At 65.6% G+C, this 55,124-nt stretch carries 56 protein-coding genes and 2 pseudogenes; 27 read left to right on the top strand and 31 right to left on the bottom strand.

Annotation, left to right across the window (positions count from 1 at the left end; all coding sequences use genetic code 11):
- Positions 1-8 precede the first annotated feature (8 nt).
- Complete coding sequence (locus ABQE89_RS06720) at positions 9-734, top strand: crotonase/enoyl-CoA hydratase family protein (protein WP_448415696.1); 726 nt, start codon at positions 9-11, stop codon at positions 732-734.
- 12 nt (positions 735-746) lie between these two features.
- Here the strand turns inward: ABQE89_RS06720 and ABQE89_RS06715 are convergent, their stop codons facing one another.
- From ABQE89_RS06715 to ABQE89_RS06685, 7 genes are read right to left on the bottom strand one after another with little or no spacing between them, the layout of a single operon-like run.
- Positions 747-1,427, bottom strand: coding sequence for a GntR family transcriptional regulator (locus tag ABQE89_RS06715; protein ID WP_448415388.1), 681 nt, complete (start codon positions 1,425-1,427; stop codon positions 747-749).
- 10 nt (positions 1,428-1,437) lie between these two features.
- Entirely contained in the window at positions 1,438-2,232 is a 795-nt protein-coding gene (locus ABQE89_RS06710; protein WP_448415387.1) for an enoyl-CoA hydratase-related protein, read from the bottom strand.
- A 22-nt stretch (positions 2,233-2,254) separates the two neighbouring features.
- Complete coding sequence (locus tag ABQE89_RS06705; RefSeq protein ID WP_448415386.1) at positions 2,255-2,854, bottom strand: carboxymuconolactone decarboxylase family protein; 600 nt, start codon at positions 2,852-2,854, stop codon at positions 2,255-2,257.
- Positions 2,851-3,882 (bottom strand): zinc-dependent alcohol dehydrogenase, encoded by a 1,032-nt coding sequence (locus ABQE89_RS06700; RefSeq protein WP_448415695.1) that lies wholly within the window; start codon positions 3,880-3,882, stop codon positions 2,851-2,853. The genes ABQE89_RS06705 and ABQE89_RS06700 overlap by 4 nt, the downstream gene beginning before the upstream one ends.
- Before the next feature lie 53 nt (positions 3,883-3,935).
- Complete coding sequence (locus ABQE89_RS06695) at positions 3,936-4,367, bottom strand: MaoC/PaaZ C-terminal domain-containing protein (protein ID WP_448415384.1); 432 nt, start codon at positions 4,365-4,367, stop codon at positions 3,936-3,938.
- Positions 4,364-4,813, bottom strand: coding sequence for an FAS1-like dehydratase domain-containing protein (locus ABQE89_RS06690; RefSeq protein ID WP_448415382.1), 450 nt, complete (start codon positions 4,811-4,813; stop codon positions 4,364-4,366). Before ABQE89_RS06690 ends, ABQE89_RS06695 begins: the two co-directional genes overlap by 4 nt.
- Positions 4,810-5,244, bottom strand: coding sequence for a PaaI family thioesterase (locus ABQE89_RS06685; RefSeq protein ID WP_448415380.1), 435 nt, complete (start codon positions 5,242-5,244; stop codon positions 4,810-4,812). Before ABQE89_RS06685 ends, ABQE89_RS06690 begins: the two co-directional genes overlap by 4 nt.
- A 46-nt stretch (positions 5,245-5,290) precedes the next feature.
- Here ABQE89_RS06685 and ABQE89_RS06680 point away from each other — a divergent pair, with 46 nt between their 5' ends.
- Both ABQE89_RS06680 and ABQE89_RS06675 read left to right on the top strand, forming a co-directional pair.
- A complete protein-coding gene (locus ABQE89_RS06680) occupies positions 5,291-6,820 on the top strand; it encodes an AMP-binding protein (protein ID WP_448415378.1) in 1,530 nt (509 codons plus the stop codon).
- A 25-nt stretch (positions 6,821-6,845) separates the two neighbouring features.
- Positions 6,846-7,994, top strand: coding sequence for an acyl-CoA dehydrogenase family protein (locus ABQE89_RS06675; RefSeq protein WP_448415375.1), 1,149 nt, complete (start codon positions 6,846-6,848; stop codon positions 7,992-7,994).
- A gap of 12 nt (positions 7,995-8,006) precedes the next feature.
- On the opposite strand, the gene ABQE89_RS06670 is transcribed toward ABQE89_RS06675, so the two are convergent.
- Positions 8,007-8,645, bottom strand: a complete 639-nt coding sequence (locus ABQE89_RS06670) for a TetR/AcrR family transcriptional regulator (protein ID WP_448415374.1) — start codon at positions 8,643-8,645, stop codon at positions 8,007-8,009.
- A gap of 107 nt (positions 8,646-8,752) precedes the next feature.
- Here ABQE89_RS06670 and ABQE89_RS06665 point away from each other — a divergent pair, with 107 nt between their 5' ends.
- Both ABQE89_RS06665 and ctaD read left to right on the top strand, forming a co-directional pair.
- Entirely contained in the window at positions 8,753-9,280 is a 528-nt protein-coding gene (locus ABQE89_RS06665; RefSeq protein ID WP_448415372.1) for a PaaI family thioesterase, read from the top strand.
- Between the two features lie 166 nt (positions 9,281-9,446).
- Positions 9,447-11,132 (top strand): aa3-type cytochrome oxidase subunit I, encoded by a 1,686-nt coding sequence (ctaD, locus tag ABQE89_RS06660; protein WP_448415370.1) that lies wholly within the window; start codon positions 9,447-9,449, stop codon positions 11,130-11,132.
- A gap of 15 nt (positions 11,133-11,147) precedes the next feature.
- On the opposite strand, the gene ABQE89_RS06655 is transcribed toward ctaD, so the two are convergent.
- On the bottom strand, positions 11,148-11,834 hold the full coding sequence (locus tag ABQE89_RS06655; RefSeq protein ID WP_448415368.1) for a helix-turn-helix transcriptional regulator: 687 nt from the start codon (positions 11,832-11,834) through the stop codon (positions 11,148-11,150).
- A 154-nt stretch (positions 11,835-11,988) separates the two neighbouring features.
- Between ABQE89_RS06655 and ABQE89_RS06650 the strand changes: the two genes are divergently transcribed.
- Positions 11,989-12,180, top strand: a complete 192-nt coding sequence (locus ABQE89_RS06650) for a hypothetical protein (protein ID WP_448415366.1) — start codon at positions 11,989-11,991, stop codon at positions 12,178-12,180.
- 156 nt (positions 12,181-12,336) lie between these two features.
- Here ABQE89_RS06650 and ABQE89_RS06645 read toward each other — a convergent pair whose 3' ends face one another.
- The 3 genes and pseudogenes from ABQE89_RS06645 to ABQE89_RS06635 form a co-directional block, all read right to left on the bottom strand.
- A complete protein-coding gene (locus ABQE89_RS06645; RefSeq protein WP_448415364.1) occupies positions 12,337-13,101 on the bottom strand; it encodes an SDR family NAD(P)-dependent oxidoreductase in 765 nt (254 codons plus the stop codon).
- Positions 13,102-13,236: 135 nt separating this feature from the next.
- Positions 13,237-14,132, bottom strand: a pseudogene (locus ABQE89_RS06640) (hypothetical protein).
- Between the two features lie 84 nt (positions 14,133-14,216).
- Positions 14,217-14,900 (bottom strand): TetR/AcrR family transcriptional regulator, encoded by a 684-nt coding sequence (locus ABQE89_RS06635; RefSeq protein WP_448415362.1) that lies wholly within the window; start codon positions 14,898-14,900, stop codon positions 14,217-14,219.
- A 274-nt stretch (positions 14,901-15,174) separates the two neighbouring features.
- On the opposite strand from ABQE89_RS06635, the gene ABQE89_RS06630 reads away from it, so the two are divergent.
- The 3 genes from ABQE89_RS06630 to ABQE89_RS06620 are packed head-to-tail and all read left to right on the top strand — an operon-like array spanning position 15,175 to position 18,037.
- Complete coding sequence (locus ABQE89_RS06630) at positions 15,175-16,392, top strand: CaiB/BaiF CoA transferase family protein (RefSeq protein WP_448415360.1); 1,218 nt, start codon at positions 15,175-15,177, stop codon at positions 16,390-16,392.
- A gap of 50 nt (positions 16,393-16,442) precedes the next feature.
- The gene (locus ABQE89_RS06625) at positions 16,443-16,862 is read left to right on the top strand and encodes a Zn-ribbon domain-containing OB-fold protein (RefSeq protein ID WP_448415359.1); all 420 of its coding nucleotides are present in this window, start codon (positions 16,443-16,445) and stop codon (positions 16,860-16,862) included.
- 29 nt (positions 16,863-16,891) lie between these two features.
- A complete protein-coding gene (locus ABQE89_RS06620; RefSeq protein WP_448415358.1) occupies positions 16,892-18,037 on the top strand; it encodes a thiolase family protein in 1,146 nt (381 codons plus the stop codon).
- 46 nt (positions 18,038-18,083) lie between these two features.
- On the opposite strand, the gene ABQE89_RS06615 is transcribed toward ABQE89_RS06620, so the two are convergent.
- From ABQE89_RS06615 to ABQE89_RS06585, 7 genes are all read right to left on the bottom strand, one after another.
- Complete coding sequence (locus tag ABQE89_RS06615) at positions 18,084-18,917, bottom strand: NAD(P)-dependent oxidoreductase (protein ID WP_448415357.1); 834 nt, start codon at positions 18,915-18,917, stop codon at positions 18,084-18,086.
- A 2-nt stretch (positions 18,918-18,919) separates the two neighbouring features.
- The gene (locus ABQE89_RS06610; protein WP_448415355.1) at positions 18,920-20,137 is read right to left on the bottom strand and encodes a cytochrome P450; all 1,218 of its coding nucleotides are present in this window, start codon (positions 20,135-20,137) and stop codon (positions 18,920-18,922) included.
- Positions 20,138-20,187: 50 nt separating this feature from the next.
- On the bottom strand, positions 20,188-21,708 hold the full coding sequence (locus tag ABQE89_RS06605; RefSeq protein ID WP_448415353.1) for a class I adenylate-forming enzyme family protein: 1,521 nt from the start codon (positions 21,706-21,708) through the stop codon (positions 20,188-20,190).
- Positions 21,709-21,792: 84 nt separating this feature from the next.
- A complete protein-coding gene (locus tag ABQE89_RS06600; RefSeq protein ID WP_448415351.1) occupies positions 21,793-23,073 on the bottom strand; it encodes an amidohydrolase family protein in 1,281 nt (426 codons plus the stop codon).
- A 33-nt stretch (positions 23,074-23,106) separates the two neighbouring features.
- Positions 23,107-24,273: an acyl-CoA dehydrogenase family protein gene (locus ABQE89_RS06595; RefSeq protein WP_448415349.1), complete on the bottom strand. Its 1,167-nt coding sequence runs from the start codon at positions 24,271-24,273 to the stop codon at positions 23,107-23,109.
- On the bottom strand, positions 24,273-25,289 hold the full coding sequence (locus ABQE89_RS06590) for an acyl-CoA dehydrogenase family protein (protein ID WP_448415347.1): 1,017 nt from the start codon (positions 25,287-25,289) through the stop codon (positions 24,273-24,275). Before ABQE89_RS06590 ends, ABQE89_RS06595 begins: the two co-directional genes overlap by 1 nt.
- Positions 25,290-25,297: 8 nt before the next feature.
- Positions 25,298-26,374, bottom strand: coding sequence for an amidohydrolase family protein (locus tag ABQE89_RS06585; protein ID WP_448415345.1), 1,077 nt, complete (start codon positions 26,372-26,374; stop codon positions 25,298-25,300).
- Between the two features lie 124 nt (positions 26,375-26,498).
- Here ABQE89_RS06585 and ABQE89_RS06580 point away from each other — a divergent pair, with 124 nt between their 5' ends.
- Entirely contained in the window at positions 26,499-27,224 is a 726-nt protein-coding gene (locus ABQE89_RS06580) for an enoyl-CoA hydratase/isomerase family protein (protein ID WP_448415343.1), read from the top strand.
- A gap of 9 nt (positions 27,225-27,233) precedes the next feature.
- Here ABQE89_RS06580 and ABQE89_RS06575 read toward each other — a convergent pair whose 3' ends face one another.
- Positions 27,234-28,880: a GMC family oxidoreductase gene (locus ABQE89_RS06575; protein WP_448415341.1), complete on the bottom strand. Its 1,647-nt coding sequence runs from the start codon at positions 28,878-28,880 to the stop codon at positions 27,234-27,236.
- A gap of 75 nt (positions 28,881-28,955) precedes the next feature.
- Here ABQE89_RS06575 and ABQE89_RS06570 point away from each other — a divergent pair, with 75 nt between their 5' ends.
- From ABQE89_RS06570 to ABQE89_RS06555, 4 genes and pseudogenes are all read left to right on the top strand, one after another.
- A complete protein-coding gene (locus ABQE89_RS06570; RefSeq protein ID WP_448415339.1) occupies positions 28,956-30,425 on the top strand; it encodes an aldehyde dehydrogenase family protein in 1,470 nt (489 codons plus the stop codon).
- A 47-nt stretch (positions 30,426-30,472) separates the two neighbouring features.
- Complete coding sequence (locus tag ABQE89_RS06565; protein ID WP_448415337.1) at positions 30,473-31,582, top strand: spore photoproduct lyase family protein; 1,110 nt, start codon at positions 30,473-30,475, stop codon at positions 31,580-31,582.
- Between the two features lie 92 nt (positions 31,583-31,674).
- On the top strand, positions 31,675-31,797 hold the full coding sequence (locus ABQE89_RS06560) for a hypothetical protein (protein ID WP_448415336.1): 123 nt from the start codon (positions 31,675-31,677) through the stop codon (positions 31,795-31,797).
- 3 nt (positions 31,798-31,800) lie between these two features.
- A pseudogene (locus ABQE89_RS06555) lies at positions 31,801-32,933 on the top strand (alpha/beta hydrolase fold domain-containing protein).
- Between the two features lie 30 nt (positions 32,934-32,963).
- Here the strand turns inward: ABQE89_RS06555 and ABQE89_RS06550 are convergent.
- Together ABQE89_RS06550 and ABQE89_RS06545 are read right to left on the bottom strand one after the other, a co-directional pair.
- Complete coding sequence (locus tag ABQE89_RS06550) at positions 32,964-33,779, bottom strand: SigB/SigF/SigG family RNA polymerase sigma factor (RefSeq protein WP_448415694.1); 816 nt, start codon at positions 33,777-33,779, stop codon at positions 32,964-32,966.
- A gap of 95 nt (positions 33,780-33,874) precedes the next feature.
- Complete coding sequence (locus tag ABQE89_RS06545) at positions 33,875-34,021, bottom strand: hypothetical protein (RefSeq protein WP_448415334.1); 147 nt, start codon at positions 34,019-34,021, stop codon at positions 33,875-33,877.
- 120 nt (positions 34,022-34,141) lie between these two features.
- On the opposite strand from ABQE89_RS06545, the gene ABQE89_RS06540 reads away from it, so the two are divergent.
- Both ABQE89_RS06540 and ABQE89_RS06535 read left to right on the top strand, forming a co-directional pair.
- The gene (locus tag ABQE89_RS06540; protein ID WP_448415331.1) at positions 34,142-35,890 is read left to right on the top strand and encodes an alpha/beta hydrolase; all 1,749 of its coding nucleotides are present in this window, start codon (positions 34,142-34,144) and stop codon (positions 35,888-35,890) included.
- Positions 35,891-35,899: 9 nt separating this feature from the next.
- Positions 35,900-36,331 carry a VOC family protein gene (locus tag ABQE89_RS06535; protein WP_448415329.1) on the top strand — a complete coding sequence of 144 codons (432 nt, stop codon included), beginning with the start codon at positions 35,900-35,902 and terminating at the stop codon, positions 36,329-36,331.
- Positions 36,332-36,343: 12 nt separating this feature from the next.
- On the opposite strand, the gene ABQE89_RS06530 is transcribed toward ABQE89_RS06535, so the two are convergent.
- The 4 genes from ABQE89_RS06530 to ABQE89_RS06515 all read right to left on the bottom strand — a co-directional run bounded on the left by ABQE89_RS06530 (position 36,344) and on the right by ABQE89_RS06515 (position 40,414).
- A complete protein-coding gene (locus ABQE89_RS06530; RefSeq protein ID WP_448415327.1) occupies positions 36,344-37,216 on the bottom strand; it encodes an alpha/beta fold hydrolase in 873 nt (290 codons plus the stop codon).
- A gap of 60 nt (positions 37,217-37,276) precedes the next feature.
- Positions 37,277-37,918, bottom strand: coding sequence for a vWA domain-containing protein (locus ABQE89_RS06525; RefSeq protein ID WP_448415325.1), 642 nt, complete (start codon positions 37,916-37,918; stop codon positions 37,277-37,279).
- A 290-nt stretch (positions 37,919-38,208) separates the two neighbouring features.
- Positions 38,209-39,411 carry a cytochrome P450 gene (locus ABQE89_RS06520; RefSeq protein WP_448415693.1) on the bottom strand — a complete coding sequence of 401 codons (1,203 nt, stop codon included), beginning with the start codon at positions 39,409-39,411 and terminating at the stop codon, positions 38,209-38,211.
- An 85-nt stretch (positions 39,412-39,496) separates the two neighbouring features.
- Positions 39,497-40,414, bottom strand: coding sequence for a LysR family transcriptional regulator (locus ABQE89_RS06515; RefSeq protein ID WP_448415323.1), 918 nt, complete (start codon positions 40,412-40,414; stop codon positions 39,497-39,499).
- Between the two features lie 108 nt (positions 40,415-40,522).
- On the opposite strand from ABQE89_RS06515, the gene ABQE89_RS06510 reads away from it, so the two are divergent.
- The 5 genes from ABQE89_RS06510 to ABQE89_RS06490 are packed head-to-tail and all read left to right on the top strand — an operon-like array spanning position 40,523 to position 44,385.
- On the top strand, positions 40,523-41,803 hold the full coding sequence (locus ABQE89_RS06510) for an aromatic ring-hydroxylating oxygenase subunit alpha (RefSeq protein WP_448415321.1): 1,281 nt from the start codon (positions 40,523-40,525) through the stop codon (positions 41,801-41,803).
- Positions 41,800-42,123, top strand: coding sequence for a hypothetical protein (locus ABQE89_RS06505; protein ID WP_448415319.1), 324 nt, complete (start codon positions 41,800-41,802; stop codon positions 42,121-42,123). The genes ABQE89_RS06510 and ABQE89_RS06505 overlap by 4 nt, the downstream gene beginning before the upstream one ends.
- Before the next feature lie 2 nt (positions 42,124-42,125).
- Positions 42,126-42,956 (top strand): TauD/TfdA dioxygenase family protein, encoded by an 831-nt coding sequence (locus ABQE89_RS06500; protein WP_448415317.1) that lies wholly within the window; start codon positions 42,126-42,128, stop codon positions 42,954-42,956.
- Positions 42,953-43,822, top strand: coding sequence for a TIGR03619 family F420-dependent LLM class oxidoreductase (locus ABQE89_RS06495; protein WP_448415315.1), 870 nt, complete (start codon positions 42,953-42,955; stop codon positions 43,820-43,822). Before ABQE89_RS06500 ends, ABQE89_RS06495 begins: the two co-directional genes overlap by 4 nt.
- Entirely contained in the window at positions 43,819-44,385 is a 567-nt protein-coding gene (locus ABQE89_RS06490) for a carboxymuconolactone decarboxylase family protein (protein WP_448415313.1), read from the top strand. Before ABQE89_RS06495 ends, ABQE89_RS06490 begins: the two co-directional genes overlap by 4 nt.
- A 7-nt stretch (positions 44,386-44,392) precedes the next feature.
- Here the strand turns inward: ABQE89_RS06490 and ABQE89_RS06485 are convergent, their stop codons facing one another.
- Positions 44,393-45,586: a thiolase family protein gene (locus ABQE89_RS06485; protein ID WP_448415311.1), complete on the bottom strand. Its 1,194-nt coding sequence runs from the start codon at positions 45,584-45,586 to the stop codon at positions 44,393-44,395.
- 91 nt (positions 45,587-45,677) lie between these two features.
- Between ABQE89_RS06485 and ABQE89_RS06480 the strand changes: the two genes are divergently transcribed.
- Both ABQE89_RS06480 and ABQE89_RS06475 read left to right on the top strand, forming a co-directional pair.
- Positions 45,678-46,085 carry a Zn-ribbon domain-containing OB-fold protein gene (locus ABQE89_RS06480; protein WP_448415692.1) on the top strand — a complete coding sequence of 136 codons (408 nt, stop codon included), beginning with the start codon at positions 45,678-45,680 and terminating at the stop codon, positions 46,083-46,085.
- A 141-nt stretch (positions 46,086-46,226) separates the two neighbouring features.
- Complete coding sequence (locus ABQE89_RS06475) at positions 46,227-48,533, top strand: alkaline phosphatase family protein (protein WP_448415309.1); 2,307 nt, start codon at positions 46,227-46,229, stop codon at positions 48,531-48,533.
- A 56-nt stretch (positions 48,534-48,589) separates the two neighbouring features.
- On the opposite strand, the gene ABQE89_RS06470 is transcribed toward ABQE89_RS06475, so the two are convergent.
- Together ABQE89_RS06470 and ABQE89_RS06465 are read right to left on the bottom strand one after the other, a co-directional pair.
- Positions 48,590-49,264, bottom strand: a complete 675-nt coding sequence (locus ABQE89_RS06470) for a TVP38/TMEM64 family protein (protein WP_448415307.1) — start codon at positions 49,262-49,264, stop codon at positions 48,590-48,592.
- Positions 49,265-49,309: 45 nt separating this feature from the next.
- Positions 49,310-51,523, bottom strand: coding sequence for a hypothetical protein (locus ABQE89_RS06465; protein WP_448415305.1), 2,214 nt, complete (start codon positions 51,521-51,523; stop codon positions 49,310-49,312).
- Between the two features lie 141 nt (positions 51,524-51,664).
- Between ABQE89_RS06465 and ABQE89_RS06460 the strand changes: the two genes are divergently transcribed.
- Positions 51,665-52,111 (top strand): SRPBCC family protein, encoded by a 447-nt coding sequence (locus tag ABQE89_RS06460; RefSeq protein ID WP_448415303.1) that lies wholly within the window; start codon positions 51,665-51,667, stop codon positions 52,109-52,111.
- A complete protein-coding gene (locus ABQE89_RS06455; RefSeq protein ID WP_448415301.1) occupies positions 52,095-52,631 on the top strand; it encodes a TetR family transcriptional regulator in 537 nt (178 codons plus the stop codon). Before ABQE89_RS06460 ends, ABQE89_RS06455 begins: the two co-directional genes overlap by 17 nt.
- Before the next feature lie 38 nt (positions 52,632-52,669).
- Here ABQE89_RS06455 and ABQE89_RS06450 read toward each other — a convergent pair whose 3' ends face one another.
- Positions 52,670-52,867 (bottom strand): hypothetical protein, encoded by a 198-nt coding sequence (locus tag ABQE89_RS06450; RefSeq protein WP_448415300.1) that lies wholly within the window; start codon positions 52,865-52,867, stop codon positions 52,670-52,672.
- Positions 52,868-52,885: 18 nt separating this feature from the next.
- Here ABQE89_RS06450 and ABQE89_RS06445 point away from each other — a divergent pair, with 18 nt between their 5' ends.
- Both ABQE89_RS06445 and ABQE89_RS06440 read left to right on the top strand, forming a co-directional pair.
- Entirely contained in the window at positions 52,886-53,275 is a 390-nt protein-coding gene (locus ABQE89_RS06445) for a DUF488 domain-containing protein (protein ID WP_448415298.1), read from the top strand.
- A gap of 36 nt (positions 53,276-53,311) precedes the next feature.
- Positions 53,312-53,947 (top strand): GNAT family N-acetyltransferase, encoded by a 636-nt coding sequence (locus ABQE89_RS06440; RefSeq protein WP_448415296.1) that lies wholly within the window; start codon positions 53,312-53,314, stop codon positions 53,945-53,947.
- On the opposite strand, the gene mbtN is transcribed toward ABQE89_RS06440, so the two are convergent.
- Positions 53,928-55,088, bottom strand: coding sequence for a mycobactin biosynthesis acyl-ACP dehydrogenase MbtN (gene mbtN / locus ABQE89_RS06435; RefSeq protein ID WP_448415294.1), 1,161 nt, complete (start codon positions 55,086-55,088; stop codon positions 53,928-53,930). The genes ABQE89_RS06440 and mbtN overlap by 20 nt on opposite strands.
- Between the last annotated feature and the right edge of the window lie 36 nt (positions 55,089-55,124).

Below are 55,124 nucleotides of genomic sequence, written 5' to 3'. Positions count from 1 at the left end.
ACGGCGTCATGACGCTCACGATCGACCGTCCCGCGCAACGCAACGCGATGACCAAGCGGGCCGCCGAGCAGATCGCCGCCGCGCTGACTGAGCTCGACGAGGATCCCGAGCTGATCGTGGCCGTACTCACGGGATCCGGTGGAACGTTCTGCGCTGGGATGGATCTCAAGCGCTTTGCGGCAGGTGAGCTGCCGCGTGTGGAGGGTCGCGGATTCGGCGGGCTCACCGAAGCGCCGCCGGCCAAACCGCTCATTGCGGCCGTCGAGGGTTGGGCGCTCGGCGGCGGTTTCGAGCTCGTGCTGGCCTGTGACATGGTGGTGGCCGGCCGGGGCGCCAGGTTCGGTCTCCCCGAGGTCAAGCGCGGCCTGTTGGCACGTGGAGGCGGCGCGGTGCGCCTGCCGCGTCGTCTGCCCCGCGCCGTCGCGCTACGGCTGCTGTTGACCGGTGATCCCATCGACGCTCTGACTGCGCACCAGTTCGGTCTCGTCAACGAGGTCGTCGACGACGGGCAGGCGCTTGGCACAGCCCATGACCTGGCCCAGGTGATCGCGGCCAACGCACCGCTCGCCGTTCGGGCAGCCAAACGATTGGTCGTCGAATCGGAGGACTGGCCTGCCGACGAACTGTTCAGCCGACAGACGCCGATCGCCGACCCTGTCTTTGCCTCCGCCGACGCGGCCGAGGGGGCGGCAGCATTTGCCGAGAAACGTGCTGCGGTGTGGACCGGCCGTTGACCGATCTGATTCTTAGAAGGCGTCGGCTTGCGCGGTCGGCGGGTCGAAAACCCTGCGACGCACCAGTTCCTTGATCAGCATCTCGCCTTCGTCGGCACAGCGACTCTCCGCGGCACGGCGCGCGGCCGCCGGGTCTCCCTTCGTCAGCGCCCGGCACTCTGCGCGGTAGTGCTGTCGAATCGCTGTCCGGTTGCGTTGGATATCCAGCAGCAGCGAGTATGCCGTTGGCATGAACGTGCGAAATGTCAAAAGCATCGCTCGCATCCGCGGACCACTCGCGGCGAGATTGACCTGGCGGCGGAATTCCCAGGTCACATCGTTGAACTCGGCTTGGCCGGCACGCCCCAGTTTGGCAACGAGCTTGTCGAGCGATCCTGCCAGCTCCGGTGTCATCACCTGGGCCGCAGCGGCGGCTGCGTGTCCGGTGATGAGTCCGAACAATTCGTATGTCTCGGCCACCGTCGCCGGATCGAAACGTTCGAGGTATGCGCCGCGGTGGTATTCGGTGCGCACGATGCCGTCGCGCTCGAGTTGAGCGAGCATCTCCTGCACGGGCACGCGGCTGATCCCCACCTCGTCGGCAATCTGCTGGCGATCAAGTCGATCTCCTGACCGCAGTCGACCATCGAAGAGTCGCTGCATCACCCAGGCAGCAGCGACATCGCGGTCCTTGATGCCGTAACGTTTGGGCATATCAGGTCACCTACTTCTCCCCACGGGGCGGCAGCGGTTGAAATTCGGGTGCGCGCTTGTCCCCGAAACTGCGGACGCCCTCGGCGAAGTCAATGCGATGCCCCGGCCAGTGCCCCCGTGCCTTGGCGTAGTCTTCGGCTTCGACACGATCGCGAAGCCAGTCACCTGCAAGCTGAGCCTTGGTGTCCGCCAACGCGATCGGTGATGCACTCTGGGCGAGTCGGCGGGCGTAGTCGACGGTGTCGGCAAGCAGCGTCTCGTCGGACCGTACGCCATTGACCAGTCCGATGCGGTCGGCTTCGGCGGCCGCTATCCGGCGCCCTGACATCAGCCATTCGGCAGCGCGGGTGTGTCCGATGATCCTCGGCAGTAGCCAACTCGTGCCGTACTCAGCGTTGAGACCGCGCTGAGCGAACGCCGTCATGAAGAACGCCGACTCCGCCGCGAAACGAATATCGCATGCCAGTGCCTGCACCAGCCCGAAGCCGACGCAGGGCCCGTTGATGGCACCGATGAGTGGCTTGCGGAACTGTTGCGCATGGGTCATCCGGCGTCCACGCGTCGGCAGTCGGCGTTGCTGGGTATCGGCCGCTGCGCTGAGCGCTTCCATGTCCAGTCCGGCGCAGAAGCCCCTTCCGGCGCCGGTCAGCACCACCACGCGCACGTCGATGTCGTCGTCAGCGGCATCGAGTGCATCGAAGTACTCGTCGCCCATCTCGTAGGTCCACGCGTTGAGACGCTCGGGCCGGTTCAACGTGATAGTCAGCACCCCGTCAGCGAAAGCGGTGATGATATCCCCATCCACGCCGCTAGGGTAGCAGTTGAATTCAAAAGTCGCGGCCAGGCGCTTGACCGTCGGGTGGCCAGGAGCTCATGCCCTCGTCCAGCGGTATCCGCAAGGTTCGGACGAGAACACTGACATAGTGCCAAGTCGCCAGCACTGCAACGAGTTCCAGCAGTTCAGGTTCGTCGAAGTGTTCTCGTAACCCGGCCCAGCACGCGTCACTGAGCTCACCGTCCTCGACGATCTCGTCAGCGGCGGCCAGCGCTGCTCGGTCGGCGGGGTCAAAACGGTCGGTCGAGCGCCAGTCGCGCACGCCCAACAGGTCTTCGGGATCGACTCCGGCACGGTTCCCGATCTGCCAGTGCTGTGCCCATTCGAACTCCGCGGCAGTGGCCCAGCCGATGCGCATGATGAGCAACTCGCGCAGTCGCACCGGCAGCCTGTTGCGGAACAGCAGGTCGGTCAGAACGCCGTACAACGCCTTGGCGAACTTCGGACGCGCCAACAGCATCGTCCAGATCGGTTGGGTGAGGTACTTGGCGTCGATGCCGATCTTGTCGGCAGCTGCGGCCGCCGTCTCGTTGTCCAGCAATGGAAGCCGCGGTTGAGAAGCGTCTAGTGGCTCGCGCGTTGAGTCGCTCACGGCACCACCACCGCGTGCAGCGGTGGATTGGCGCCCCGGGCCATGGTCTCGAGCAACTCCGAAACGCGATCGGCGTCCAACCCGACGGAATGGCGGGGAAGTGCCTGGAAACGGTCATCGGTGGCCAGCATTTCCAGAGCGGCGGCGTACGCGGTGCCGTCGACGCCGCGGGCACCCAGTACGCGCAACTCCTTCAGCACGATCCGGTCCGGGCTGAACTCGCGTAGCACATGGCTGCCCCGGGTGCCTGCGACAACGACCGTGCCGCCGGGCCGAACCAGATCCAGTGCCTGGGTGAAGGCTGCAGGCGCCGCCGCAGTCACGTCGACCACGACGTCGGCGAGCCCACCGATGCGCTCCTTGAGCAGCGCCTTGGCATCGACGCGGGTGACATCGACGACCGCGTCGGCGCCAAGTGTCCGGCCCAGTTCCAGCCGGTCGGTGTCACGGTCACCGGCACCGGTCAGCATGATGAATCCCGCCTTGGCGTTGGCTGCGGCGGCCACCGCGCTCAACCCACGCAGGCCTGGACCGAGCACCGCCACGACGTCACCCTCTGACAGGCCTGGCAACGTGGCACCCCAACGGATTCCGGCCCCCAGCGGATTGAACAGGGTGGCATACGCGGGATCCAGCCCTGCCGCAACAGGATGCAGCAGCGCATCGGCGGTAAGCACGAGATGGGTGGCATAACCGCCCCACAGCCCGGATCCGGCGCGCAGCGGATTGTTCCCGTAAGAATCCCGCAGCCCGTGCACTCGGCACAGGGGATAGGCGCCCGACCGGCAGGCATCACATCGACCGCAGCGTTGAAAGACCTCCAACGCGACGCGGTCGCCCTCGCCGATCCCACGGGCGGCAGTGAATTCGGGTGTGGCTGTCTCGATGCTGCCGACCACTTCGTGACCGGGAACCATCGGGAAGGTGGCGGCCATCGCACCGGTGAACAATTCATGGTCGGTACCACACAGGCCACACGCCTCGACACGCAGGATCGCCTCTCCCGTGTCAAGTTTCGGGAGGGACATCTCCCGGGCCACCAACCTGCTGGGGCCTTCCAGGACGAGTGCGATCGCGGTGCTCACGTCTCACCCTCAGCGGGTAGTTCGAAGGTCGCCCATCCGCGAAGGTGTATCCCGCCGGTCTGACGCGTCGCGGCGAGTTCGGCCTCCACGCGCACCGTCCCGGAACGTTCCGCGTTCACTGCGGTGAGCGCGCCGGTATAGGTCAGCACATCACCGGGCCAGGCCTGCTCGGCGAAGCGCACTCGGAACCGCCGGATGTGGGCCGGACCGAGCCAACGGGCCACGAATCCGCCCAGCGTGCCCGCCGCCAGCATGCCCACTGCGAACGGTTGGTCGAACCCGGCGGCAACCGCCATGGGGTGGTCGTGGTGCATCGGGTTGAAATCCCCTGAGGCGCCTTGGTATCGAACAAAGTCGGTGATGGTCAACGGCTGTGCGGTGTAAGGTTCGGCCTGGCTGCCCACGGCCAGTGATGTCGGTGCCGTCATCGGTTTGCCGCCTTCGAGGTTTCGACGGTCGTCGCGCGAACTTCTGCGACCAACCGGCCGTCCTCATCGTGATACTCGGTGACGACTTCGGTGAATAGCATCGTCCCGCCGCGCTTGCCTTCCTTGCTGTAACGCTTGTCGATGCGGGAGCGACCCTGCAGCGTGGTGCCGACTGCGGGTGGTTGCCCGTGAAAGACGAACTCCTGTTCAGCGTGCAGCGTGCGAGCCAGGTTGCGCTTGACGCCCTTCCAGACCGAGTTTTGGCGGCGCTGCCAGTGGTCAGCGGCCATCAGGAAGGTCGGCGGAGTGAGCGTGCCGTCGGCATAAGCGGGTTCACGGCTGCTGATTGCGCGGGTGAACTCGCGCACCTTGCCCAATTCGACACGAAACTCGAATGGCTCGGCGGTCTTGCCGACCAGATCATCGGCGCCCTGGGCGGCCGTCACGGCGCGATCCGATAGGTCATCACCGCGCTGGCCACCGGACGGCCGGACTCACTGACCGCCTCAATGGTTGCGAAGTTGAGTTCCCTTGCGCGGCGCACACAGTGCGCCGTTGCGACCACCGCCTCGTCTCGGGCAGTGCCCAGATAGTTCACCGTCAGCGACACTGTGGAGCCTCGAGCGCCGCGGTCGTAATCGTGTCCGTTCCACACCGAGGCCGCACCGGTGGTGTCCAACAACGTCGCAATCGCACCGCCGTGCGGTGTACCCCCGCCGTTGTCGGAGAGATCGCGAAACGGCATCCGGACCACGGCGCGCCCCTCCTGGTCCTCCCACTCCAGGAGTTCGAGGTCCAAAGCCTTGACGAAGGGGACCTTGCTGAACATGTAGCGCAATGACTTGCCGTGACGGCTTCTCAACTCGGTGTCGGTCATGCCATGATGCTAGACAATATTGAATTCAATTTGAAGAGCAGGAGTCGTGGCCGACTACCACTACGTTCGCGCCTTGAAGGCATTCGCGCTCGGCGACCCGCACCGCACGCTGGTCGCCACACCTAACACAACCCTGTCCGCGAGCCGGCTCTATGCAAACGCATCTGCCCTCGCCGGATATCTGCATCGCCATGGAGTGCGGGACGGGCGCCCGGTCGGCACGATGCTGATCAACCGTCCCGCTATTCTCGAAACGTTCTATGCCGCATTGATGGTGGGCTCACCTCCGGCGAATGTGAACCCTCGCTACACCGGCAGCGAGATCGCCGAGGTGGTCCGCGACTGTGACGCCGCGGCGCTCGTGCACGAATCCGCCGCGGCCGACGAGGTAGCACGGGCGGCGGAACTGCTGGCTCGGCCGCTGGTGCTGTTGGAGGCCGACTCAGCGGAGTATTCGAGCGCGCTGGCCGGTGACCCTGCGCCTGCGCGTGAACTGTCCGGCCGCGACCGGATCCTGTGGTACACCGGCGGCACGACGGGACGTCCGCGAGGTGTCGTCTGGGAGGTCGACACCCACTACCGGATGCTGTGGGAGGTCATCAAGCCCGACGCCGACCCGCCGGACCCGGCCGCACTTGCCTGCGGGAATGCGCGGCCCGCACCGACGACGCTGCCCGCATCCCCCTTGGCCCACGGCACCGCAATGGGGTTGGCCCTCAACACTCTTAACGGGGGCGGCACGGTGGTGTTGCACGAGCAGCCCTCATTCGACGCCGCCGCGACGCTCGCGCTCGTCGAGCAATACGGGGTGAGGGTACTGGGGATCGTCGGCGATGCGTTCGCCAGACCGCTACTCGCGGAGTTGGACACCGGCCGGTGGACGGGAGCCCTGGACTCGTTGTCGGTCTTGTCGTCCTCGGGCGCGGTGTGGAGCCCCGAAGTACGCCAACGCTTGTCGCAACACCTTCCAAATATCCGCCTCATCGACAATTTCGGCTCAACCGAAGCGCTGGTGAGCCGCGATGTGGACGGTAAGGGCTTCCAGGCCCGCAGCGGTCTGGTGGTGCTCGGTGCCGACAATCGGCCGGTGGCCGCGGGCTCGGATGAAGTCGGGGTGATCGCCACGGCCGGTCGGCTGCCGTTGGGGTATCTCAACGATCCGGGCAAGACAGCCCAGATGTTTCGTGAGGTCGACGGAAAGCGGCATCTGCTGATCGGTGACGAGGCGATGGTCAACGCCGACGGCACGATCCGCCTTCTGGGCCGAGGCAACGCCTGCATCAATACCGGCGGTGAGAAGGTATGGCCGGAAGAGGTCGAGATCGTGGTGCGCGACCATCCTGCCGTCGGCGATGCGGCGATCATCGGGTTACCCGATGAGAAGTGGGGTCAGGTGGTCACCGGTGTCGTCACATTGAACGGCGATGTGGACGACGAAGAATTGGACACCCACTGCCGAAGCCGATTGACGGCATACAAGTGTCCCAAGCGCTGGGTGCGGGTGGAGCACGTGGCCCGTACTTATGTCGGCAAGCCGGACTACGCGGCAATCCGGGCCGCGGTGGCCGGGTATTGAGCAAGCTATCCAGAGGAAGCGACCGTTGAGACTCGATGTGTTCACCGCCGAACAGCAGGCGTTCCGCCAAGTGGTGCGGGCCTTCCTGGCCAAAGAGGTGCAGCCGTACTTCGACGAGTGGGAGCACGCCGGCGCGGTGCCGCGGGAGCTGTACCGCCGACTCGGGGCGCTCGGCATCATCGGACTGGGGATACCTGAGGATTTCGGCGGCGGCGGGCAGAGCGACTACCGCTTCAACGTCGTGCTGCAGGAGGAGATCAACAAGGCCACATTCACGCTGGGCACGCTGCGCACGCACATGGACGTGGTGTTGCCGTACTTTCTGCATCTGGCCAATTCGGAGCAGCGTGCACGCTGGTTTCCCGGACTGGCCACCGGTGAACTGTTCACCGCCATCGCAATGACCGAACCCGGAACGGGTTCGGATCTGGCCGGGGTCAAGACAACTGCCCGCCGCGACGGTGATCACTACATTCTCAACGGAGCCAAGACCTTCATCAGCGGCGGGCTGCATGCCGATCTGGTGATCGTGCTCGCCCGCACCTCGACAGACGAAACCAACCGGCGGGCCGGGTTGTCGCTGCTGGTCGTGGAACGGAGTATGGAGGGCTTCGAGATCGGTAGGGCGCTGCCGAAGATCGGAATCAAAGTCCAAGACACCGTGGAACTCTCGTTCACCGATGTCCGGGTACCCTCGACCAATCTGCTCGGCGAAGAGGGCGCCGGATTCGGATACCTCGGACACAACCTGCCTCAGGAGCGGCTGGCCATTGCGGTGGGCGCACTGGCCGCGGCGAGGGCTGCTCTCGATCACACCGTCGCCTATGTGAAAGAACGCACGGTGTTCGGCAAGCCCGTCAGCCATTTCCAGAACACCAAGTTCGAACTGGCGACCATCGAAACCGAGTTGACCGCCGGACAGACAATGCTCGACACCGCTGTGCTGCGTCTTGTCGACGGCGAACTCACTCCAGTCGATGCGGCGAAGGTCAAGCTGTTCTGCACTGAGCTGCAGGGCCGTGTCGTCGACCGGTGTCTACAGCTCTTCGGCGGCTACGGCTACATCACCGAGTACCCGATCGCCCGGCTGTACGCCGATGCTCGGGTCACCCGAATCTACGGGGGCACAAGTGAAGTGATGAAGTCGATCATCAGCAAGTCGCTGGGGTTGTAGGCGCCGGCCGTCTCAGCGCCAGCCGGATTCGGGTTCTTCGCCCACGCCGTGCAGCACGTAAAGGGTCAACTCGTCGACAAGCGCGCGCCGGGCCGGTTTTGCGGCGTCGACGAACAGAAGCTCGGCGTGTTCGACGGTCGATAGCACCATCCCGAACGTGAGCCGCACCGTGAGCGCGGGGTTGCGGACCGGCAGACCGTACACCGATGCGGCCTCTCGGATGGTCTCGGCCAAGCGGTCGAAGAGCACCTGCAGTCGCTCGGCGGCCGAGGAGTGGTGCGCCTGGGCGCTGAGCAGCGCGACGACGAGTTGGCGGTTGTCGTCGAGAAAGCCGTACAGCAACTCGACGTACTCGTGAGCCAGGTCCTCCGCGCCGCCACCGCCCAGTCTGCGTTGGGTCCATCGGTCAACCCATTCGTCGACGAAGGTTTCGAACGGGCCCAGAACGGCCTCGTCGAACAGCCCCGCCTTGTTGCCGAAATGGCGGAACAACAACACCTCGCCGACCTCGGCGCGAGCGCTGATCTCTTTGGTCGTCGCGCCGGCGTAACCGAGTTCGGCGAACACGGCGCGGGCCCCGGCAAGCAACAGCGCGCGTACCTGGTCGCCAGAGCGTCGGCTACGCGCGGGGGATTGTCCGCTGCTGGTCACCATCAAACTGTACAGTGGCCGCTATCTAAAAGCGGTTCCCCGCACTTGTACGGTGTATAGTTCATGGGTATTTTCAACGGCTTGACGTGTGGCGAATAGGGTGCGCGATGACGCAGAACGACATGAGCGACGATCCGCTGGCGTGGATCGGAAACGACTCCGTCGACGTCCCTCGCACCGAAGGCGGTGTGGTCATGTGCGGCGCCTGCACCGCGACCGGACAGTGTCGGCTTGGCGTTCAAGGTGAATCGTTGGATGGCGACGTCGCTCTTTTCGACGTCGCTTGCCCGCGTAACCAGGAGGGCGGGCCGAACGTCGCCCACGGCGGATGGACCGCCGCGGTGATGGACGAGATGCTCGGTCACGTGCCGGTGCTGCGCAACCAGATGTCGGTGACCGCGACGTTGACGGTGAACTTCCGCAAGCCCGTCCCGGTGGAGCGGCCGCTGGCCGGCCGCGCGTGGATCGACAAGATCGAGGGCTCGAAGTGGTTCATCTCCGGTGAACTGCTGCTGTTGCCCGGTCGGAGCGTGCTGGCGACTGCCACCGGAATCTGGGTCGCCCGCGATCCGTCGCACTTCGCTCGTTACGAAAAATGGCTGGCCGAACAGGATTCCGCGCCCGCAGAGTCGTAGTCGCCGGGTCACCAACCCAGGCCGCCACAGTGCAGAATCAACTGTGACCCAGGCCTCTTCCGCTCGCCCGTTTAAAGGACTAAAGTCCGTTAAATATAGCATCCTCTGAAGGCGGTGCCCGGGTGGCTCATCAGATAGCAAGCCGTCCCGCCGATGTGGGCGCGCCATGAGCGTGGTGGCTGAACTGACTCCGGTCCGACCGAATCCGATCGGGCGCGGCGCCAAGGGATCTGCCGTATACCGGCTCATCACAACCACCGACCACAAAATGCTGGGCATCATGTACACGGTCACGGCGATCGCGTTCTTCATGGCCGGTGGTTTGATGGCGTTGCTGATGCGTTCGGAACTCAGCACGCCGGGACTGCAGCTGCTTTCCAACGAGCAATACAACCAGTTGTTCACCATGCACGGCACGATCATGCTGCTGTTGTACGCAACCCCAATCGTCTTCGGGTTCGCCAATTGCGTTCTGCCACTGCAGATCGGCGCACCGGACGTGGCGTTTCCGCGGCTGAACGCCTTCAGTTACTGGCTCTACCTGTTTGGCGCATTGGTCACCGTAGCGGGTTTTCTCACCCCAGGCGGCGCGGCTGACTTCGGGTGGACTGCGTACACCCCACTCAGTGACGCCCTACATACACCCGGTGCCGGCGCGGATCTGTGGATCATGGGCCTTGCGGTCGCCGGTCTGGGCACCATCCTGGGTGCGGTCAACATGATCACCACGGTGGTCTGCATGCGCGCACCCGGCATGACGATGTTCCGGATGCCGATCTTCACCTGGAACATCCTCGTCACCAGCATCATGATCCTCATCGCATTTCCGCTGCTCACGGCGGCATTGCTGGGACTCGCCTACGACCGCCATCTGGGGGGCCACATCTATGACCCGGCCAACGGCGGAGTCATCCTGTGGCAGCACCTGTTCTGGTTCTTCGGACATCCCGAGGTGTACATCGTCGCGATTCCGTTCTTCGGCATCGTCACCGAGATCATCCCGGTCTTCAGCCGCAAACCGGTCTTCGGCTACACCACCATGGTCTACGCGACCGTGAGCATCGCCGCGCTGTCCACCGCGGTGTGGGCGCACCATATGTTCGCCACCGGCGCCGTTCTACTTCCGTTCTTCTCCTTCATGTCATATCTGATCGCGGTACCCACCGGGATCAAGTTCTTCAACTGGATCGGCACGATGTGGAAGGGGCAGTTGACCTTCGAGACGCCGATGTTGTTCTCCGTCGGTTTCATGCTCACCTTCCTGCTCGGCGGACTATCCGGAGTCATGCTGGCCAGCCCGCCGATCGACTTCCACGTCACCGATACCTACTTCCTGGTAGCGCACTTTCACTATGTGCTGTTCGGCACGATCGTGTTCGCCACCTATGCCGGCATCTACTTCTGGTTCCCGAAGATGACCGGCCGGATGCTCGACGAGCGGCTGGGCAAGCTGCACTTCTGGTTGACGTTCATCGGTTTCCACACCACGTTCCTGGTGCAGCACTGGCTGGGCAACGAGGGGATGCCGCGACGCTATGCCGACTATCTGCCCACCGACGGGTTCACCGAACTCAACGTGGTCTCCACCATCGGCGCGTTCACCCTGGGCATTTCGGTCGTGCCATTTGTCTGGAACGTCTTCAAAAGCTACCGCTTCGGAGAACCGGTCGTCGTCGATGATCCCTGGGGTTACGGCAGCGCCTTGGAGTGGACCACCAGTTGCCCGCCGCCGCGACACAACTTCACCGAGTTGCCGCGGGTCCGCTCCGAACGTCCCGCTTTCGAATTGCACTATCCGCACATGGTCGCCCGGATGCGCGCCGAATCCCACATCGGCCGGCAGACGCCGTAGTCCGCTTTGACTTGATCATGCGGGCCGTGGCGGGGCGGCCAGCCTGGCGATGCACAGTTCCTGTTCGACGAACGGCTCGAGCCTGGCCGTCACTGCTCGGCTCCGGGAACCGGATCGTCCACCGACGCCCGCTGCGTATTCGACCAGTCCCTGCAGAAGTCCAAGATGGATACCGCAGATCACCTCGGGGTGCTCGCGGGCCAAATCCCTTACTGGGCAGGCGTGTAGCCGGATCACCCGCTCGCGACCCATGACCTGCTCGGCGTCGGCCGACAGCGAGGCCGTCGGCTCGGACTGCGCCGCCAGGTCGGGGCCGAAGCCGATGCGATCGAAGATCTCGGTGGCCAGCACCGCGCCTCGATCGATCGGGTCTCCCGGAGCGCGCTCACCCTGCGAATTCTGCGAGCTCATGATTCGTTCGGCCCACCGCCGTCCCGCACTTCGGGCGCCTCGGGCACGGGCCTGGGCGGTCTGTCCCAATTCCATCGCGAGAACCTCGGCGAGTACTCGGTAATCCAGGCGTTCCTCGACAGCGCGATACCCCGTGCGGGGCCGACCAACGCGTCCACGGTTCATCCGGGTTCGTTCGAGCTTTCCTTCGTCGCACAATGAGTCCAGGTGGAAGCGCACAGTGGTGACATGCAACCCCAGGCGTGAGGCGAGATCGACGGCGTCAATCGCATCGCCGTGTTCGCGCACCATCTGTAGCACTGTTTCACGTTGTCGACTGCGCGAAACCCGTCCTGGTCGGCCGGTTGTGGCTGCGGAATCTCTTCGTTTGGTCACCGGTCATCGCCTCTTATATTTAACGTATACGATCCCTCTATATTAGCGGCGATGGACGGAGGCGCCCCACATGTCCTCAGTAACCCGGCCCCGACAGGCCGCCCGAGCGGCCGTCGATCAGTCGATCTTCGGTGAACCGCTCGGCGTGGGCGAGCGAGAGGCGCAAGATCGCTATTTCGCGTCAGTGGCCCGCCAACGTTGGGAATCCGAGGGCGGGGCGTTGGGTCGACAGCTGCTGGAACCGGTCGGAGAGCAGCGCTAGGCGCGAAGGATGCGGTGGGTTCGCTGACACCGTAGACGTGCTGCGAGAGTTGGCAACTGATCAGGTTGGTTTCGTTGTCCAATCAATGCCGACGTCCCAACCAATGCCGACGTCCCAACCAATGCCGACGTCCCAACCAATGCCGACCGCCGACCCCTAGGTGATTGTCACACCGCCATCGACGACGATGGTCTGCCCGGTCACGTAGCCGCCGGCATCCGAGGCCAGCCACACCAACGTGGCGGCAAGCTCATCGGGGTCGCCCATGCGCGGCAGCACCATGCGGCTGGCTCTGGTCTTCTCCAAGTAGTCGGGTGCGTACTGGTCGGTCATCTCCGACTTGAAGAACCCGGGCGCAATCGCGTTGACCCGGATGCCTTTTCGCGAACCCCACTGCTGGGCGAGATCGCGCGTGAGCCCGAAGACGGCTGACTTGCTCGCGCTGTAAGCAGCCTGAGGCAGTCCCGCGGTGGTGATACCCAGGACGCTGGAGATGTTGATGATCGAACTTCCGGGCTGCATCACCCGCCCGCAGGCCTGCGCCGTCCAGTAGGACCCATTGAGGTTGACGTCGATGACCCACCTGAACTCTTCGGGGGTCTCCCGCACTGCGGGCACTGCGGTGCCGACTCCGGCATTGTTCACCAGTACGTCAACGCGACCGAACTCGTTCATCGCGGAGTCGACCAGCGCCGAACACTGCTCGGGGTCGGCGACGTCGGTCTTGACGATGTGCGCCCGGCGCCCGGCCTGGCGCACCAGATCGGCGGTGGAGTTCAAGTTTTCGACCCGGCGCGCGGCCAGTACGACGTCGGCACCGGCCTGCGCGCACGCCTCGGCGAACGAAACGCCTAGACCGGATGACGCGCCGGTGATGATGACGACCCTGTCGTCGAGCCGAAACTTGTCCAGAATCGACACCGTCGTTCTCCTATCTCACGATCAAGATGCAAGGCAACCCGTTCAGGCTCACAGCTTAGGCATAGGCGGTTCGCAACGATCGACCGGCTTTCGTCAACGATCAGTAGGGTGCGAAAGGCGCTGCGGCGGATCGGCCTACGCGCCCGAAGACTGCAGAGTCGCCGCTGCACCGGGGTCCGGGTTGAGTATCGCCATTCCCATGAAACGTCGCGCGTTGTCGCACATGAAGTCGTAGGTTCGGCGCGCATCCATCTCTTCTGCGTAGTTGAAGAGGCCCTTGGTGTTTCCAACCCTTCGGGGTGCGACCAGTCCGGCCCGAACATCACCTTGTCCCAGCCGACCAGGTCCACGACGTCGGCCACCGAACCCTCCCAGAACGGTGACACCCAGACGTTGCGGCGAAACACGTCGACCGGGTGCTCGTCGAAATTCTGCGGCATCTTCCCCCGGTGCGGACCTGATCAGGGCGACCTTCGCGCCGGCTTGGAGCACGTACTCCAGTTCGCGCAGCGCCTCATCGAGAATGCCGAGCGTGATGACGGGCGTGCTGAACATCCGGTCAGCGAAGGCAAAGCCCCAGTGCTCCCGCATCCACTGGTTGATCGCGTGGATGACGGGCGCGGTGGGCTCGGGGTCTTCGGCGGCGGCGTGCTCGACGAGGTTCGCCAGCGTCGGGTAGTTCAGGCACTGGTCGACGCCCCACCGATCCAGCTCCTTGACGCGATCCTCGGGGTTTCGGGAGGCCTGCGGAGCCTCGATCGGCGTGCCGGTGAGTTGGCGAAGAGTCAAACCCTCGGTGTTGCGGCTGGCGTAGTAGGCCTCGTGGGTACTTGGCGCGGCCACCCGCTCGAACGTGGGATTCGGGATGTAGTCGGTGATTCGGTTCAGAATCGACACCCTTGTCCGCTTTCCGACCTGCACAAACTGCACCGCCCGCGGTTGCGCTCCGGAAGGAACTTCGTCAGGGCCTCCGGCGACTCGTACATGTGCTGGTCCGCATCGAAAATCGAGGTCTCGACAGCCCGGATCATGCAATGAGCATTGCGTGAACAGCAGAGGTAGTCAGGATCGGAAAGGGCCGTATGTAGTTTTCTGTGATGCGTGGACTGGTCAGCTCACTGGCCAGGCTGGCTAACGCCGCCGAGACAGAACCGCCAGGCATCGGCCGCGGTAATGGGTTCTGTGCCCGTGGGCCTCCCACCGAGCGTCTGAGAGTGCGCGGTGGAAACGGTGACCCGCATGACCAGTTCGGCCAGCTTCTCGGCCGAGATGTCGTCGCGCACCGTGCCGGCGTCGACGCCGTTGCGGAGAATCTCCAGCGTTAACTCGTACCACGGCCGCATCACGTGCGCGAGCTCTTCTGGATTCGATTCGAAGAGGCGCATGTAATAGATGGAGAGAGCGCGGCTGACCCGTCCGTGTGATGATTCCGAACTGATCTCGGACATCAAGGTTTTGACCATGATATTGAGATGTTCGAGGGGGTCTTTCGACTTCGACGCGGTGATGGCCTTTCGCGTCATATCCACGAACGCGACGATCTCCTCCTCGAGGACGGCGAGGAGGAGGTCGTCCTTGCTGGCGAAGTGGAGGTAGAACGTGCGCATCGACGATCGCGACTGATCCACCACGTCCTGCAGCGTGAAATCCGGGCGATTGGTCTTTGCGAGCAGCTCCTGCGCTGCCGCGATATAGCGAGAGCCGCGTTTGACGGCGCGCTCACGCGCCGTCTGCAAAGACCTCTCGACAGTGCGACTGCGCCACCCCTGTGCGGCGGTTTTATTGGCGGTGTCAGTCATGTGTCGCTGCTCTCTAAGCAATATCGGTGTACGAACCTGCTACAGACTATAGGCCGCCATAGCGTGTCAACCGGATGTGTCGTTGTGATGCGCCGCACGTAGAAGCCGCAATCGCAGGCAATCGGCGGGGGCCGTGCCTGTCGCCGGCACAACCTCGGCTGGGCAAGAAAGGACTACCTGCTTGCTCTGATTCTGTTATCGTACGTTACCGTCTGCTGACAAAGCTGCGAATCCCGCGCCGAGCCACCGAACAGGAGTGGATGTGGCCCATGTGATGGATGGAGTTCGCGTCCTCGAGGTAGCCGAGCACACGTTCGTGCCCGCCGCCTCGGCGGTGCTCTCCGACTGGGGCGCCGACGTGATCAAGGTGGAACATGCGGAGCGCGGCGACGCGATGCGAGGTCTGGCCAGCACCGGGGTGATCGACCTCAGCGGCGGAGTCCACGTGCTGCTGGAGCACTCCAACCGGGGCAAGCGCAGCATCGGGCTGGATCTGACCAACGCTGGCGGCCGTGACGTGTTATACCGCCTGGTGGCGCAGGCAGATGTCTTCATCACCAACAAGCCGCCGTCGATGCGGGCGCACCTGGGCATCGATGTGGACGACATTCAGCGCAGGAATTCATCGATCATCTACGCGCGAGGCTCGGCGACCGGGCCGCGCGGGGACGAGTCCGAGGCCGGCGGATATGACATGACCGCGTTCTGGTGTCGGGCCGGCGGCGCGGCCGGCGTGATGCCCTCCGAGGACGCCGGGGTGCTCAATCAGCCGGCGCCGGCCTTCGGCGACTCGATCGGCGCGATGACCATCGCCGGGGGTATCGCGGCCGCCCTGCTGCGTCGGGAACGGACCGGCGAGCCCTGCGTGCTCGACGTCTCCCTGCTCGGCGCGGGGGTATGGGCCATGGGGGCTGGCATCGCACTGTCTCGGCAGACCGGTCAGAAGTGGGAACAGCCGCCCCTGGGCTTTGACCATCTCCGCAATCCGCTGGCCACCAGTTACCGCACAGCCGACGGTAGATGGCTGAATTTCACGATGCTCCAAGGGCTCAAGTACTGGCCTGAGGTGGCAACGCTGATAAATCGCGCCGAGTTGGCTGCCGATCCGCGTTTCGAAAGCGCCGCGCTACTGGCCGAGAACGCGCCCGTCGCGGCGCGAATTGTCGCCGACGAGATCGGCAGGCACGACCTCGCCGAGTGGGTGCGGCGACTGCGAACCACGGGCTTCACAGGACAGTGGGCCATCGTCCAGGACAGCGTCGAGGTTGCCGACGATCCGCAGGTACGAGCGAACGACTACATGATCACTGCCCAGTCGAGCAGCGGAGTGGAGTTCGAACTGGCCGCCACACCTGTCCAATTCGACGAGCGGTCCTGCGCCACCCGCCGGGCACCCGACTTCAACGAGCACGGGGACCAGATCCTGCGCGACGAACTCGGCTTGGACGACGAGGCCATCATCAAGCTCAAAATCGACGGCGGGGTCGCCTAGTCATCCGACAGTACGCATGCCGAACACCACTAGTTCACGGAGGACGACAATTGGCCACAAAGGTGCTGGCACCGGAAGTCTCGACCTGGCCGGACGATAACCCACAGTTGGTCGGCAGCAAGTGTGCCGAGTGCACCGCGGTAGTGTGGCCGAAGCAGAACCGCTGCTCGCGCTGTAGCAGTCCCGACGTATCCGAGGAGCGGCTTCCCCGGCGGGGCACGTTGGTGGCGTGGACGACCCAGGGATTCGTGCCCAAGCAACCGTACGCCGGCGGGGAGACGGACGAGACGTTCACGCCGTTCGGGGTCGGGCTCGTCCAACTCGGCGACGCCGTCCGGGTGGAGGCGCGCCTCACCGAGGCCGATCCGGCCAAGTTGCGGTTCGGGATGGAAGTCGAACTCGTCTTCATTCCGTTCTACACCGACGACAACGGTGACGAAATCCTCACGTGGGCTTTCCAACCGGTCTGAACCAACGATACGAAGCCAGGAGTGAACACATGAACGACGTCGCGATCATCGGAGTGGGTCTGCACCCGTTCGGCCGGCACGGAGACAAGTCGGGCATCGAGATGGCTGCCGACGCTGCCCAATTCGCACTTGACGATGCCGGACTCCAGTGGAAGGACATCCAATTCGGAGTCGGCAGCAGCTTCGAAGTGAACAACGTCGACGCGGTGACGGGGCTTCTGGGCCTGACCGGTATTCCGTTCACCAATGTCCAGAACGCCTGTGCCAGCGCCGCCAGCAACATCGAGCAGGTGGCCAACACGATCCGGGTTGGCAAATACGACATCGGCATCGCGATCGGAACCGACAAGCACCCCCGCGGGGCATTCACCGCCGACCCGCGGGTGCTGGGGCTGCCCGCCTGGTATGCCGAGAACGGGCAGTTCCTCACCACCAAGTTCTTCGGCATGAAGATCAACCGCTACCTGCACGATCACGACATCTCCATGGAGACCCTGGCAAGGGTAGCGGCCAAGAACTATCGAAACGGATCGTTGAACCCGAGGGCGTTCCGGCGCACGGTGATTCCCGAAGAGACGATCCTGAACTCGCGCATGCTCAACTATCCGCTGACACAGTACATGTTCTGCGCACCGGACGAGGGTGCCGCCGCCGTCGTGATGTGCAACGCCAAGATCGCCTCGCGATTCACCAGGCAACCGGTGTATCTGCGCGCAACCGAGATCAGGACGCGGCGCTACGGGGCCTACGAGGTGCACAACACCTGCGCGGCCGTCGAGGAGGAATTCTCGCCGACGGTGTATGCGTCCAGGGACGCCTACGAGACGGCCGGGATCGCACCCGACGACGTCGACGTCATCCAGCTTCAGGACACCGACGCCGGCGCCGAGGTCATTCACATGGCCGAGAACGGGTTCTGCGCCGACGGCGAACAGGAGAAGCTGATCGCCGACGGCGCAACGGAGATCGGCGGAAGTATGCCGGTCAATACCGACGGTGGACTGATCGCCAACGGTGAGCCGATCGGGGCGTCAGGTCTGCGCCAGATGTACGAGTTGGTGCTGCAGTTGCGCGGAAAGGCCGAAGAACACCAGGTGCCCGGCTCGCCGAAGGTCGGCTATGCCCAGGTCTACGGCGCGCCCGGCACCGCCGCGGTGTCGATCGTGACGACCTGACCGGGGCGTTCAGTCGGGGGATGTACGGCGATTCATCGGCGCATCTTCACCTCGCGGAGAGTTGTGACGGGTTGTTCTCGCCAAGCAGGCTCTGCGCGACGTCGGCCAGTGCTTCACCCGCGCCGTCGCCGACGGCACGGTCCAGCGCGAGCATCAACTGAACATCCTTGCGTAACAACGCCACAGCGTGATCAGGGAAGGCCTCGCGGCGCAACTCGAACTGGCCGAGAAGATCCAGTGCACGGCTGTGGCCGGAACCGTGCCGAATCGCCGTCGCGGCGGCCGAGCGATCCACGCCCAACGCATCGGCCAGTTCCAAGGCGTGCAGTGCGACGGCGGTGTTGGCGGCCATCATCGCGTTGTTGATCAGCTTGACTCGTTGAGCCGTGCCGACGTCACCGACGTGCAGCACCGGATCGCCGTAGCTCTCGAAGACCGGCCGGCATTTCTCGAAGACACGGGCACCGGCGCCGACCATCACCAGCAGCCGACCGGCGGCCGCCGCCTGGCCGCCCCCACTCACCGGCGCATCGATGAAGTCGACACCGACTTCGCGTGCAGTCTCCGCCAGTTCGCCACACGCGCCGGGGCTGATGGTGCTGTGAACGGCGACCATCCCCCCGGCGGACAGGCCGGCCAGCACGCCGTCGTCGCCGAGCAGTACCTGCCGTACTCCGGCTTCGTCGACCACACATATGCACACGACGTCGGACACCTTGCCGAGTTCCCGCGGCGAGGCAGCGGTCTCGGCGGACGTATCGGTGTACGGTGCCAGTGATTCCGCCCTACGCGCCCACAACGTCACCGGATGGCCGGCATCGATGACCCGGCGGGCCATCGGCCCGCCCTGATCTCCGAGACCGATGAACCCGACCCGCATCCCTACGCCTCCCACTCCAACGGCAACGGGCGCACCAGCCGCACAGGCAGGGTCTCGTACTCCAGCGTCGCCCCCGGCTGGAGCCGGTACTCGGGAATGCGTTGGTGAAACTCGTCAAGGGCCGTTCTCAGTTCGAGGCGAGCCAGATGGGACCCCAGGCAGCGGTGAAACCCGCTGGCGAAAGCGACGTGCGGGCTGCGCTTACGGGTGAAGTCCACCTCCAGTGGGTTATCGAACGTGTCAGGGTCCAGATTCGCTGCGGCCCAGGAGAAATGGACGGCTGTCCCGGCCTCGACCTGGTGCCCGGCGATTTCGACGTCCTTCACCGCGATCCGGGTCGTCGCCGGTACCGGCGTCTCGGTGCGCAGAATCTCCTCGACGACCTGCGGCCACAAGGACGGGTCGGCGACGATCTCCTTACGCCGCTCGGGGTGGCGAGCCAGCCAGGACAGAGCACACGAGAGCGTCGCGGCCACCGTGTCCAACCCGGCGATCATCAAGAGAAAGAGGATGTCTAGCACTTCCTCGCGGGTCAGCTTTTCACCGTTGCGTTCGGCCTCGGTGAGCCAGGTGAGAAGGTCATCGCTCTTGTGGTCGGCGGCGGCCCGCTTCTCCAGCACGTCATTGAAGTACATGTAGCACTTCATTCCCGCCATGTTCTGACGCTCTACCGTCTTCTCCATGGGTTCACCGGGTTCGACGCGAAGGAGGTCGTTCTTGTTCTGGATGAACATCGCGACATCGGAGTCCGGTATACCGACGATGCGGCAGAAGATCGTGGCGGGCAGGATCGCGCAGAACCCGTCGTAGACGTCGGCCTCACCGCGATCGATGAACGTGTCGATCAACTCGTTGGTCAACGTGCGCACCGCCGGCTCGAACACCTTGACCTGCTGGGGCGCGAAAAGGGGGTCGAGCACCCGCCGATAGCTCTTGTGCTCCTCACCGTTGTAGTTCAACGGAATCAGATCCCGTTGCGCCCCGAGGCCGAGTTCGTCAGACATCTTGTTGGCCAACGAAAATGCCTCCACCGATGGATGATGGTTGAACTCGCGTACCTCGGCCATCCGCAACACCTGCAGTGATCCGTCGCCTGTGCGCCGCGCCGGACAAGTCGCTGCGAGTTGCGCCAGATAGGGTTGATGTTCCGCGTCGCGGAAGCGGGCCACGTCCTCGGGATCGAACCCGAATCCGAAGGCACCTCCGTACTGCTCTGCCATGCTCGTCTCCTTTTTTACGCGATCTCAATGAAAAGCTCAGCCCGGGTGTGTCATTCGAGTTCAGGTGAATCGGCCAACACGTCGTGCCACATCTGCAACAGCAAATGCTTCTGGGCCTTGCCCGAGGGCGTCATCGGAATCTCGTCGACCACGCGCCACGCCTGCGGGAACTTCTGACGGGCTAGCCCCGATCCGTCGAGATGCGCGGCCAAGTGCGCGCGGCCCGGCCACTGCCAGCCGTCGCGCAGTGTCACGATGCCCGTGACCTGCTCTCCCAGCCGAGGATCCGGCGTCGCAATGACGGCGGCCATGGAGATGGCCGGATGCCGCACGATCACTTCTTCGATGTCGCGCGCCGAGAACTTTTCGCCTCCGCGGTTGATGATGTCCTTCTTGCGGCCGGTGACGCGAACCCAGCCGTCCTCGGTGACGCTTCCGATATCGCCGCTGTAATACCAACCCTCGGCGTCGACGCTGGCGGCCGTGTGCTCGGGCTTGAGGTAGCCGAGCATCTGCTCGAGGCAGCGCAACCGCAGCTCGCCCTGCTCCCCGGGTGGAAGCGGCCGGCGATGATCGTCGACCGCCTGCACCTGGGCGCCTGCCACGACACGACCGTCGAAGTTCGCCCGCCGTTCCAGCGGCTCGGAAGGGCTGGCGAGGGTGAGTGAAGGCGCCTCTGTCATACCCCACGATCGGAACGCCCTGATACCCAGGGCGTCGGCACGATAGACCAGGTCCGGGTCGACATTGCTTCCGCCACCGAGGAATACGGACAGGCGGAGCCCGGTGAACGCCGGATTTTCGTAGCGCTCGACGAGGTCGCGCAGGAACACCGACGCGCCCGCAGAAATCGTCACCGCCTCCCGGTCGATGAGCTTGACGGCGGTGTCCGGATCCCACCGCGGCATGATGACCGCGCGCCCGCCGGCCAGCACCGGCACGATCACGGCCGTGAGCAGCCCGGCGATGTGGCTGATCGGTGCACCCATGAGGGCGACCATGTCGCTGTCGAGCCCGATGGTCGTCAGCCACGAATTCGCCTCCGCCATCACCGTCCGACCACAGTGCACCGCGCCTTTCGGTGCGCTGGTGGTACCGGAGGTGAACAGGATCAGATCCGGCTCGTCGGGCCCCGGCGGGTCCGGCAGCCGCGCGCCGGTGCCTGTGGGCAGACCGTGGCCGTCCAGGTCGATCACCAGAGGGGCAGGGTGGCCCGCCCGCGTGGCCTCCTGCCCGGCCAGCGCGACCTTGCCCAAAACCTCGTCGGAAGTCCCGCAGAACGCGACGGCCTGCGGTTGGCTGTCGGCCAGAATGGAGCGCAGCTCGTGTTCTCGGTACACCGGCACCACGGGCATGCTGACCAGTCCGATGCGCCAGGCAGCGAAGTGCAGGATAACGCTCTCGAGGCGGTTCGGCAGTTGCCAGAGCAGGCGGTCGCCCGGTTTCAGCCCGCAGCCGATCAAGCCGTGGGCGACGGTCTCACTGCGTTGGTACAGATCGAGGTACGTCAACCGGTTCTCGCCGAGCACCAATGCTTCTCGGTGGGGCCAGCGCTCCGCTGCGTGGGTCAACAGCCATCCCGCCGTGGCCGTTTGATCCGTGGCCGTTTGATCCATTGCTCAACCCGTTTCGCGGTCGCAGTGCCCACCCGTCGGTCAGACGCCGGCGTCGGCCTTCGCTCTGGCCGCGTAGAACCGCTCCTTGTACTCGGCACGCGTCGTCGTCGAGGTGTCCACGTGGGCTGCTTTCGCGCGAAGGGCGCCGACCGTGAACTCCTTGCGTTGGTTGTCGGTCAGCGAGGGAAGGTTGAAGAACCGGATCGCGTTCTCATGCGACATCATGTTGATGTCGGCGTCGGTGGCACAACCATCCTTGAAGTCCTTCCAGAACACCTCCGGGGCCCAGGGCCACTGAGCATCGGAGTGCGGATAGTCGACTTCGATCGAGATGTTCTCGATGCCGATGCGGTCCCGCATGTCGACGGCGGCCGGGTCGGCCACCACGCATGCGAGGAAGTGCTCGCGGAACATCTCGGTCGGGGTGGTCTTGTCGAACTTGTGTCCAGTCCATCGGTGGTTGTCGACATGGCGGTCGAGACGATCCAGGACGTAGGGGAGCCAGCCTGCGCCCCCTTCAGACAGTGCGATCTTGAGGTCTGGGAATTCGTGGAACACGTGGCTGAACATGAAGTCCATCATCGGCTTCATGGTCTGCATGGTCGCCAGCGTGACAGGGACGTCGATCGGGGCGTCCGGTGCGGTCTGCGGGAGCACACCGCTGGACCCGACGTGGATACAGATACGGGTGCCCTCGTCCGCACATGCCTTGAAGAACGGATCCCAGTAGCCGCTGTGGATGCTGGGCATTCCCAGGTCAACCGGCTGCTCGGTGAAAACGATTGCGTGGCAGCCCTTCCTGGCGAGTCTACGCACCTCCTGAGCGGACAGCTCGGCGTCCCAGGCCATCGGAATGGCCAGCGGAATGAACCGATCCGGGTATGCGCCCGCCCACTCCTCGATGTGCCAGTCGTTGTAAGCCGATACGGCCGCGGCGGCCAACTCCTTGTCCGCGACAGTGTTGAAGAACGCACCGCTGAACCGGGTGAAGGTCGGAAAGCACATTGACATGGCGATGCCGCCGGCATTCATGTCCTCGACGCGCTTGTGGATGTCGTAGCAACCCGGCCGCATCTCGGCATAGCCGACGGGATCGAAACCCCATTCGTTCTTGGGCCACGTGATAACGGCATTGAGGCCGAGGTTTCCGTTGCTCTCACCCTCCCAGACCCATTCCTCCACACCCTTGTCGGTGACCACGGCCTTGGGCATCCGGTCCCGGTATTTCGCCGGAGCATGGTTCTTGTACACATCGGGCGGCTCGATCGTATGGTCGTCGACGCTGATGATGATCATGTCTTCCAAGCGCATCTCGGACATCTCTTGCTCCTTCTGGTGAGTGTGGACAATCAATCAATCTTTGAGTCGCGGCAGACCCAGGGCTCGCGCGGCGATCTGTTCCCTCATCACCTCGCTGGTTCCGCCGTAGATGGTCGAGGCGACCGCAGCACGGTAGAGGTGCTCGATCGTGCCGTTGTCGATCGCACCGGACTCCCCGCGCTGCAATACGCCTGCGGGGCCGCACAGGTCGAGCGCTTGCTGCGCATTTCGGAGATAGCTTTCCGTGCCGTACAAGGCCGCCATCGGCCCGATCAAGCCAAGCGGGATCCCGCTGTCCAGCCGGTTGCTCTGCAGTGCGCCCATCAGAGCGGCCACCTCGTTTCGGATGCGGACCTGGGCCAGCGTGGTGCGCACCGCCGGGTCGTCGAGCGGCGTGGTGCCGTCGGGAGTTTCGGTCTGCGCCCACTTCTCGATCGCGGCGGTGACGACAAGGGACTCGGGCACCAGACCGCCGGTGTGCTCTTCCTCGATGGCTACGCGCAACACCCGCCATCCTTCGTTGACTTCGCCGAGCCGGTGAGAATCGGGAATCCGAACGTCGGTGTAGTAGACAACGTTGGTGCGCTCACCGCCCAGGGTGTGCACCGGTTGGATTTCGATCCCGGGGGACTCCAGTGGGGCGAGGAACATGGTGAGGCCGCGGTGCTTGGGTTGTTGCGGATCGGTTCTGGTGAGCAGGAAGCAGTAGCGGGCGAGATGGGCGAAGGTAGTGAAGACCTTCTGCCCGTTGATGATCCACTCGTCACCGTCCCGGACAGCTCGCGTCTTGGCGGCCGCCACGTCGGACCCCGAACCGGGCTCGGTGTAGCCGAGACAGACCAGACTCTCGCCGCGGGCGATCTCGGGTAGAACCTTCGCCTTGAGCTCGGCGCCGCCCCATGCGCGGATCGCGGCGGCCGCCATCGGGGTCGCCTTGGGGCCGACGGTGGGTACGCCCGCAGCGGTCAGCTCGAACAACAGCGCGTCGGCCTCGCCGGCAGTGAGCCCCGCTCCGCCCTCCTGCTCGGGAAAGCGGGACAGGATCCAGCCCCGCCGGCCCATGGCTCGATGGATGTCCAGGTTCACGCCGTCACCGGTGCGGTACTCGTGCTCGCGAACCGCCTCGGTGACGTGCTCGGCCGCGAATTCTCGAGCCTGCGCACGGATGGCGCTGATGCCCTGTGCTTCCCGGAAATTCATCAGGTTCCCGACCCGTAGAGAAGCTCACCCAGACGGGCCAGTTCCTGCTGATAGGCGCCGACCAGCAAGGGCAACGCCTTGGCGCGCCGGTAGTACATCCCAATGTCGTACTCGGTCATGAACCCGTAACCGCCGTGCACGCGAAGGCAGTGTGTCACGGTCTGCTGTGAGATTTCCCAGGCATTGACGAACGCCATGGCGGCAAGCGCTTGGCTGTCTGGTTCCTGCTCGTCGATTGACCACGCCGCCTTACGCACCAACAGCCGGGCGCCCTCGACGGCCGTTGCGGCGTCGGCCAGCGGATGCGACACCCCCTGGTAAGACCCGATCAGTCTGCCGAACTGAACCCGGGTGCGGGCGTAGTCCACTGCGATCTCGATGGCGCGACTTGCCATTCCGACGAGTTCGGCAGCGATCAGCACCCGGATATCGCTCTGCAGCGCCGCCCACAACCCGTCCGCTGCCGCACCCGACGCGAGCAGCCGTCTGTCGGTGGAGTCAACAGGCCACAGGGCGCTGCAGCCAGCGTCAAGCGTCTGCGGGCGCACCACGCCGTCCGGCCGTGGATGCCACCACAGCCCGGTGGCGTCATGGGTCAGTGCTGCGTCGGCGACAGTGCCGGCAGGCACCAGCACGGCGTCTTCGGTGACCCGCCCCTGCATTGGCACCACTGTGAGAAGCGTTGTTCCCGAGGCAATTTCCGCTACATGAGCGCCGCAGCGGGCCGCAGGATCGGCCGCCAACCGGTACGCGCACGTCGCCGGGGTGAACGGTGCGGGAGCGAGATGTTCGCCGATCATCTCGGCGACGATCGAGGCGAGCAGCAGACCGCCGGCGTCTCCAGGCAGCCCGACGTCGAGCGCGCCTGCGCCGATCAGCAGGTGCCATAGGTGCCCGTCGGCTCCGCTATGGGAGCTCTCAACCTCACGTATCCGCTCGGTTGTCGCCTCGCGTTCGAGGAGCACCCGAAAAGTCTTGGCGACCTGTTCCTCTATTTCGTCGAAGATCAGTTGCATAACGATGGTCAGCCCACCGGCCGCAGCTGCGACATGTCGAAGTTGAACAGTTCGGCCGTGGTGCCCCCGACCATCTTCTTGGTGTCGTCGAAGGGCACGTCCGCGAACAGGCGCCGCACCACCTCGCGCGAATTGGGAAAGGTGCCCTCGTCGTGCGGATAATCCGAGCCCCACAGCAGCGGGCCGGGGCCGGTGAGCGGTAGACCGTTGATGGCCGCCGGGTCGTCTTGGAATGTGGCGTGGATGTTGCGGACGAGGTATTCGCTGGGCTTACGGGGAAGCTCCGGTTTGACCCAGCCGTACCCCATGAAGGCGTCGGTGTAGAAGTCCAGAGTGGACATGGCCCACGGGATCCAGCTGGCATTGACCTCGACCATCACCACATGCAGATCGGGGTAGCGTTCGAACAGCCCGGAGGTGGTGAGCAGGCCCGCCGTGCGCGGCGCCATCGATTGGGTGGCAAGCAGATTCGACACCGAAGCCCCTGGCCCACGGTAGAACACCATGTCGTGGCCAGTGCCCTGATGCATGACGATCGGCAGACCGGTGTCGTTGATCGCCGTCCACAGTGGTTCCCACCGCGGGTGGTTGTAGGGCGGTTCGCCGACGAGCGGCAGCATGGCCGCGGCGAGCCCGATCTCGGCGATGTGCTCGACTTCTGACACCGCGACGTCGACGTCCCAGGTCGGTACCACCCCCGCACAACGAAACCGCGGCGATCGCTTCTCCAACAGATCGTAGATCCACTCGTTGTAGATGCGACAGCATGCGGCACCGGACTCGGCGTTCGTCATGTTCCACAGGTACAGACCGATGGTGGGGAAGATGCATTCGCCCGCGATGCCGTCGGAGAGCATCACCTCCACGCGACGATCCGCATCCAGGTTCTGGATTCGCTCCAACTCGGCGGTGCCCCACCCGCGTGGTGCACCGTTGATCATCAGTTCCCAACCCCCGTCGCCCTTGGCCTGGATCATTCGGGGCGCATCGCCCCTCAGACTCTCGGGCAGGTTGTCCCACCAGAGGTCGTGCGGCTCCTCTACATGTGCGTCTGCGGATATGAGGGCGACTGACGAGAAATCCATGCTCACCTCGAGGTGCTGAACGTTGTTGACGACTTGGGTAATCGTGAATGTACTTCAGCGGTAATGACTATGTCCATCTTTTGATACATTGGCATCGCACTCATGGCCCAGGGGAGGATTGAGCGTGATAACACTGGAGCAGACCGGTGCCGTACGGCGCCTGATCCTCAACCGGCCGGAGAAGCTCAACGCGATGACGGCGGCGATGGAGGAACTGCTCGTCGCGGAACTCGAGGACGCGGCCGCCGACACCGACACGGTGTGTGTGGTGATCTCCGGCGCAGGCCGCGCGTTCTGCTCGGGATTCGACCTTGACGATATGAAGCGCGCCGGGGACCTCGGCGACGCGGCGGCCGATCTGGCGAACAACACGGCGCGGGTGCAGCGATGGATGAGGATCCGCGATTTCGCCAAGCCGTTGATCGCCCAGGTCCACGGCTACTGCCTGGGCGTCGCCAATGAACTCGTCGGCTGCTGCGACCTGATCGTGTGCGGCGAGAGCGCGCGGTTCGGCATGCCCGAGGTCAGGGAGTTCGCGTTGCCACCCACTCTCGGCTTCTGGCCACACCTGCTGGGGCCGGCCCGCACCAAAGAACTGTTGTTCACCGGCCGCCTCGTCGACGGTGCGGAGGCCGTGCGCCTGGGCCTGGCCGTCGACGTCGTCGACGACGAGTCACTGGCAGGCAGAGTGGACGAACTCGCCGAGAAGATCGCGACCGCCTCGCCGGCGGCGCTGGCTGTGGCCAAGCAGGCCGTCAACAGCTGGGTGGACAGCGCGACCGCCGCCGCGATCCGCCAGGGCCCCGCCTTGCACAGCGTCTATCACCAGGCGATTCGCGGCGATCGCTAGTGACACACGTCACGTCCGGCCGGCGTCGGCCAGCATCATCTTCGCCGCCTTCTCGGCGGCCGCGATCGTCGGCGCATTCGTGTTGCCGCTGGGCGCGGTGGGAAAGATCGAGGCATCGACCACGCGCAGCCCCCGCAGACCGTGGACTCGCAGTTCGGCGTCGACCACCGCATCGGTCGAGCTGCCCATCTTGCAGGTGCCCATCGGGTGAGATGCGCCCCACGCCGATTGACGCAGGAACGCCTCCCAGTCTCCGTCGGTCTGCACGGCCGCGCCCGGAAGCGCCTCGCTCTTCACGTGCCGGGCGATCGGTTCGCTTTCCATCACGCTGCGGGCCAGTCGGCAGCCGGCCATCAGGTCGTCGAGGTCGCGGCGGTCGGCCAGCAACTGGTGCTCCAGGATCGGCAGGTCCGACGGATCCGCCGAGCGCAACCTGACCCGCCCCCGCGAACGCGGATGCAACACGGTGTTGACGACGGTGACGGCGGGCCGGTCGAGCATCTGCATGGCCGCGACATCGTGGCTGCCGCTGTGCGACAGCACTTCCGCCGACTTGTCAATGCCCGAACCGCACAGGCCCATCGCCATGAACAGCCCTTCGTAGTCGGGCCGGGTGCTGTCCTCGTGCAGCTTGGCGAACAGCAGCGCATGGGCCGCGGGCGAGGAGATCGCTCCGCCGCCGCGTGAGGCGAAGGCAACCGCCGCTCGGAGCATGTCCTTCGGTCCCATCTCCACGTTGAGGGTCGGGATCTTCATGTTCCAGACCATGTTCGCGATCGGGTGTTCCTGCAGGTTGGCTCCGACGCCCGGCAGGTCCGCCACCACCGGAATGCGGTGGCGGTTCAGTTCCGCGGCCGAGCCGACGCCGGACAGCATCAACAGTTTCGGCGAGGTCAGTGCCCCTGCCGAGAGCACGACCTCGCGGCGGGCCCGAGCCCGGATTACCTTGCCGCGGCTCTCGAGGCTGACGCCTACCGCCCGGTCACCGTCGAAATGCACCCTGGTGACGGTGCAGTTGGTCAGTATCTGCAAGTTGCGCCGATGCCGGGCCGGACGCAGGTACGCCGCCGAGGTGCTCTGCCGCAATCCGCGCCGCTGATTGGTCTGCGCCACACCGACTCCGAGCTGGTCGCCGCCGTTGTAGTCGTCCAATACCTTGTGGCCGGCGACCTGCGCGGCCTCGATGAAGAGGTCGCGGGTGGGATGGGCCACCCCTTCCGCGCTGACGTGGATCGGCCCGGAACCGCCGCGCCAGTCGTCGGCGCCACCCTGGTATGTCTCCGACCGACGGAAGTCGTCGAGCAGGTCGGCGAACTGCCATCCCGCAGCGCCGTCGCGTGCCCAGCCGTCATAGTCGCGCGGATTGCCTCGGACCCAGATCATGCCGTTGACCGAGCTACCGCCGCCGAGCACCTTGCCCTGCATCCATAGCGTCGTCTGGTTGTTGCGCGAGGGATCGGGTTCATCGACGAAGCGCCAGTGACTGTCCACCTTGGCGAGGCCGGCGGGAATATGGAACAACGGGGAGCGGTCCCGGGGGCCCGCCTCGATCAGCAGGACGGGGTGCCTGCCACCCGCGCTCAACCGGTTGGCGAGCACACATCCGGCCGATCCACCACCCACGATGATGTAGTCCACTGCTAGATTACTGACCATTGTCATTCGTCATTTTCTGAGTAGATGCATGTGTAGTTTGAGACACTAGCACCCGGTTCATTCAGAAAGGACATGATGACAGACAGCGACCATCTGCTGCTCATTAACGGGAAGTTGGCCGAGGCTGACGCGGGTGCGACTTTCGCCAACGTGAACCCCGCGACCGAGGAGACCCTCGGCACGGCTCCCGATGCTTCCGCGGCGGACACCGACCGCGCCATCGCCGCGGCGCGCCGCGCCTTCGATCAGACCGAATGGGCATCCGACGTCGAACTCCGGAAACACTGTCTGCGACAGTTGCAGTCGGCGCTGGAATCCGAGCGCGAGGCGCTACGCGCCATCCTGGTCGCCGAAGCGGGCGCACCGGTCATGTCGACGCACATGGTGCAGTTGGACAATCCGCTGGACGACACCCTGCCGTGGTCGCTGTCGTCGATCGACGACTTCCTGCGTCCGCGCGACCTTCCCGACAACGAGGTGTTGGGGGTCAGGAACCGGCGCTGGGTCTGCAAGGAAGCCGTCGGCGTCGTCGGCGCCATCAGCCCGTGGAACTATCCATTTGAAGTGCTGATGGGCAAGCTCGCCCCGGCGTTGGCGACCGGCAACACCGTCGTGGTCAAGGCCTCACCGGAAACACCGTGGACCGCCACCACGGTGGGCCGCATCGTCGCCGAGGCCACCGACCTCCCCGACGGCGTGGTCAATGTCATCACCTCGGCCGACGGCGCCCGGGGACGTCAACTGGTCACCGATCCCCGAGTGGACATGATTTCGTTCACCGGATCGAGTGCCACCGGCAAGCGGATCATGGCCGACGCCGCGAACACCCTCAAGCGCGTCTTTCTCGAACTGGGTGGAAAAAACGCGCAGATCATCCTCGACGACGCGGATCTCTCCGCCACTGTTCCCGTCGTCGCGATGAGCCTGTGTTTCCACGCCGGCCAGGGCTGCGGCATGCTCTCCCGTCTGCTGGTGCCCCGATCGCGATACGCGGAGGCGGTGGATCTCGCGACCGCCGGGATGCAGGCGGTCGGGTACGGCGACCCGACCAACCCGCAGTTCATGATGGGGCCGCTGATCAGCAGGGCACACCGGGATCGGGTGCTCGGCTTCATCGACACGGGTGTCAAGGAGGGGGCGCGGGTCGCCACCGGCGGCGGCGTTCCCGAGCGGTTCGAGCGAGGGTTCTTCGTCGAACCGACGGTGCTGGCCGATGTCGACAACACGATGACAGTCGCACGTGAGGAGATCTTCGGGCCGGTGCTCGTGGTGATCCCGTTCGACGACGAAGATGACGCGGTGCGCCTGGCCAACGACTCACCGTACGGGCTGACATGCGGGGTGGCGGCTGGCTCGGAGGAACGTGCGATCGCGGTTGCCGAACGCCTGCGTGCCGGCAGCGCCTGCATCAACGGCGGCCAGTACTACGGTCCGGACGCACCGTTCGGCGGCTACAAGCAGAGTGGCTTCGGACGTCAGGGCGGCTTGGAAGGCCTGGAACAGTACGTACAGACCAAGACCTTCGGCGCCGCAATCCCGTCGTAATCCCCCGTTGACGGAACCCCACGGACACCGCGGTCGTTGGATGCCTCGTGGCGTCACAACAGGGCGGGCCGACCGCCCGTCGTTCACCAGCCGAGATGGCCGACCGGCTTCTCGAGATCAAGCGGATCTACCACGAGCCAAGTATCGACCGTTTCCCGCGAGGCCGGCAGGTCTTCGAGCGGTTCCCCGACGCCCAGCGCATCGAGGTGCCCTCCCACCAGGCCATCACCGGCCTCTACGGCAACGCGGGCAACGTGGAGGACTGGGTGCGCATCAAGCGCGAAACACTGGTGCTCGGCGAGAAGAAGAGCCTGTCGGCGCGACGCAACGAACGCTCGAGTGATTGGATCGCGCCCTCCACGGCCAACGGCTGCGCGATGGCATGCTCCTACTGCTACGTTCCGCGGCGCAAGGGCTACGCCAACCCGATCACGGTATTCGCCAACATCGAGAAGATCACCGGCTACCTCGAACGCCACGCCGCGCGCCAAGGGGAAAAGCCGGAACCCAACCAATGCGACCCCGTCGACTGGGTCTACGACATCGGCGAGAACAGCGACTGCTCGGTCGACGCGATGGTGTCGGAGAACGTGCGCGATCTCGTCGACCTGTTCGCCCGAATACCCAACGCCAAAGCCAGCTTTGCCACCAAGCTGGTCAACCGCGACCTGTTGACGTATGACCCGCGCGGCGGCACCCGGGTGCGGTTCAGCCTGATGCCCGAACAGACGTCGCGACTGGTCGACATCCGCACCTCGAAGATCGCCGACCGGATCGGCGCGCTCGACGACTTCGTCGAAGCCGGCTACGAGGTGCACCTGAACCTCAGCCCGGTGATCGTCCACGAGGATTGGTTGACCGAGTGGTCCGATCTGCTCGAGCAGATCGCCGACCGCACCGACGATCGCACCAAGCGGCAACTCGCCGCCGAGATCATCTTCCTCACCCACAACGAGGGCCTGCACGAGGTCAACATGGGTTGGCATCCCAAGGGCGAGGACCTGCTGTGGCGCCCCGACCTGCAACAGGCCAAGCGCAGCCAGAGCGGGCAGTGGAATGTCCGCTACAAGACCCCGTGGAAGGGGCGGTGGGTGCAGCAGCTCACCGACCTCGTCGCCGCCAAGTTGCCGACCTGCCGGATCCGCTACGCGTTCTGAGCACTCGGGTTTTACCGCCCCCGTCCTCGGGTAGACCAAGCAGACGCTGCAACCAGACGGCGAGAAGCACCTTCGGAAGGCGGCGCCCCCACATGCTCGATTTCATCTGTCCGACCTGCGGAAACCTCGGGTTCGAAGAAGCCGTGTGCGCGACGTGCAGCCGGGAGGCCGGCGTCGAGTCCGACGTGCGCGACCCGGTCTCGGCGGAGCAGTAAGCGATGGCATTTCATCCGGCCGACGTGGTGTTGGCCACTACTCGGCTGTACTCCTCGCTGCCCGTGGTGGGTCGGCATCTCGAGCCGTTCGCCGGGCTGACCGCGATGGCGCTCTGGGGTGGGCATTACGCGCCCGCAGCCCTTCGGGCGGCGATCACCCGTCGCATCCCCCGACCCGCGGCGGGCAAGGCCATACCGGCCGAGGCGGCAGCAGCGGCCGAACTGGCCGCTCCGGCGGCCCTGACCGCCGGCGATCGCCTTCCTCCGTTCACGCGGTTCCGCGGCCAGCGTCGACGGTGTCTGTACCGCGGATCCATCCGCTACGGGGAGCATCCCGCGCAACTGCTCGACGTATGGCGGCGTCCGGATCTGCCGGACGGGCCGGCGCCGGTGTTGCTTTTCGTTCCTGGCGGCGCGTGGGTTCAGGGCAGTCGGGTGCTGCAGGGCCACACTCTGCTGTCCCGACTGGTCGACGAAGGGTGGATATGCCTGACGATGGACTACCGGGTGTCACCCGTGCATCGCTGGCCCCGCACATCGCCGACGTCAACGCCGCGATCGCCTGGGCGCGCGCGAACATCGACCAGTACGGCGGAGACCAAGACTTCGTGGCCATCGCGGGCTGCTCGGCCGGCGGTCACCTCGCCGCGCTCGCCGGTCTGACCCCTGGCGACCCGGCTTTCCGTGGCGAGTTGACTGAGGACGCCGACACGACCGTGGATGCTGTCGTGGGGATATACGGCCGCTATGACTGGCAGGATCGATCGACCGCGACGCGCCGGAATTTCCAGGGTTTCCTGGAGCGGGTGGTGGTGCGCCGAAGTCAATCCCGCCACCCCGAGGTCTATGCCGCCGCGTCTCCGCTGGCTCGTCTGCACGAGAACGCGCCCCCGTTCTTTTTGATCCACGGCGAGCAGGACACCATCATCCCGGTGCAGGAGGCCCGCGACTTCCACGCGGCACTCGACGCCGTTTCCCGAAATCCGGTGGCGTACAGCGAGGTCCCACGGGCGGGCCACGCCTTCGACCTCGTCGACGCCGCACATGCACAGCGCTGCGCGGCGGAGGTGTCGGAGTTCCTCACCGCGACGCGCGCAGCGCACAAGTCCGAGAATCGAGCGGCGGCCGCCGTCTGACCGCTCAGCTGGCCCAACTGGGCAGCGACATCACGCCGAGGCCGCGAGCGCCGTTTCCTCGACAGCCTGCTCGCGGATCTGATCACGCAGCGTGCGAAGGGCTTTGGCGAGCATGCGCGACACGTGCATCTGCGAGTAACCCATGCGCTCGGCGATCTGTGTCTGGGTCATGGATTCGAAGAACCGCAGCGTCAGGACCGTTCGCTCGCGCTCGGGCAACGCGGCGATCAGCGGGCGGATCGTCACGACGTCGATCACCTTGTCGAGGTTCGGATCGACATCGCCGAGCGTGTCACCGATCGACCAGTTGTCGTCGCCCGGGCTGGACTGCACGTCGGTGGAAAGAGTGGAGTAGTTGCTGCTGGCGATCGTCGCCTCGACGACGAGTTCGCGGTCGATGCCCAGGTGTTCGGCCACCTCGGTGGGCGTCGGAGCACGCCCCATTTCCTGGGACAACTCGCTGCGGGCCTTGACCAGCTGGCTCTGGAGATCCTTGAGGCGGCGAGGAACCTTGACCGCCCAGCCGTGGTCACGGAAATGCCGCCGCACCTCACCCATCATGGTTGGTACGGCGAAGGACAGAAACTCCGCGCCGTTGTCGGGGTCAAATCGGTTGACCGCGTTGACCAGACCGACACGCGCCGCCTGCACTAGGTCGTCGAGGGATTCGCCGCGATTCCGAAATCGGCGCGCGATGTGGTCGGCAAGCGGCAGGGCTCGTTCGATGATTGCTTCGCGCTGACGTCGATACGCCACCGAGCCTTCGTCGAGGGTCTTGAGACGTCGGAACATCTCGGTTACTTCAGCGTATTCGGCACTTGGCGCAGCCACCGCAAAAGCTCCCATCCGTACTCGGCCATGCTGGTAACGCGGCTCGGATCTGAACCTCGGGTGAGAAGTTGTTACCCCCGTCTGCGGATAGTTCAAACATGCGGTGTCGCTCAGCGCGCGTGTCGGCCCGTCGAGCGTTCCGACCGCCCGCCGCTGAAGGGCGCCCTGACCAGCCAGCTGTCCCACAGCGCGCCCGTCAGCCCGGCGACACCCAGCCCGATCAGGCCTGCCGACGCGACCATCACCTCGATGTTCATGTAGGTCTGATACCCAGCCGGCGGCGAACTACAAACTCCCGTCCGGTGTCGTCACGCACCGCCGCGGCTAATCCGGACAATAGCGCCGAGACCTGCGCGACCTTCTGGTATGACTCCGGCATGGGTGAGTCGCAAATGTCCCGTAGCTACGTCGGCCGTGTCGGAGGGCTCGCGGTGGCCCTGGGCGTCGGGGCCGCGCTCGTCACCGGCCAGATCGGGGCGGGGTCGGCGTGGGCTGACGGTACGGACGGGGCTGGGGGAGAGAAGTCGTCGGTCTCGGACCCCGCAAACACCCCGGACACTTCGGACGACGTCGCCGCATCGACGACGGACGCGGGCACTTCGCAGGTGGCCGATGGCACACCGGTAACCCACGACGACGATGACGATGTCGTCGTGGATGACGAGCCCGTCGACCTCGTCGCGCCGGCCAAGCGCACCGCGCGTGACTCGAGCACCGCCATTGACGTCGGCGACGCTGTAATGGACGCGGCACCCGACGTAGCGCCGGACACGGCCCTCGATGCAGCGGCGACGATCGTCGACTCCGAAACCGGCGGGCCAGAGGAGTTCACCGAGACGCGGGATGCGCAGCCGCAGCCGATTGCCGACCCGGCAGCCGCTGATTCCCTGCGGACGACCGTGCTCTTCGCCGACGAAAGCCGCGACTCACGGCCGCCGGCGCCCGAGTCGAAGCCCGTCGCGGGCACCGTCGGCCTGCTGTCCAGCGTGCTGACCGCCGTGCTCGCCCCGTTCGTCAGCGGCGGCCCCGCCGCGCCCGCTCCGCCGCCGGTACCGCTGGCGCTGATGGCGATGGCGCGGCGCGACTTCGGGGGAGCACTGTTGGCCAACTCGGCTACCGTCGATTCGGTGAGCACCCCGTTGGCGGCCGAAGCGACGTTCACCGGCAGGCCCTCGCTCGTCACGCAGGTGTTCGTCGCCGGGCTTCGCCTGATCAAACCGGTGCTGGGCCTGTTCGGTGTCGAGTTGAACGGTACGAGCGCGCGGATTCCGTTCTTCACCGACGGCAAACCGCCGTTCTTCCTCACCTTCGGCCTCAACGTGGCCAGTTCGGAGTATCAGGGCTGGAAGGTGTGGACGCTGTCGCCGTCCACCGCGCCTCCGGAGAAGGTCGTGGTCGCCGTTCACGGCGGGTCGTTCATCGCGACAGCCAGCCTGTTCCACTGGTGGACCTACGCCGACATGGTGCGTGACGCCGGCGCGACGGTCGTCGTACCGCTGTATCCGCTGGCCAACGAAGAAGGAACCGGTGGAACGGCCAAGACGGTGGTGCCCACCGTGGCGGACTTCATCGCGGATCACGTCGCCGAATACGGTGCCGAAAACGTCAGTGTGATAGGCGATTCCGCCGGTGGCTCGATCGCGCTGGCCGCGACCCAGCTACTGGTCCAGCGGTGCAACGGCGAACCCGAGTGTCTCGCTGCGACACTGCCGGGACACATGGTGCTGTTGAGTCCCGCGCTCGACGCCGGCGTGACCAATCCGAACGTCGCACTCGTCAACGATCCGTTGCTCAACCCCACGATCTCCAAGCGCAACGGGCAGTGGTGGGCCAAGGGTCTGGAAACCGCAGATGATCCCGACGGCACCAAGAACCCGTTGGCCAGCCCGCTCTTCGGCTCGCTCGAGCACCTCCCACCGACCGCGGTGTACGCCGGGTCGCTGGACTCTCGGACTCCCGATGTTCTTGTGCTGCAAGAGAAAGCGAATGCGACACCGGGCGCCGATTTCACCTTCGAGCTTCGCAAAGGACAATTCCACGACTGGACCATCTTCGCTTTCCTCCCCGACGGGTACACCGAGCGGCCGAAGATCTACCGCGATCTCGGTCTGCTCGACGACAACTAGGAGCCAGACATGAGCCAAGACAAAGCGCCCGCCGTCACGGGCGTTCACCACGTCTCGATCACCGTCACCGACCTCGAAGCCAGCGTGGCCTGGTACCAGCGGCTGTTGCAGGCCGACCGGGTGCCCACGAAGTTTCCGCACTACGGACGCGAGGACACCGGTTTCGGTGAGCTTCTCATCGAGCCGCGCTCAGGCATCGTGATCGGGCTGCACACCAACACCGGTAACGACGGGCAGCCGTTCGACGAAGCCCGCACCGGTCTGGACCACCTGGCGTTGAACGTCGCCACCCGTGACGAGTTGCAGTCCTGGACCGCCTGGCTCGACGAGCTCGGCATCGAGCACTCCGGCGTCCGGGCGATCGACGAACCTTTCCCGTTCGCGACGGTGGTGTTCCGCGATCCCGACAACGTCCAGCTCGAACTGTTCACGATGGGCTGACCGGCGGGCCGGTCAGGGTTGGGCGCGGCGGGCCAGGAACTCCATCACAGCGTCGGCGAAATGGTCGTTGCGGTCGCCGGCGACCATGTGGCCCGCACCGCCGACATCGACGAAGTCGACCTGTGGAAACCGGTTGAGAAACTCCTCGGCCCGTTGCTCGGTCACGAGGTCGCTCATCTGGCCCCGCACCAACAGCACGGGCACACCGTCGCGAAGTATCGCCTCGACCGCGGCGTCCATCCGGTCGACCTCGGTGACCTCGATCGGTGGCAGCGCCGAGGTGCCGTCGATGAACTTCGGATCCCAGTGCCAGTACCAGCGCCCGTCGCGGTTGCGCAGGTTGGTCCGGAGACCGTCGAGGTCGGCAGGTCGGCGCCGGTTGGGGTTGTACTGCTGGATCATGTCGGCGACCTCGTCGAGCGAGTCGAAACCCGACGCCATCCGGTCGGCCATGAACTCATGGATGCGTGACGCGCCGGAGGGGTCCATGTTCGGCACGATGTCGACGAGCACCAGGGCGCGTACCGTGCCCGGCGAAAGCTCGCCTGCCAGAAGCATTGCCGTGAACCCGCCCAGTGAGGCGCCGACGAGTACCGGTCGGGGCGGCAGGCAGCGCAACACCTCGAGCACGTCGGCGGCGAAGCTCGTGACGCGGTAGTCGCCGTCGGCCGCCCAATCGGACTCGCCGTGCCCGCGCAGGTCGACGGTGACCCCCTGCCACCCGCGCTCGGCGACCGCGGCGGCGGCCCTACCCCACGAGTGCCGGGTCTGGCCGCCGCCGTGCAGGAACACCACCGCGGGGGAGTGTGGATCGCCGACGCGGTCGGCGGCGATGCGCACACCGTCGCGGCCGCGGGCGTGGAATCGCTCAGTGGTGGTCACCAAGTGGTTCTAACGCAGTTCGCCCCTCTCGGTGGCGAAAACACGCCAAGAGGGGTGGCGACGCTAGCCGGTGGTGTCGCCCATCGCGGCCCGACGGTCCTCGTCGGAGAAGGGGGTGTCATCGTCTTCCCGACTGCGACGCACCATTTCCCGCGCTACCGTCATCACGCCGACCGTGGAGTCGTAACTCGAATCGTCGTAGCTGATCGACGCCCCCGCGTCGACGCCCATCTGTCCGCTGACGTCGATCGCGTCGATGTTGGCGCCGATGAAGATGAACTTCCAGTTCCACTCGTCCTGTTGCCTGGTGATCAGCTGCTTCACCGCGTTCCAATCCCACCTCCGGCTGGCGTTTTCCATTCCGTCGGTCATGATCAGGCAGATGACGTGCCCGGGCCGCTGCCCCTCCGGCCGTGCTGACAGTTGATCACCGATCTCAGTGACAAACCTGCCGACGGCATCGAGTAGTGCGGTCCTCCCGCGCGGATCGATGATGAACTCCGGTACCTCGGCGATGGGTGTGTTCGAGTAGACCACGTCGTACTCGTCGTCGAACTGCGCCAGCGTGACCCGGCACTCGCCGGGCAGTTGACGTTGGCCGTTGATCAGCTCGCGCCAGCCGTCCTCGGTGGCGTGCTGTGACGTCGTCATCGAGCCGGAGCGATCGAGCAGTGCGGCGACGAGAGTGGCGTTCGGATCGGTCATGCGGGTGCCTTCCTGACGGATCGGGATGCCCGCCGGGGATGTCACCGGCGGGTGATTCTTCGCCATCGGAACCCGTCCGCGAACACAGCGTCTCGGGCCGCCGAAGCGGTCCCGCGCTTGGTCTCGCCGCCAATCTGGTCGTGCCGTAGGCCGTGATGGTTAATGAAATATGTCGGCGGACAGATGCCAGCTGACTTCGCTATTCTACCTGTCGCACAGGTAATTCGCACGAAATATTGGGTCCGTCCGGTGGCCTATCCAGCAAACAAGTATCGCGGGTCGGCGGCGCCCTACGAGATGACCGCGGGCAGCGTCTCCCAGCCGCGCACCATCGAACTCGTCGACATCCGCGCCCGGTCCAGGTCGATCTGCCAGTGCGGGAACCGGCGCAGCACCTCGTCGATGGCGATGCCGACCTCCAGTCGCGCCAGCGCCGCACCCAGGCAGTAGTGCGCACCGACGCCGAACGCCACGTGCGAACGTGCGCCACGACGCACGTCGAAAACATCGCCGTCGGGCGGGAATTGGCGGTCATCGCGATTGCCCGAGCAGACCAGGAACAACATCACGCTGCCCTCGGGCACGGTGTGGCCGTAGTAGTCGACGTCGCGGGTGACGTAACGGCCGACATGTGGCGTCGGCGGTTCGAAGCGCAGAATCTCCTCGACGGCGTCGGGGATCAGCGACGGGTCGGCGACCAGTTGGGCCCGCTGGTCGGGATGCTCGGCCAACAGTTTGGCGGCCCAGCCGATCACCCGGGTGCTGGTCTCGTTGCCCGCGGAGGCAACGACGTTGATGTACATCAGCAGTTCGTCGCGCTCGAGACGGCGCAATGTCCCCGTCTCGTCGGTGAACTCGACGTTGAGCAATTCGGTGACGATGTCGTCGCCGGGGTGGTCGACGCGCCACTCGACGTAGTCGGCGAACAGTTGCCCGTCGTCGAAGCCGGACCGGGCCACCTCCATGGGTTGGCCGGCCTCGGTCAGCATCCCGGCGTTGGACCGGTCGCGGACGACCTCGTGCAGGTCTTCCGGCATGCCCAACAACGAGCAGATCACCCGCATCGGCATCTCGGCGGCCAGATCGGCGATGAAGTCGAACTCACCCGCGCCGATCAACGGATCAAGGCAGCGCGCACAATACTCGCGAATCATGCCCTCGAGCTGATTGACCTTGCGCGGGGTGAACATTCGTGACAACAACTTGCGGTGCACATCGTGCTGCGGCGGATCCTCGAACACGACCAGACCCGGCGGTACCGGGATGTTCGCCTTGATCAGCTCCGGGATGTTGCCCCGCGCCGAGCTGAAACTCTGGTGGTCGAGTAGGCCGCTGTGCACGTCGGTGAAGCGGCTGACGGCGTAGAAGTCGTGCTGTTCGTTGTAGTAGAGCGGCGACTCCTCGCGCATCCGGCGCAACATCGGATACGGATCGGCGGTGAGTTCGACGTCGTAGGGGTCGTAGTAGATGTCTCTCGTCGAGAGGCCGGTCACGGTATCGGATTCCTTCCACGTCAGTTCCCCGATCGGGGTCACCACCGCCGAATATACCCATCGGTATCTGAGAGACGGATGAGGATCACGCGCGGGCGGTGTTCTCCACGATGATGTCGCAGGCGGCCTCGTAGAACGCACTGATCAGCGTCGAGAAGGACAGTTCGAACGGGTAGATCATGTGCACGTCGAGCGGTTCCAGGCGCCATTGCGGCAGCACCGGCACGATGCTGCCCTCCTGCAACTCGGCGGTACAGATGATCTGGGTGGGCATTGCGCCGATGCCCAGTCCGTGCATGATGTATTGCTTGCACACCTGAAAGTTGTTGACACGCGCGCGCACCTGCGGCGACAGTGTGTAGCGGCGCTTGTTTCTGGCGACGGTCAGCTTGCGCGCACCCGCGAAGCCGAAATCGATGTAGGGCAGGTCGTTGAGCTGGGCGGGCTCCGAGATCGGTTGCGACAATTGACCGACGAAGTGCGGCGAGGCGCAGAGAAACAGTTCGAGACTGAACACCTTGCGGGCGATCAGCGTCGAGTCCTGCAGTGGCCCGGTGCCGAACACCACGTCGAAGCCGTCTCGAATCGGATCCACCATGTTGTCGACGAGGCGGATGTCCAGCCGGGACTGCGGGTGGCGCTGCAGAAACGCCGCGCCCACCCGTGACGCGTAGTCGATGCCGACGAAGACCGGTATCGCGACGCGCAATTCGCCCTGCGGCTCCTGTCTGCTGCCCTCGACCAGCGCGCGGATCTCGTTGGCCTCGGCCAGGACATTGACCGCATGACGGTAGACCTTCTCGCCGAGGTCGGTGACGGTGAGCTGATGGGTGTTCTTGCGCAGCAGCTTGATGCCGAGATCGGATTCCAGCCTGGTCAGCTTGCGACTGACCGTGGATTTCGGCATCTCCAGCAACGCCGCGGCCTTCGACACGCTGCGGGCCTCCACCACCTTGCCGAACACCAGCAGGGCATCGAGGTCGAATGGCGGGTGCTGCTCCATGCTCACGCTCCTCGGGTCCGCTCGGTGTGTTCGGTGTTTCAAATATGCAACACCGTGTTGCGTCGCTGAGTCTGTTTCGGGTATTTCGTCGGCTGTTACGGTCGCCCCGTGAGCCAAGAAACGCTGGTCGGAAAGCCCGCGAGCGGACTCTGGACCGACGCCTATCCCGAACTCGGGCGGGGCCCGGTGTCGCTCGAGGACTGCGTGTCACCGGAGTTCTACGAACAGGAACGCGAACACGTCTTCAAGAAGACCTGGCTGTATGTCGGTCGCGTCGAACGCGTGCCGAAGACAGGCAGCTACTTCACCCGCGAACTGCGCTTCCTGAACACCTCGATCATCGTCGTGCGCGGTAAAGACGGCGTCATCCGCGCCTTTCACAACATCTGCCCGCACCGGGGCAACAAGATGCTCTGGGAGGACGATCCGTTCGAGGAGGTGTCGGGTCGCGCCCCGCTGCTGTACTGCCGGTTCCACGGCTGGCGCTACCACCTGGACGGCACACTGCACTCCACCACCCGCAAGGACCTACTGCTCGACTTCGACGCGGAAAGCTGCCGGGTGCCCGCGGTGCAGTGCGAGGTGTGGGAGGGCTTCATCTTCATCAACCTCAACCCGCACAACACCGAGTCGTTGCGCTCGTTCCTCGGCGACTTCGCCCACGATCTTCAGGGATATCCGTTCGGCGGGCCGCATCAGGTATATGAGTTCAAGGCCGAACTGCAGTGCAACTGGAAGATCTTCGTCGACAGCTTCGCCGAGAGCTACCACGGGCCCTATCTGCACGCGTCATCGTTCGGCAACCTCACCGCGGAGGCCAAACAGGCGCTGGACCAGCCGAACCCGTTCACCGATGCGCTGGCCTACCAGCTCAAGGGCCCGCACCGGATGTTCTCCTTCGCCGGTGAGCCGTCGCAGAAGACGCCGTACTCCAAGCCCATCGAGTGCGTGATGGAGGCCAGCGCGGCCGGACCGTGGAACAAGCGCGCCGACCGCGGTCCCATGCCGCCGGGGATCAACCCCACCGGTGCGGACAAGTACGGTTTCGATTCGTATCAGTTCTTCCCGAACTTCGTGCTGATCTTCGGGTCCTCGGGCTTCTCCACCCACACGCACTGGCCGACCGGGCCGCACTCGCACATCTTCGAGGTCGAGATGTTCTATTCGCCGCCGAAGACCCACAAGGAGCGACTGGGCCAAGAACTGACGGTGACGTTTCTCAACGACATCATTCTCGAGGACGCCAGCCCCTGCGAAGGCGTGCAAGCGATGCTGAACAGCGGGGCGATCAAGGAGTTCCACTTCAACGACGAGGAGATCCTGCTGCGCCATCTGCACAAGACGGTGGCCGACTACGTCGAGGCGGGCGAAAGGGCGGCGTTACGATGAACACCGCGCTGCCGCAGGAGTTCTCGTCGCTGCAACACCTGGTGGTCCAGTGGGCGACCGAGGACGGCCACGAACGCTACGTCAAGCGGGTCAACAGTTCGATGGAGCAGATCCAGGCCTTCTACGACGAGATGTTTCCGTTCGCCGAGGAGGCCGTCGCCTACGTCGACAAGTTCGACTACGACCAACCGCTGCCCGAGGACGTCGCCAACCTGCGCAACCTGCTGTACTCGTTGATCACGGTGTCGCTGGCGGTCGAGCTGTGGAAGCAACCGCGGGTCAAGCATTCGGCGAACACGATCCTGACGAGGATCAGCTGACGATGGGACTGACCTCCGCGCAACTCGACGTCGTCGACCTCACCCCCAGCATCGGCAGCGAGATCCGCACCGACCTCGACACACTGCTGCGCGGTAGGGAGGCGGCGAGGATTCGCGCAATCCTCGAGCAGCGGGGAGTGGTCTTCTTCCGCGGCCTGCACATCAGCGACGAACAACAGGTCGCCATCGCCAAGACGTTGGGCACCGTCGTCGAGAACGAAGGCGAGGACGGCATTTACAAGATCTCGCTCGACGAGAACGTCAACCAGCGCGCCCAGTACTTGAAGGGCTCGCTGTTCTGGCATTTCGACGGCTCGCTGCAGCCCTATCCAAACCTCGCCACCCTGCTGCGGTCGGTCCAACTCTCCGATGTCGGCGGCGACACCGAGTTCTGCAACACCTACGCCGCCTACGACGACCTGCCGCAGTCCGACAAGGACGAGATCGCCGAGCTTCGAGTGGTACACAGCGCCGAGCGGTCGCAGTACTACGTCACGCCCGAAATGAGCCACGAGGAAATCGCGTTCTGGCAGAAATCCCCGACGAAAGCGTGCCCGATCGTGTGGACTCACCGGTCGGGCCGCAAATCGCTGCTGCTCGGCGCCACCGCCGACTACGTGCTCGGCATGCCGGTGGAGCAGAGCCGCGCTCTGCTTGCCCGCCTTCGTGATTGGGCCACCCAACCGCAATACGTCTACCGCCACCAGTGGCACGTCGGTGACCTGCTGATCTGGGACAACACCGGCACCATGCACCGCGCGCTGCCCTATGCCGCCGACAGCGGCCGGCTGATGCACCGCACGATCCTGACCGGGGAAGAACCGCTGAATTGAGGCTCGCGATCACGACGCCCGTGGTCACCAATGTCGCAGGCGCACCCCTGGCTTGGGAGAAGGAGGCGTCCGTCGAGGCGGTCGGCCGGGTGGCCGAGACGGCGGACCGGCTGGGTTATCACCATCTCACCTGTAGCGAACACATCGGTATGCCCGCCTCCGAAGCGGGGCGACGTGGTGCGCGGTACTGGGACCCGTTGGCCACACTGGGCTATATCGCCGCGCGCACCACGCAGATCCGGCTGACCACGATGACGCTGGTGCTGGGTTACCACCACCCGCTGGCGATCGTGAAACGGTACGGCACGTTGGATCACGTCAGCGGCGGCCGGGTGATCCTGGGTGTCGGCGTCGGCTCGCTCAAGGAGGAGTTCGACCTGTTGGGCGTCGGGTTCGACGACCGCGGGCCGCGCGCCGACGACGCGTTGCGTGCGCTGCGGGCGTCGTTGGCGACCAACGAACCCGAATACCACGGCGAATACTATTCTTTCGGTGGCCTGATCGTGGATCCCTGTGCCCTGCAGGCACACCTGCCGATCTGGGTGGGTGGCCGCACCCGGCGCTCGCTGCGGCGCGCCGTCACGCTGGCCGACGGCTGGTGCCCGTTCGGGATACCGATCGCCACGGCGGGGCAGTGGCTGCGCGCTCGAGAGTTGCCCGCCGGTTTCGAGGTGGTGTTGCCCGCGGACCGGCCGTTGGACCCGCTGGGCAGTCCGGCGGCGACGCGGGAGACGCTGGAGTTGATGGCCGCCAACGGCACCACGATCGTGTCCGCACGGTTCGTCCACCGGTCTCTGGAGCACTACCTCGAGCAACTCCACGCGCTCGCCGAACTTCACGATCCCACTGGGAGGCAGCAACGATGACAGGCCCGCTGTTGGCACCGCTGACCGTCGACGAATGGGGTGCCGACGAGTACGCCGCGGTCGGGGTGTTGTTCGGCGTACCGGGCGACAAGGTCCCCCGCGCCGGGTCCGGTGAGGCCCGCGACCCGCTGAAGTTCGACATCCTCGGCGTCCTGGCCCGCCATCCCGCGATGGCCCGGGAATTTCTGGCCTACAACGCTTTCCTCCTGCAACGCGGTGAACTGCCCGTGCGGCTGCGTGAGTTGGCGATACTGCGTCTGGCGCATGTCAGGCGGTCGGCTTTCTTCTGGGGAGAACACGTCCGGGTCGCCGCCGCAGCCGGGGTGCCGGAGTCGGACATCGCCCGAATCGAACAGGGCAGCAGTGGCTTCACCGGTGCGGACCGGTTGGTCATCGATGCCACCGACGAACTGCTCGCCGACGGACGTGCCGATGCCGCGACGTGGCGAGCACTCGTCGCGGAACTGGGCACCCATCAGGCCATGGAAGTCGTCTTCGTGGTCGGCACCTACGCGATGCTGGCGATGGCCTGCGACACATGGGGATTGGCGCCGCCGCCGTAGCGGCGGGTCAGCAGGTCAACAGCATGGCGCCCGCGATGGGGCCACCGCCCGCCGCGGCGACCGCGACCTGCGGGCGCTGCGCCACCTGGCGCTCGCCGGCCTGGCCGCGCAGCTGCAGGCATGCCTCGTGCAACAGCCAATAGCCGTGCATGCGTCCCGCGGACAGTTGACCGCCGTAGGTGTTCAACGGAAGTTGTCCGTCGAGCGCGATTCGCGTCGCGCCGTCCACGAACGGCCCCGCCTCGCCGCCGGCGCAGAACCCCAGCGCCTCCAACCACGAGAACGTCAGATACGTGAATCCGTCGTACAGTTCGGCGACGTCGACGTCCGACGGTTTCAGGTCGGTGCGCGACCACATCTCGGTGGCCGCCTCCAAGGAGGCCATGTTCGGGAAGTCGTCGCGGTGAAACCATCCTCCCGAGCCGTACGCGCCGCCGACCGCCTCCACGGCCACCGGGCGACTGGGGCAGTCCGGCGCGTAGTCGGCGTGTGAGACGACCAGGGCGACCGAACCGTCGATCGGAACATCGCAGTCGAGCAGACCGAACGGCGTCGAAATGGGGCGAGCCGACAGATAATCGTCCATGGTCATCGGCTCTCGAAACGCCGCCAGCGGGTTGAGAGCGGCGTTGCGCCGACTGTTCAACGCGAGCCAGCCGAGTTGTTCCTTGGTGGTCCCGTACAGCTCCATGTGACGTCGGCAGTGCATCGCCACCCAGTTGGCCGCCGAGTAGGCGTGGGCGGCGATCAACTCGTCGATGTCCTCGAACGGCTTGAGCTTTCTGCGGGTGCCGGGCACATGCGGTTCGGCAGGCGGATTCGCCAACGGCTCGAGCAACGCCGAGGCCGTCGAACCCGTCATCGCCCCGCCCAGCATCTGCACCGTCCGATAGACCAGAACGTGGCGTGCACGCCGCTCGGACACGGCGAGAAATGCCGACATCACCGGCGTGATCACCCCGCCGGTGCCGAACCCGAAGCCGACCTCGGCGGCGTGGCTGTCCAGTGCGTCGAGGACGTCGGCGGGCGCGGTGTCACCGAACGTGATGACGCCGTCGATGTCGCCCGGGGCCAGGCCGGCGTCCTGGATCGCGGCTCGCGCCGCCTCCAGCGTCAACTCCAGGCCGGGGATGCCGGTGCGCCGACCGATTCGCGAGATGCCCAGTCCGCTGATGATCGCGTCCTTCTCGAACTGGCTCATCGGTACCTCGTGTCTGTTTTGTGGTGAGCGCAGATTGGAATGTACTTTCCTTGTCATGCACGATGACGCCCCACCCGTGATTCCGGCGCGGATGCTGCCTGCGCTGCACGAGCACAACCGGGCGTTCTGGACCGGCGGGGCTCAGGACCAACTCCTGATCGCCCATTGCGGGCGGTGTGCGCGATGGACTAGTCCGCCGGCGGCGGAGTGCCCCGGCTGCGGCGGCGACCTCGAGCCGCGACCGGTTTCGGGGCGCGGCACGGTGTTCACCCACACGGTCAACTATCAGCCGTTCAATCCCGAGGTGCCGGATCCGTATGTGATCGCGATCGTCGAGTTAAACGAACAGGACGATTTGCGCATCGCGGCCAATATCGTTGACTGCGAACCGGACTCGGTGTACATCGGGATGCCGGTAGAAGTGCGCTTCGAACGCCACGACATCGATGGGGAGCCCGTCTTCGCCCCAGTTTTCACGCCCGCTGCGTCGTCGTCGTGATCTGTGTGCGTTGAGGAGCGCTGAGCGCAACAAAACGCACACAAATCACCAGTGAGTGATCTCGCCGATCGGCCTCCGCGCTAATTGTCGGCGGCGTAACGTTTGCTCCCGTCGGATCCCATCCAGCAAGGGGGCCAGACGATGGGTCACGCCAGGTATGTCGGGAGGGTCGGCGCGTTGGCGGTCGCCCTCGGATTGGGATCGGCGATTGCGACCATGCCGGGTGTGGCGGTCGGGCAGCCGGCGGATCCCGACTCGCAGGTGTCGGTGAGTGACGCTTCCGAAGAGCCGGCCGCCGTCGACGATGCGGCGTCGGACGGGGCGGATGATGACCGCGACAGCGCGCTTGACGACGCCGACGACCTCACCGATGCGACGACGCTCGACGAGACGGTAAACGATGTGGTCCCAGACGATTTCGCCGATCGGCAGGAGTCGTCTCGTGATCGGACGACGACGGGTGCGGTGGTCGACGACGTGGTCCCGGCGGCAGGGGAGCGGACCCTCCTTCGCGAACGGCTGCAGCCGGCGAGCGACGAGGACGTGATCGATGCTTCAGCACTCTCAGCCCTCTCGGCTTTTTCGACCCCGGTCGAGGCAACCGAGGTAACCGAGGTAACCGAGGTATTCGGGCTGGCCGGAGCCGGCGGCCCGCCGACGGCCGTCGTCCCGGCGCCGGCACCGGATCTCGAGGAGCTGCTCGAAGAGCCGCACACCTATCTGATCGGGATGACCACCCACGTGGTGGACGCGGTGTTGGAGCTCCTGCTGGCCCCGCTCGGGCCGGGAAGCCCGATCCAATCGCCGATCCTCTGGTCCATGTTGGCCTTCGTGCGCGACGAGTTCACGCGGATAGTGTTCGGTGGCTCCTTGCCGGGCACCGTGACGTCGAGCCTGGTCGAAGCGCCGAATCTGCTGGTCAATCCCGGTGCTGAACTCGGCGACCCGGCACTGTCGGGATACAGCGCGGTGACTGTTCCGGGGTGGGCGGTGACCGGCACGCCGACCGTCATCGAGTTCGGCACCCTACGCCGGTTCCCGGTGCCCACGCCGTCGCCGGGGCCGGTGCTGCCACGCCTTCTGGCGTTCCCCAGCCACGACGGACCGATTGCCACGCCCCCGGGCAGCGGCAAGCAGTTCTTCGGCGGTGGACCGGTGGCCGACTCCACGCTCAGCCAGACCGTGGACCTCAGTGCCGCGGCCGATGCCATCGACAACCGGCCCGGCGGGGTGCGATACGAGTTGAGCGGTGACCTCGGCGGCTTCTTGATCGACCCGTCCAGGGCGAGTGTCACCGTCGACTTTTTCGACGGCAACGGGGTCAAGCTGGGCAGTGGTGCGATGAAACCCGTCACCGCGTGGGATCGGTTGTTCGCCACCGGATTCCTGCACCGCTCAGTGTCCGGGACCATTCCGCCCGGAACCCGTACCGCGGCGGTGGTGGTGTCCTTCGACGACCGAAACCCCGTGCTCGGCAATTACAACAACGCCTACGCCGACAACCTGTCGTTCAAGGTCGACGCGGACGGACTCGTCGCGGCGCCGCTGACGCCCCCGGCATCGACGGTCGGCGAACTCGACCACGTGTTCATGGTCTATCTGGAGAACAAGGGGGTGTCGCAGATCGTCGGCAGCCCGAATGCGCCCTACATCAACGGGCTGATCGACCGATACGGCTACGCGTCGAACTACTTCGGGGTGACCCACCCCAGCGACCCGAACTACTACCCGATCATCGGTGGGTCGGACTTCGGCTTCAACTACAACTGCCCGTCGAACTGCTTCCCGGTGGGCACACCCAACCTCGTCGACGACATCGAATCGGCGGGGCTGACATGGGCCGGCTATGCGGAAGGCGGGGGAGGCTACACCAGCCCCACCGATCGGCTGCCGTTCCTGGCGTTCGCCGACGTCTACAACGATGCCGAGCGTGTCGCGACGCACCTGTTCGACATCTCGCAGATGGAACACGATCTCGCCGACCCCGCCACGGCGCCGAACTTCGTGTGGTTCGCCGCCGACGACGACACCAACATGGAGGGCCCCACCGATTTCCCGCTGGGCATCCTGCACTGGGCTCTGGGCTTTCTGAATCCAGCCCATCAGTACAACGTCGCGGCGGGCGACGCCTGGCTCGAACGTGAACTGGGCACCATCATGGACTCGGCGACCTGGAACGACCCGAACCGCAAGAGCGCGGTCTTCGTCACGTTCGACGAGGACTACAACAACATCACGACCGGTGTGGGCAACGAGGGCAACCACATCGTGATGGTGGTCATCCCGTCACCGGGAGCCGTCGCCGCCGGGATGCGTGACGGGGCGTTCGTCGTCGACAGCCATTACAACCACTACAGCCTGCTGCGCACCATCGAAGAGGCCCTAGGCCTTTCGCCGCTGACCAACAACGACGAGTTCGCCGTCCCGATGAACGAGTTCTGGACATGACGTGATCTGTGTGCGTTCAGGAGCGCTCAACGCGTCAAAACGCACACAAATCGCAATCAAGCGCTGCGTTCGCGCCATCTGCGGTAGCCGCGGTGCGTCGCGAAGGCTCCGATCACGGCCATCACGCACCACACCGCGACTGCCGCGTAGGCCAGGGGCGACGACAGGTCGCTGATGGACGCCCCGAGCGCGGTGTAGACGAACGCCCGTGGCGCCGACCCGATGAACGCGCCGACCGCCATCTGCCACAACGGAACTCCGAATGCACCGAAACCGTAGGAGGCCAGTGCGTCCGAGACGCCGGGAATGAACCGTTGCCCGACGACCGCCCACAGGCCGCGCCGTTGAATCAGCGCGTCCAGCCGGTCGGCGCGCGCCGCTCCGATGAGCGCCCGGGCGCTGTCCCGTCCGGCGCGGCGGCCGAGCAGGCTGGTGATCATCGCGGTTCCGACGGTCGCGCCAAGCGTGACGAACAGTCCCAGAACCGGCCCGAAGAGCAGACCGCTGCCGCCGGCCAGGATCGGGCCGGGCACGAAGATCGCGCCGAGAAGTGCCGACACCACGACATAGGCCAGCGGCGCCGCCGGGCCGGTCGCGGCCACGGTCTGCCGGACATTCTCGACGTCGATGACCCGGGCCACCGCAACCAGATAGAACAGGCCGAGCAGAAACGCCGCGAACACCGCGAGTCGCGCGATATGGCGCCATCGGGCGGTGGGCTGTTCGGGCATGCTGAAGCGATTGTGCCGCGCCCGCCGCGTGCGCGGTTCAGCGGATCACGGTTGCGGGTACGGAGCCCAGCGTTTGTCGAAGCCGGCCTTGCGCGCCGCGAGCTGTTCGGCCCGGTCGACGAAGTAGCGCGGGTCGTCGGGGAACAGCGCCTTGGCGTCGGCGACCGGAATCACCTGTTGCGACAGGATGCGTGGGGCGTTCTCGTCATCGGGGTCCGGCGCGAGATTCTGGAACCGCATCGAGATCACGCCCTGGTTCAGGCCGCCGGTCGAGACCCAGTTCGTCACGCCGGGATCCGTCGGCGAGATCACGATGGTGTAGGTGCCGGTGCCGTCGTCGGCGACGGCCTGCTCGTTGTTGAGGCTGGTCTGCTGATTCCAGTAATCGCCGGTGATCGTCCAGATGTTGTAGGTCGGCACGATGAAGTAGCCGGCCCTGCCCGGGTCGATGACGAGGACCAGAGCCTCGTCGTCGGCGAGTTCGAAATGACCGTTGCTCTGCAACTGGTTTGCGAGGAATTCGGCGTTGCTGGCCGGCTCGCTCAGCACGTTGGCGGGCCGCGGTTGGCCGGTCGCGGGGTCGGTGGAGGCCAGGGCCATGTACTTGCTCTGCTCGCCGACACCCCGCACCACCAGGATCGCGGCGGTGAACACCCCGCGCAGGGTGGGCGGCATGACCGGCAGCGGCGGAACCAACGAAACCAGCGTGGTCAGCAACGGATTGCCCGCCACCTGCTGGCCGAGGAATGTGAAACCGCCCAGCTGGGCGAACAGGCTGTTGGGTGGTCCACCGACCCGCTCGATCGAAAGACTCATCGGCTCTTCGACGGTCCAGTCGCCCAGCGTGTTTCGTGCGGCGATGATGGTGGACCCAGGGGTGAGCTGCAGGTGGTTGGCCCGGCCGTCGGCGGGCTCTGCGCTCACGGTGATGACGAAATTGCCGTCCTCGTCGACCTCGAAATTCTCGTCGACGGTGAGCAGCGTGGACGTCGTGCCTCCCACGCCTTCCAGCACACTGAACGTGGTGTCCGAGGGCCGGGCGGCTTCGTTGGACCAATTGCGGAACTGGCCCCTGATCACATATTCCGACGCACCGTTGACGCCCATGAAGTTGTAGATGGTGTCCGGGTTGTCGTAGAGGATGCGGGAGCCAGGCACGCTCTGGCCGAACCAGATGTGTGGCGGGGCCACCTGGGTGACCACCGTCGGCGTCATCGAGTTGAGCAGCTGTTGCTGGAACGCCGCCGCCATCGCGTACTCATCGACGGCGTTGTCCAGCGCGGCCAGGCTTCCGGCGTCCAGGCCGTGCGGGTATTGCTGCTTGGCGGCGTTCAGGAAGCCCTGCCGCAGAAAGATTTTCATCAATGCGACCGGCAGGGTTCTGGCGGTCTGGGCGGCTATCCGCTCGGCCGCCAACTGGCCGGGCGTGGCCAGTGGGCTGACCGCCGTGGCCGGGGCGTCCGCAGTCAGCAGCGCGGCCACCGGCGCCGAGGCGACCGCGGTGAACGGCGCGACGACAGTTCCGATCTCGCGGCGCGCCCAGCCCAACAGCGCCCACAGCAGCGGAGGCTGCGGCGGGGCGACCGGCGCGCTGGCGGCCCGTGGGCCCAGCCCCAGGACCGAGAGGAAACCGCTGACCAGGCCGCCGAGGCCGGTGGTCACCGCCGTCGGCGGCGGAGTGATCGGCTCGGTGGTCACGCTGTCGAGCGTCAGCGTCTCCGAAGTCTGGGTGGCGTTCAGCTGCACCGCCTCTGCGCTAGGCTCATCGGCCGCGCCACCGGCTGGTTGTTCCGGTGCGGTGGGAATCTCGGTGTCGTCGACGTCGACGTCGACGTCGACCGTCGATGTGGTGTCGAGCCGGGACAGGCTGGCGAATTCGGGTGCCGACGAGTCGAGATCGTCCGCCGGGGATTTGTCGGTGCTGCCGGAATTCGACGGCTCGTCGATTGCGACGACATCGTCGCCTTCGTCCGCGTCGGCGATCTCGTCCGGCTCTTCGCCGTCATCGGACCCGTCGCCGGCATCGGGGTCGGTGTCGTTGGCGTCGTCGAGCCCGGAGACGCTGCCCGGTGGCGTCCCATCCGTTGTCGGCGAGTCGGCAGTGGACGGACCCGGGTCGCCCGGTGACGTCGTTCCCGTGCCCTCGTCGGCCAGCGCGATGCCGGCTCCGTTGGCGATGGCCGCCCCGACGCCCAGCGCGACCGCCAGCGCGCCGACCCTGCCGATGAACCGTCCGTACGAGCCCGGAGTCGTTGCCAACGAAGTGCCCCTTTCCGCGAGCCCCCAGGTGCGTGGTCAATGCCTCGACCGTATGAGCGTGGCGCTGACGTCGAAGCGCTTTGACGAATTTGCTGTCGCAGGTGCTACCGCGCCGGCCATCGTTTATGTACCATTCGGTACATGATTACCGCATGCGCCATCGACATCGATGCACCGGCCGCCGTGGTGTGGGACGTGTTCAGCGATGTCGAACGCTGGCCCGACTGGACTGCCTCGGTCACCCGGCTTGTCGCCCTCGACGGACCGGGCCTCGCGGTAGGCAAGAGATTCGAGATCACCCAGCCCCGGATGCCCACGCTGGTGTGGGAGGTCACCGACGTGTCGCCGGGCGTTTCCTGGACCTGGGTACAACGCTCGCCCGGGGGATTGACCGCGGCGCGCCACGAGGTCATCGCCTGCGCGGCCGGCCGCACCCGTGTGCAGCAGCAGATCGATCAGCGCGGCCCCGTCGGGTTGGCGGTGGGCGTGCTCATGCGCCGGATGACCAAGCGCTACCTCGACCTCGAGGCCGCCGGGCTGAAGGCCAGAAGCGAGCAACTGCACCGCCTCGATGGCCCGGCCACCTGACCTGACGCGGCGCCGGCAACTGCTCGACGCGGTGGTGAGCGACGTTGCCGCGCACGGCATCGGGGACCGCTCACTGCGCGACGTCGCGGCGGCCGTCGGCACCAGCCACCGGATGCTGCTGCACCATTTCGGCTCGCGTGAGGAACTGTTACTGGCGATCGTCGAGGAGGTCGAGCGGCGCCAGATGGCGCTACTGCAGGAGTTGCCCGCCGAGCCCGCCGAGGCCATGGCCATGATGTGGCGAAGCCTTCGGCGCCCCGAGCTTCGCCCGTTCGAGCGGTTGTTCTTCGAGTGTTATGCCCGCGGTGTCCAAGGTGAGCAGCCGTTCGCGCGGATGCTGCCGGGCGCCGTCGACACCTGGCTGGCGACCGGCGCGGGTAGGCCCGTCGACCCTGCGGTGCTGCGGCTCGGGCTGGCCGTGGCGCGCGGCCTGCTGCTCGACCTGGTGGCCACCGACGACCTCGAGGGCGTCGACGCGGCGGCCGAAGCGTTCTTCGAGCTACTCGCGATATGGGCGTGAAAACCTGCACTGAGTGGCTGGTTATCACACCGAAATCGTCAGGGGTCCTCGCTGCTGCGCCGGTCGGCGAGGAACTCGAGCAGCCGCGGGTCATCGGAGCTGAACCGGTCCACCTCTTCACCGCCGTCACAGCGCAGCAGCGCCACCGTCACGCTGCCCGGTGTGCGGAAGACCACTTCCCAGATCGCCCCGGAGTCGTGCCAGCGCTGGAGTTCTGCGACCCGGTCAACATCCATGCTCCTAGGATTCCATTGATGGCCGGCCGTCCCACCCTGCGGGTCGCGCGAGTCTACGACGACCCGGAACCCGATCACGGCGAGCGAGTGCTCGTCGATCGGTTGTGGCCGCGCGGATTCCGAAAGGACGACGCCAGGGTCGACCGGTGGATGCCCGAGGTGGCGCCGTCCACCGAACTGCGGCGCTGGTACTCACACGCTCCCGAGAAGTTCGAGGAGTTCGCCGCACGCTACGCCGCCGAACTCGACACCGAGGAACGCGAGGCGACGCTGGCCGAGCTGCGTGACCTCGTGCGCAGCGGCCCGGTCACGCTGGTCACCGCGGTGCGAGAAGTCGACATCAGCCACGCGACGGTGCTGGCCGACGTGCTGTCCGGGTCCCCCGACCGAGCGGCTGAAGAGAGGTAAACCTACCCTCAGTTCCTGCGGTAGTGTCGGCTTTCGATGGCCGACATTGACCACCCCGCACCTGTCCTGCCGCGCGAGTTGACGTCGATCTCCGACGAGGTCCGCGCGGTGGCAGCGCCGCCGATGCCGATCCTGGCCGAACCGTACGCGATCAGGCTGGCCGACCCCGACGCCGACGCAAACATGGTGTCGGAGTGGATGAATCGGCCTCATCTGGTGGAGGCCTGGGAGTATCCGTGGCCGCCGTCGCGGTGGCGGCGTTATCTGCAGGCCCAACTCGACGGCCAATACTCGCGGCCGTTCATCGGCAGCTTCCGCGGTATCGAGTTCGGCTACATCGAGCTCTACCGCGCCGCCAAGGATTCCATCGCGCCCACCTATGCGGCCGACCCGCACGACATCGGGATGCACGCCGCCATCGCGGATCTGAAGTTCGTCAACCGCGGCATCGCCCCCATCCTGCTGCCGCGGCTGGTGGCCGGTGTCTTCGAGGTCGACCCGCAGTGCCGGCGCATCATGTTCGACCCCGACCACCGCAACAGCGGCGCGCGCCGAGTGTGCGAGTACGCCGGCGGGGTGTTCCTCGGCGAACACGACATGTCGAACCGGCGCATGGCGCTGTATGCGCTGCCACGGTCGCCGTCGGATGCGCTTACGTCGGCGAGTGGATGACCTCGTCGTAGTCGTCGTAGTCGGGTTTCATCGCCGCGGCCACCAACTCCCAGAGCACTTCGTCGGTGCCGCCGCCCACCCGGGCCAACTTCATGTCGCGCCACCAGCGGCCCAGCGGTGTCTCGTCGACCAGATACCCGGACCCGCCGAAGATGTGCATGCACTCGCTGAGCACCTCCTCACCCAGACGGGCCGCGGTGACCTTCACGGCAGCGGCTGCGCGCAGGTTCAGTTTGCCCTCGGCGGCCATGCCCGCCAGGCCGTAGCGCAACAGGTCGACTCGGGCCTGCAGGTCGGCCATCCGCATCCGCAGCGCCTGATGCTCGTAGAGCGAGTTACCGAATTGTCGACGTTTCGTCATGCGGGCCAACGTGATTCCGATGACCCGTTGACACGACGACGCGATCTGCCCGGCGATCGACAGGCGCTCATGGGCCAACCCCCAGGAGATCGCGGCCAGACCCGTGCCCGCACGGGCCACCAGTGCCTCGGCGGGCACCCAGGTGTCGATGTGCACGGCCGCGGTATCCAGCGGTCCCGCACCGACTTTGCGGTAGGGCGTCTGCACCTCGACCTGTGCGGTGGGCACCGCGATCACGGCGACGTTGCCGTGTCGGCTGGCCGGATCGTGATCGACGCTGCGCGCCACCACCATGATGTGGTCGGCGATCGGCGAGAGCGAGACGAATTTCTTCACCCCACGGATCTCGAATCCGTCTCGTGCCGAGCGTACTTCGGTTTCGACGATCTGCAGGTCGGAGCCGCCGGACTGCTCGGATGCGCCGATGCACAGCACCGCCTCACCGCGGATCGCCTGCTCGCAGATCGTCTGCAGGTGCTCGGACTTACCGAATCGGCGCAGGATGGCGATCGCCGAATCGTGCAGGCTGACCCCGACCGCGATCCCCGCGGAGCCCAGGCGGCCCAGCGTCAACGCCAGTTCGATCACCCGCGCCACGTCGGGTTGCTGGTGATCGCCCCACTTGGCGGCGAACACCCCCGATTCCCCGAGGTATTCGATCAGATGCCGTGGGAAGCGTTCGGTTGCTTCGGCTTCGGCGGTCCATGTCCGCACCCGGTCGTCGAAAACCCGGTCGAGCAACTCGCGGAAGTCCTCGATCGTCACAGCGGTCGCGGTCATCGGGCCACCGTTTCCATCTCCCGTTTGACCTCTAGT

It is taken from the genome of Mycolicibacterium sp. XJ1819 (genome assembly GCF_053483675.1).
Note: the sequence above shows the minus strand (reverse complement) of the source record. Positions and strands in the feature narration are given on the sequence as shown.

What these genes read in the sequence shown, in the direction of transcription:
- ABQE89_RS06570 (WP_448415339.1), top strand. Translation starts at nt 28,956, where the DNA reads ATGACAGACAGCGACCATCTGCTGCTCATTAACGGGAAGTTGGCCGAG.
- ABQE89_RS06620 (WP_448415358.1), top strand. Translation starts at nt 16,892, where the DNA reads ATGAACGACGTCGCGATCATCGGAGTGGGTCTGCACCCGTTCGGCCGG.
- ABQE89_RS06575 (WP_448415341.1), bottom strand. Translation starts at nt 28,880, where the DNA reads ATGGTCAGTAATCTAGCAGTGGACTACATCATCGTGGGTGGTGGATCG.
- ABQE89_RS06600 (WP_448415351.1), bottom strand. Translation starts at nt 23,073, where the DNA reads ATGTCCGAGATGCGCTTGGAAGACATGATCATCATCAGCGTCGACGAC.
- ABQE89_RS06550 (WP_448415694.1), bottom strand. Translation starts at nt 33,779, where the DNA reads ATGGGAGCTTTTGCGGTGGCTGCGCCAAGTGCCGAATACGCTGAAGTA.
- ABQE89_RS06505 (WP_448415319.1), top strand. Translation starts at nt 41,800, where the DNA reads ATGAACACCGCGCTGCCGCAGGAGTTCTCGTCGCTGCAACACCTGGTG.
- ABQE89_RS06560 (WP_448415336.1), top strand. Translation starts at nt 31,675, where the DNA reads ATGCTCGATTTCATCTGTCCGACCTGCGGAAACCTCGGGTTCGAAGAA.
- ABQE89_RS06455 (WP_448415301.1), top strand. Translation starts at nt 52,095, where the DNA reads ATGGCCCGGCCACCTGACCTGACGCGGCGCCGGCAACTGCTCGACGCG.
- ABQE89_RS06450 (WP_448415300.1), bottom strand. Translation starts at nt 52,867, where the DNA reads ATGGATGTTGACCGGGTCGCAGAACTCCAGCGCTGGCACGACTCCGGG.
- ABQE89_RS06515 (WP_448415323.1), bottom strand. Translation starts at nt 40,414, where the DNA reads ATGGAGCAGCACCCGCCATTCGACCTCGATGCCCTGCTGGTGTTCGGC.
- ABQE89_RS06485 (WP_448415311.1), bottom strand. Translation starts at nt 45,586, where the DNA reads ATGAGCCAGTTCGAGAAGGACGCGATCATCAGCGGACTGGGCATCTCG.
- ABQE89_RS06470 (WP_448415307.1), bottom strand. Translation starts at nt 49,264, where the DNA reads ATGCCCGAACAGCCCACCGCCCGATGGCGCCATATCGCGCGACTCGCG.
- ABQE89_RS06540 (WP_448415331.1), top strand. Translation starts at nt 34,142, where the DNA reads ATGGGTGAGTCGCAAATGTCCCGTAGCTACGTCGGCCGTGTCGGAGGG.
- ABQE89_RS06500 (WP_448415317.1), top strand. Translation starts at nt 42,126, where the DNA reads ATGGGACTGACCTCCGCGCAACTCGACGTCGTCGACCTCACCCCCAGC.
- ABQE89_RS06695 (WP_448415384.1), bottom strand. Translation starts at nt 4,367, where the DNA reads ATGACGGCACCGACATCACTGGCCGTGGGCAGCCAGGCCGAACCTTAC.
- ABQE89_RS06590 (WP_448415347.1), bottom strand. Translation starts at nt 25,289, where the DNA reads ATGCAACTGATCTTCGACGAAATAGAGGAACAGGTCGCCAAGACTTTT.
- ABQE89_RS06480 (WP_448415692.1), top strand. Translation starts at nt 45,678, where the DNA reads ATGCTGCCTGCGCTGCACGAGCACAACCGGGCGTTCTGGACCGGCGGG.
- ABQE89_RS06650 (WP_448415366.1), top strand. Translation starts at nt 11,989, where the DNA reads ATGTCCTCAGTAACCCGGCCCCGACAGGCCGCCCGAGCGGCCGTCGAT.
- ABQE89_RS06700 (WP_448415695.1), bottom strand. Translation starts at nt 3,882, where the DNA reads ATGTCCCTCCCGAAACTTGACACGGGAGAGGCGATCCTGCGTGTCGAG.
- ABQE89_RS06525 (WP_448415325.1), bottom strand. Translation starts at nt 37,918, where the DNA reads ATGACCGATCCGAACGCCACTCTCGTCGCCGCACTGCTCGATCGCTCC.
- ABQE89_RS06610 (WP_448415355.1), bottom strand. Translation starts at nt 20,137, where the DNA reads ATGGCAGAGCAGTACGGAGGTGCCTTCGGATTCGGGTTCGATCCCGAG.
- ABQE89_RS06490 (WP_448415313.1), top strand. Translation starts at nt 43,819, where the DNA reads ATGACAGGCCCGCTGTTGGCACCGCTGACCGTCGACGAATGGGGTGCC.
- ABQE89_RS06615 (WP_448415357.1), bottom strand. Translation starts at nt 18,917, where the DNA reads ATGCGGGTCGGGTTCATCGGTCTCGGAGATCAGGGCGGGCCGATGGCC.
- ABQE89_RS06445 (WP_448415298.1), top strand. Translation starts at nt 52,886, where the DNA reads ATGGCCGGCCGTCCCACCCTGCGGGTCGCGCGAGTCTACGACGACCCG.
- ABQE89_RS06635 (WP_448415362.1), bottom strand. Translation starts at nt 14,900, where the DNA reads ATGACTGACACCGCCAATAAAACCGCCGCACAGGGGTGGCGCAGTCGC.
- ABQE89_RS06535 (WP_448415329.1), top strand. Translation starts at nt 35,900, where the DNA reads ATGAGCCAAGACAAAGCGCCCGCCGTCACGGGCGTTCACCACGTCTCG.
- ABQE89_RS06595 (WP_448415349.1), bottom strand. Translation starts at nt 24,273, where the DNA reads ATGAATTTCCGGGAAGCACAGGGCATCAGCGCCATCCGTGCGCAGGCT.
- ABQE89_RS06460 (WP_448415303.1), top strand. Translation starts at nt 51,665, where the DNA reads ATGATTACCGCATGCGCCATCGACATCGATGCACCGGCCGCCGTGGTG.
- ABQE89_RS06545 (WP_448415334.1), bottom strand. Translation starts at nt 34,021, where the DNA reads ATGAACATCGAGGTGATGGTCGCGTCGGCAGGCCTGATCGGGCTGGGT.
- ABQE89_RS06715 (WP_448415388.1), bottom strand. Translation starts at nt 1,427, where the DNA reads ATGCCCAAACGTTACGGCATCAAGGACCGCGATGTCGCTGCTGCCTGG.
- ctaD (WP_448415370.1), top strand. Translation starts at nt 9,447, where the DNA reads ATGAGCGTGGTGGCTGAACTGACTCCGGTCCGACCGAATCCGATCGGG.
- ABQE89_RS06475 (WP_448415309.1), top strand. Translation starts at nt 46,227, where the DNA reads ATGGGTCACGCCAGGTATGTCGGGAGGGTCGGCGCGTTGGCGGTCGCC.
- mbtN (WP_448415294.1), bottom strand. Translation starts at nt 55,088, where the DNA reads ATGACCGCGACCGCTGTGACGATCGAGGACTTCCGCGAGTTGCTCGAC.
- ABQE89_RS06685 (WP_448415380.1), bottom strand. Translation starts at nt 5,244, where the DNA reads ATGACCGACACCGAGTTGAGAAGCCGTCACGGCAAGTCATTGCGCTAC.
- ABQE89_RS06665 (WP_448415372.1), top strand. Translation starts at nt 8,753, where the DNA reads ATGACGCAGAACGACATGAGCGACGATCCGCTGGCGTGGATCGGAAAC.
- ABQE89_RS06440 (WP_448415296.1), top strand. Translation starts at nt 53,312, where the DNA reads ATGGCCGACATTGACCACCCCGCACCTGTCCTGCCGCGCGAGTTGACG.
- ABQE89_RS06655 (WP_448415368.1), bottom strand. Translation starts at nt 11,834, where the DNA reads ATGGTGCGCGAACACGGCGATGCGATTGACGCCGTCGATCTCGCCTCA.
- ABQE89_RS06720 (WP_448415696.1), top strand. Translation starts at nt 9, where the DNA reads ATGACGCTCACGATCGACCGTCCCGCGCAACGCAACGCGATGACCAAG.
- ABQE89_RS06630 (WP_448415360.1), top strand. Translation starts at nt 15,175, where the DNA reads ATGGATGGAGTTCGCGTCCTCGAGGTAGCCGAGCACACGTTCGTGCCC.
- ABQE89_RS06585 (WP_448415345.1), bottom strand. Translation starts at nt 26,374, where the DNA reads ATGGATTTCTCGTCAGTCGCCCTCATATCCGCAGACGCACATGTAGAG.